Source organism: Pelagicoccus sp. SDUM812005 (genome assembly GCF_031127875.1).
GTDB lineage: Bacteria > Verrucomicrobiota > Verrucomicrobiia > Opitutales > Opitutaceae > Pelagicoccus.
On the sequence record NZ_JARXIA010000018.1, the window covers coordinates 115344 to 160969 of the forward strand.

The 45626-nt window shown below is 59.5% G+C and carries 35 protein-coding genes; 22 read left to right on the plus strand and 13 right to left on the minus strand.

Annotated features, from left to right (window positions below; all coding sequences use genetic code 11):
• Window positions 1-171 precede the first annotated feature (171 nt).
• The 9 genes from dctP (at window position 172) to QEH57_RS19225 (ending at window position 14425) form a co-directional block, all read left to right on the plus strand.
• The gene (gene dctP / locus QEH57_RS19185; protein ID WP_309008400.1) at window positions 172-1131 is read left to right on the plus strand and encodes a TRAP transporter substrate-binding protein DctP; all 960 of its coding nucleotides are present in this window, start codon (window positions 172-174) and stop codon (window positions 1129-1131) included.
• Between the two features lie 34 nt (window positions 1132-1165).
• Window positions 1166-2908 (plus strand): ATP-binding protein, encoded by a 1743-nt coding sequence (locus QEH57_RS19190; protein ID WP_309008401.1) that lies wholly within the window; start codon window positions 1166-1168, stop codon window positions 2906-2908.
• 324 nt (window positions 2909-3232) lie between these two features.
• Window positions 3233-4195: a cytochrome c peroxidase gene (locus tag QEH57_RS19195; RefSeq protein ID WP_309008402.1), complete on the plus strand. Its 963-nt coding sequence runs from the start codon at window positions 3233-3235 to the stop codon at window positions 4193-4195.
• Window positions 4196-4311: 116 nt separating this feature from the next.
• Complete coding sequence (locus QEH57_RS19200) at window positions 4312-4857, plus strand: hypothetical protein (protein WP_309008403.1); 546 nt, start codon at window positions 4312-4314, stop codon at window positions 4855-4857.
• A 34-nt stretch (window positions 4858-4891) separates the two neighbouring features.
• On the plus strand, window positions 4892-5524 hold the full coding sequence (locus tag QEH57_RS19205) for a cytochrome P460 family protein (RefSeq protein WP_309008404.1): 633 nt from the start codon (window positions 4892-4894) through the stop codon (window positions 5522-5524).
• Between the two features lie 107 nt (window positions 5525-5631).
• Window positions 5632-9933, plus strand: coding sequence for a DEAD/DEAH box helicase (locus QEH57_RS19210; protein WP_309008405.1), 4302 nt, complete (start codon window positions 5632-5634; stop codon window positions 9931-9933).
• Between the two features lie 148 nt (window positions 9934-10081).
• Window positions 10082-11350, plus strand: a complete 1269-nt coding sequence (locus QEH57_RS19215) for a putative DNA modification/repair radical SAM protein (protein ID WP_309008406.1) — start codon at window positions 10082-10084, stop codon at window positions 11348-11350.
• 33 nt (window positions 11351-11383) lie between these two features.
• Window positions 11384-12886, plus strand: a complete 1503-nt coding sequence (locus QEH57_RS19220) for a UdgX family uracil-DNA binding protein (RefSeq protein ID WP_309008407.1) — start codon at window positions 11384-11386, stop codon at window positions 12884-12886.
• A 144-nt stretch (window positions 12887-13030) separates the two neighbouring features.
• Window positions 13031-14425, plus strand: coding sequence for an NAD(P)H-binding protein (locus QEH57_RS19225; RefSeq protein ID WP_309008434.1), 1395 nt, complete (start codon window positions 13031-13033; stop codon window positions 14423-14425).
• A gap of 60 nt (window positions 14426-14485) precedes the next feature.
• Here QEH57_RS19225 and QEH57_RS19230 read toward each other — a convergent pair whose 3' ends face one another.
• From QEH57_RS19230 to pspA, 5 genes are all read right to left on the minus strand, one after another.
• Window positions 14486-14716 carry a hypothetical protein gene (locus QEH57_RS19230; protein ID WP_309008408.1) on the minus strand — a complete coding sequence of 77 codons (231 nt, stop codon included), beginning with the start codon at window positions 14714-14716 and terminating at the stop codon, window positions 14486-14488.
• On the minus strand, window positions 14713-15174 hold the full coding sequence (locus QEH57_RS19235; protein ID WP_309008409.1) for a hypothetical protein: 462 nt from the start codon (window positions 15172-15174) through the stop codon (window positions 14713-14715). The genes QEH57_RS19230 and QEH57_RS19235 overlap by 4 nt, the downstream gene beginning before the upstream one ends.
• Window positions 15175-15322: 148 nt before the next feature.
• Entirely contained in the window at window positions 15323-15703 is a 381-nt protein-coding gene (locus QEH57_RS19240; protein ID WP_309008410.1) for a PspC domain-containing protein, read from the minus strand.
• Between the two features lie 35 nt (window positions 15704-15738).
• Window positions 15739-15957 carry a hypothetical protein gene (locus QEH57_RS19245; protein ID WP_309008411.1) on the minus strand — a complete coding sequence of 73 codons (219 nt, stop codon included), beginning with the start codon at window positions 15955-15957 and terminating at the stop codon, window positions 15739-15741.
• 50 nt (window positions 15958-16007) lie between these two features.
• Window positions 16008-16679 (minus strand): phage shock protein PspA, encoded by a 672-nt coding sequence (pspA, locus tag QEH57_RS19250; RefSeq protein ID WP_309008412.1) that lies wholly within the window; start codon window positions 16677-16679, stop codon window positions 16008-16010.
• Between the two features lie 183 nt (window positions 16680-16862).
• On the opposite strand from pspA, the gene pspF reads away from it, so the two are divergent.
• Window positions 16863-17879, plus strand: coding sequence for a phage shock protein operon transcriptional activator (gene pspF, locus QEH57_RS19255; RefSeq protein ID WP_309008413.1), 1017 nt, complete (start codon window positions 16863-16865; stop codon window positions 17877-17879).
• A gap of 104 nt (window positions 17880-17983) precedes the next feature.
• Here pspF and QEH57_RS19260 read toward each other — a convergent pair whose 3' ends face one another.
• From QEH57_RS19260 to QEH57_RS19270, 3 genes are all read right to left on the minus strand, one after another.
• Complete coding sequence (locus QEH57_RS19260) at window positions 17984-18526, minus strand: hypothetical protein (RefSeq protein ID WP_309008414.1); 543 nt, start codon at window positions 18524-18526, stop codon at window positions 17984-17986.
• A gap of 84 nt (window positions 18527-18610) precedes the next feature.
• Window positions 18611-21271: a hypothetical protein gene (locus tag QEH57_RS19265; protein ID WP_309008415.1), complete on the minus strand. Its 2661-nt coding sequence runs from the start codon at window positions 21269-21271 to the stop codon at window positions 18611-18613.
• Between the two features lie 28 nt (window positions 21272-21299).
• Window positions 21300-22217 carry a LysR substrate-binding domain-containing protein gene (locus tag QEH57_RS19270; RefSeq protein ID WP_309008416.1) on the minus strand — a complete coding sequence of 306 codons (918 nt, stop codon included), beginning with the start codon at window positions 22215-22217 and terminating at the stop codon, window positions 21300-21302.
• A gap of 45 nt (window positions 22218-22262) precedes the next feature.
• Here QEH57_RS19270 and QEH57_RS19275 point away from each other — a divergent pair, with 45 nt between their 5' ends.
• The 3 genes from QEH57_RS19275 to QEH57_RS19285 all read left to right on the plus strand — a co-directional run bounded on the left by QEH57_RS19275 (window position 22263) and on the right by QEH57_RS19285 (window position 25796).
• On the plus strand, window positions 22263-23747 hold the full coding sequence (locus QEH57_RS19275) for a catalase (RefSeq protein ID WP_309008417.1): 1485 nt from the start codon (window positions 22263-22265) through the stop codon (window positions 23745-23747).
• A complete protein-coding gene (locus QEH57_RS19280) occupies window positions 23735-24190 on the plus strand; it encodes an ankyrin repeat domain-containing protein (protein WP_309008418.1) in 456 nt (151 codons plus the stop codon). Before QEH57_RS19275 ends, QEH57_RS19280 begins: the two co-directional genes overlap by 13 nt.
• A gap of 157 nt (window positions 24191-24347) precedes the next feature.
• Window positions 24348-25796, plus strand: a complete 1449-nt coding sequence (locus QEH57_RS19285; protein ID WP_309008419.1) for a YdiU family protein — start codon at window positions 24348-24350, stop codon at window positions 25794-25796.
• A gap of 22 nt (window positions 25797-25818) precedes the next feature.
• Here QEH57_RS19285 and QEH57_RS19290 read toward each other — a convergent pair whose 3' ends face one another.
• Entirely contained in the window at window positions 25819-27585 is a 1767-nt protein-coding gene (locus QEH57_RS19290) for a hypothetical protein (RefSeq protein WP_309008420.1), read from the minus strand.
• Window positions 27586-27774: 189 nt separating this feature from the next.
• Here QEH57_RS19290 and QEH57_RS19295 point away from each other — a divergent pair, with 189 nt between their 5' ends.
• From QEH57_RS19295 to QEH57_RS19325, 7 genes are all read left to right on the plus strand, one after another.
• On the plus strand, window positions 27775-30969 hold the full coding sequence (locus QEH57_RS19295) for a TonB-dependent receptor (RefSeq protein WP_309008421.1): 3195 nt from the start codon (window positions 27775-27777) through the stop codon (window positions 30967-30969).
• A 26-nt stretch (window positions 30970-30995) separates the two neighbouring features.
• The gene (locus tag QEH57_RS19300) at window positions 30996-34379 is read left to right on the plus strand and encodes a lamin tail domain-containing protein (RefSeq protein ID WP_309008422.1); all 3384 of its coding nucleotides are present in this window, start codon (window positions 30996-30998) and stop codon (window positions 34377-34379) included.
• An 85-nt stretch (window positions 34380-34464) separates the two neighbouring features.
• Window positions 34465-36351 carry a metallophosphoesterase gene (locus QEH57_RS19305; RefSeq protein WP_309008423.1) on the plus strand — a complete coding sequence of 629 codons (1887 nt, stop codon included), beginning with the start codon at window positions 34465-34467 and terminating at the stop codon, window positions 36349-36351.
• 219 nt (window positions 36352-36570) lie between these two features.
• A complete protein-coding gene (locus tag QEH57_RS19310) occupies window positions 36571-37557 on the plus strand; it encodes a LacI family DNA-binding transcriptional regulator (RefSeq protein ID WP_309008424.1) in 987 nt (328 codons plus the stop codon).
• 37 nt (window positions 37558-37594) lie between these two features.
• Window positions 37595-38395, plus strand: coding sequence for a glycerophosphodiester phosphodiesterase (locus QEH57_RS19315; RefSeq protein ID WP_309008425.1), 801 nt, complete (start codon window positions 37595-37597; stop codon window positions 38393-38395).
• A gap of 146 nt (window positions 38396-38541) precedes the next feature.
• Window positions 38542-38844, plus strand: coding sequence for a hypothetical protein (locus QEH57_RS19320; RefSeq protein WP_309008426.1), 303 nt, complete (start codon window positions 38542-38544; stop codon window positions 38842-38844).
• Between the two features lie 25 nt (window positions 38845-38869).
• Window positions 38870-39253, plus strand: coding sequence for a hypothetical protein (locus QEH57_RS19325; protein WP_309008427.1), 384 nt, complete (start codon window positions 38870-38872; stop codon window positions 39251-39253).
• Window positions 39254-39345: 92 nt separating this feature from the next.
• On the opposite strand, the gene QEH57_RS19330 is transcribed toward QEH57_RS19325, so the two are convergent.
• Both QEH57_RS19330 and QEH57_RS19335 read right to left on the minus strand, forming a co-directional pair.
• A complete protein-coding gene (locus tag QEH57_RS19330) occupies window positions 39346-39852 on the minus strand; it encodes a flavin reductase family protein (RefSeq protein ID WP_309008428.1) in 507 nt (168 codons plus the stop codon).
• A gap of 120 nt (window positions 39853-39972) precedes the next feature.
• Entirely contained in the window at window positions 39973-40785 is an 813-nt protein-coding gene (locus QEH57_RS19335) for a PRC-barrel domain-containing protein (protein ID WP_309008429.1), read from the minus strand.
• Window positions 40786-41233: 448 nt separating this feature from the next.
• On the opposite strand from QEH57_RS19335, the gene QEH57_RS19340 reads away from it, so the two are divergent.
• Both QEH57_RS19340 and QEH57_RS19345 read left to right on the plus strand, forming a co-directional pair.
• Window positions 41234-41440 (plus strand): hypothetical protein, encoded by a 207-nt coding sequence (locus QEH57_RS19340; RefSeq protein ID WP_309008430.1) that lies wholly within the window; start codon window positions 41234-41236, stop codon window positions 41438-41440.
• A gap of 249 nt (window positions 41441-41689) precedes the next feature.
• Entirely contained in the window at window positions 41690-43789 is a 2100-nt protein-coding gene (locus tag QEH57_RS19345; protein ID WP_309008431.1) for a catalase, read from the plus strand.
• Between the two features lie 441 nt (window positions 43790-44230).
• Here QEH57_RS19345 and QEH57_RS19350 read toward each other — a convergent pair whose 3' ends face one another.
• Window positions 44231-44800, minus strand: coding sequence for a dihydrofolate reductase family protein (locus tag QEH57_RS19350; RefSeq protein WP_309008432.1), 570 nt, complete (start codon window positions 44798-44800; stop codon window positions 44231-44233).
• Window positions 44801-44893: 93 nt separating this feature from the next.
• A complete protein-coding gene (locus QEH57_RS19355; protein ID WP_309008433.1) occupies window positions 44894-45262 on the minus strand; it encodes a VOC family protein in 369 nt (122 codons plus the stop codon).
• Window positions 45263-45626: the final 364 nt, after the last annotated feature.

The following is a 45626-nucleotide window of genomic DNA, read 5'->3' on the forward strand; positions in this document are numbered from 1 at the left end:
TGACAGGGAATGCCGGGCCCGTTCATTGAATGCGTGTCTATGTCGTTTGTATCCCTTTCTGCCCTCATTTCCCCTCGGGCGAGATCCTCTTTCGTTCCTGTTTTGGTGGGGTCGATTCTATTTTGTTTGCAAGGTTGCAGCTCGAACAAGCAGGAAAACCATGAGTGGGTTTTGCAGTCCCACGCTCCGGAAAGCAGCTTAGATTTCCAAGAGCTGCAGAAGATGGCGGAGCAGGTGCGGCTGATGTCGGGCGGGCGGCTTTTGATTCGTCCTGTTCCCGGAGGAGCGCTCGCGTCGGGTCCTGACATATATACAGCGGTCTCGGAGCGACGGGTGGAGATGGGAAATGGGTGGCCTAACTGGTGGTCCGGCAGACATCCGTCGTGGTCGGTCATGAACTCGGGGCCTTTCGATTTCATGAACCTCGACGCGTCGATGATGTTTTTTCTCGCGGGCGAGGGCACGGAGTTGGCCAACGAGCTGGCGGCTCCGGATGGCGTCATCTGGAGGGCGGCGTGGTGGTCGGGCATGGAGTTCGGTTTGCTCTCCAAGGACCCGATTGCGGGCTTGGACGACTTGAAGAACAAGAAGGTGCGCATCGGGCCGGGCTTGCCCGGCGAGGTGTTCGCGGCGGCTTCGGGCGCCTATACCATTCCGTTGGTGCCGGAGGAGATGAGGCCTGCTCTCGAGCAGGGCTTGATCGACGCGGTGGAGTGGACCACGGCCAGGGGCGTGCTCGAGCTCGATTTGCACGACGTCAGTCCGCACGCGATCGTACCAGCGATTTGGCAGCCAGCCGTCGTGTCTGACTTCTTGATCAACGAAGCGGCCTACGAGGAGCTAGGGGAGGACTTGAAGGCTATCTTGGAATCGGCAATGAAGGCCTACGCCCTGACGACGACCATGAGCTCCAAGCTGGCGGATTTCGAGGCCATGGAGGAGCTGCAAAGCGCGAAGGTGAGCTTTCGTCGCTGGAGCGAGGAGGATATCGAGCGCTGGCGGGTCGCGAACGAAGCCATCCTCGACGGGTATCGGGCTCGGGACGCCTATACCGAAAAGCTGATTTCGAAGAAACAGGCCTTCAAGGATCGCTACAATCGTTACTACGAATACTTTGGACCTTACGATTGATGCCCCATTCGAACATCTTTTCTAGCGGATCGGGATGAAGAAGGTTGCGGAACACAAGTCTGTAACGCTGTTTTGGATACTTGTCCTAACGGTCTTTATCCTGATGTCCGGATTTACGGCGATTCGTTTCACGGTGACGAAACGAGGTCTCGACGACGCTCTCGAACGCAGGGCGGAGAACGTAGCCTTGAGGATTGTCGATGCGATCTCGCCTACGATTTGGGATATCTATCGGAAGTCGGAGCATCGGGAGTATTCGAAGGAGGTTTCTTCCGCGGTCTTGGACGCTGAATTTCGCGATTCCTTCGTGCTCGGCGTTGTTGTGTATGGGAATTTTGGACACGTTCACATGGCTCGCTTTAGAGGGGAAGGTGGATTGCTGGACTACGACCAGGCCTTGGAGCGGAAGATCCGCGAGGAAGCGGACTTGACCTTTTACGAGCCTATCAAGAACGGTCCGATGACGATCGGAAACGTGCGGGTTTACCTGAGCTCCCTAGAAAATCGGAACCTGATCGAGAAGACCTTGATCGTCGATGTGGCTGAGGCGTTGGCGGTGTCGGTGCTGATCGTGGTGTGCCTCTTTTTTATCCTGCGCAAGGCGTTGATCGCTCCCATGCGGAAGTTGGGCATAGCGAGCCATGTGATCGACTCGCTCCGGGAGGCGGTCGTGGTAACGGATGGCGAAGGGCGGGTGGTCGACGCTAATCCGTACTTTTGCAGGCTGGTCGGCAAGGACAAGAGCGAGCTTCTCGGGTCGGCTCTTGGACTGGGCGTGGAATGTAGTGAGGGCGTGGATACATTGATTGAAATTTGGAAGGGAGCCGCGGCGGAACGCGTTTGGACGGGAGAGGCTCGTATCTCTTGGGCGGACGGGCAGCGCATGGACGTCTACGCAAACGTATCGCCGGTCGTGTTCGACGGCGACGTTTCGGACTATACGGTTACGGTCCTGCAGGGGATCGAGGAGTTGAAGCAGGCGGAGGAAGCGCTGAAGCTGCGCAATCGGGAGCTGGAGTTGGCGAAGGATCGGGCGGAGGCTTCCAGCCGAGCCAAGGACGAGTTTTTGTCGATTATGAGCCATGAGCTGAGGACTCCTTTGAATCCGATCATCGGCTTTGGAAGCATGATAAACGACGAGCTGGAGGATCCTGAGCAGTTGGAGCAGATGGGAGTGGTGCTCAATTCGGCGACTCACCTGTTGCGCCTGATCGAATCGGTTCTCGAGTATACTAAACTTGAGCGTGATCCGTCGCAGTGCGAGGTCACTGTATTCGATTATAAGGCGTCCTGCGAAACGCTGCTGAATTCGGTCCGCACCGAGGCGGAGAGCAAGTCTCTGGGCTTGTCGTTCGCCCATCATTATTCGAGCGAACTGGAAGCGGGGGAGGGATGTTTCGAGATCGTGTGCGACAAGGCTAAGTTTGAGCAGGTCGTGCATAATTCCTTGGTCAATGCGATCAAGTTCACGAGCGCTGGAAGTGTATCCATTGAAACGCTACTGTCGCCCGGTCTGCTGCGCGTGTCGGTTCGGGACACGGGGCTCGGGATTGGGGGTGACGATTTGGAGCGAATCTTCCAGGCCTTTACTCAAGTGGATTCCTCGCTGCGTCGAAAGCACCAGGGAATCGGCCTCGGTCTTGCCATCTGCCGCAAGCTGGCGGTGGCGATGGGAGGCGAGGTCGGCTGCGAGAGCGAGCTCGGCAAGGGGAGCGTCTTTTGGCTGGAGATTCCGGTAGACGTCGAACGGAGCGGTTCGACGCAAGCTCCTCGCTAGGGCTTCCGGAGGACACGCTTTTGCCTGTTCGGGGCGCATATCAAGCATCGAAAAGGAGTGGCGTCGACTGAGGAACTTACCTGCTGCAACTGCTAGGGAGCTTGCCTGCCGGTTCGCTAAATTCGTTTCAAAGCGAATGCCTGTCTCCGATCCGAGCTTAGGCTCAGGCCTTCACTAGGCGATACACCTAGCTGTGTGTAATTAACCCCAGATGTTTAGGTGCTTATGAAGAGTTTATCGAGTTCTAGTTGTGTCGCGCGTGGCGCTGTCATGTTTGCTTCGGCTTTCGCAGGTTTCCTGGTGAGCGCGGAGCCATCGCCTTCCGTGGAAGAAGCGAAAGCGCTGTTCAGTACTCCCGATGTGGATACGATCGAATATCCCGACTGGGAACCGCCCAGCGCGGAAGTCGTCGAACTGGGCCGTCGCCTCTTTTTCGACGAGAAGCTTTCCGTCAACGAGACCCAGTCCTGCGCGACTTGCCATAATCCGGACCATGGCTTTAGCGACGGCTTGAAGTTCAGCATTGGAGCGATGGGAAATCCGGTAGGCCGGAACACGCCTCACCTGTATAACCTCGCTTGGAACGACACCTTTTTCTGGGATGGGCGAAGCCATTCCTTGGAGGACCAAGCGCTGGGCCCGATCAAGGCCGAGGGCGAGATGAACATGCCGATCGACCTGCTGGTGGAACGCTTGTCGGAGGACGAGAGCTACCGGCACGATTTCGAGTCAGCCTACGGCGAGCCCAGCATTACGCCTGACCGAATCGCTACCTCCATCGCTTCTTTCGAGAGAACCATCGTGGTGGACGATACGCCATTCGATCGATACTTGGCGGGAGATGATCGGGCCATCAGCCCGGCCGCGGTGCGTGGGATGCAGCTGTACGCGGGCAAGGCTCTTTGTATCGACTGCCATGACGGAGCGAACTTTACTGACAACAGTTTTCATAATATTGGAGTGGAGCCGCACGACAGTGGACGAGGAGCGGTCGTGGGCGATGACAGTTTGAAGGGCGCGTTTAAGGTGCCCGGTCTGCGCAATATTCTATATTCGGCCCCCTATATGCACGATGGCTCCTTGGGGACTTTGGAGAAGGTCGTGCGTTTCTATAACGTCGGCGGTCATCTCAGCCAGGAGGAAGGTTCGTCTATTCAGCCGCTTAATTTGACGGAAGGGGAAATTCGGGATTTAGTAGCCTTCCTTGGCGCTCTCAACCAACCGCTCAACATTGCGCGTCCCGCAGAGGTTCGTGCGACTAGCGAAGGCTTGGCGCGTTCAGAGTAGCCTTAGGGAAAGTCAGTTTTGATTCAGTTATGTGTTTATATAAATCTATCCTACTTACGATTCTATCAACAAGCGCCCTCGCAGCATCCCTTTCGGCTGGCACTGTGGAAGGCGTATTGACGTTTGAAAAGCGCAACCCCTACGTCGGCTTAGCGTACTTCAGCGACGCTAACGACGGCGGTCCGGACGTTTGCGGAACGCTGGACCAGAAGGACAAGGCCTTCTCGAAGCTGCTGGTAGTTGGAAAGGAAGGTTGCGAGATCAAGTTCCACAACTCTGACGATACCGACCACAACATTTTCGCCAACGACCTTGAGAGCGGCGTCAATTTCGACGTTGGCCTCATTCCGCCGGGTGGCGACTCGAGCACCGTTGTGAACTGGAACGCGGGCCGCTTGGTGCGCGTCGGTTGCAAGATCCATCCCAAGATGGTGAGCTATATCGCGAACCTGCCGACCAGCCGCTATGCGATCGTAGAGTTCGAGGAAGGGCAGTTGGAAACGCGCTTCGCGGTGGCCGACGTGGATGACAGTTCGGTGGCCTTCGAGTTGGTGCTGCAGCCCTTGGATCGCATCTCGGTATCCATCGCCTCTGGCGAAACGAAGACCGTCGATGTTACTTACAAGGGCAAGGTATTCGGCACGCTTACGCTGACTCGCTAGTGTATCCAACGATCAAGGACATTAACCGATCCCTATGTCTAAAGGAAAGCTAACGCTCTTCGCGCTTCCCATCGCCAGTTTCTCGATTTGGCTATGGGGAGGAACTCCTGAGGAGCTTGCTCCGAAAGGCGACCAGCAGGTGCCGTTTACGACGCCGAGCGACTTCGTTCTGCCCGCTTCGATCGAAGGGATCCCGTTGGACTACAGGGATTCGTGGGCTCGCATCACCGGTTTCGAATTTTCCGGCCTCCATTGGAACCACTTCGTGGTGGTTTACGTGAACAAGGGCGCCGATATCTACAACGAAAACTATTTCGAGTACGTGAATACGTTCGTGGAAGACGATTGGGGCGCGGAGGAGTCGGAGGACGAGGACGCGGAGTTTAAAGCCTACGAACAAGGGACGATTTTCCTGAAGGAGCATTATACGGCCAACGGTGGCAAGCCAACGGATACCAGTTTCGTGACCCTGATGGAGAAGAAGGAGCCCGGCTACGATCCGGAGTTTGGAGACTGGCGATACGTTTGGATCGATGGGCGCAGCGGCGAGATCTTGCAGGACGGAAACAGTAAGAACGAGGTGCTCAACAAGAGCTGCATCGAATGCCATGCCAATATGGCGGATCGAGACTTTGTCTTCGCCACGGCGTCGCGGGCAGGGCACTAGGCCCTCTCCTTGCGGTAGCTTTCCAAGCACCGGCAATTTCCGGTAACTTTGTTTTGGCGCCGCAGCGTGGGCGATTAGGGTCTCCCTTTTGAGACCTTTTTCGTTTTATGCCCAAGCCGCCGTTACCTGAGTTGTCCCGTTTCCATCCCTTGGTTGGGCGTTGGTTTTCCGAGCGTTTGGGAAAGCCGACGGAAATCCAAGCGAAGGCCTGGGAGCTCATCGCTGCGGGCGAGCATTGCTTGATCTCGGCCGCAACCGGGAGCGGCAAGACTTTGGCGTCATTCCTGTGGGCCATCAGCCAGCTGGCCGCGGGCGAATGGGAGCTCGGCCAAACGCGGGTGCTATACGTTTCGCCCTTAAAGGCTCTCAATAACGACATCCGGCGCAACCTGCTGGGGCCGCTGGAGGAGCTCAAGGAGCGCTTCGAAAGGGAGGGCGTTGCGTGGCCGGATATTCGGGTGATGACGCGTAGCGGGGATACGGAGCAGAGCGACCGGCGCAAGATGCTGCGGCATCCGCCGGAAATCTTGATCACGACCCCGGAGAGCCTGAACCTGCTGCTTACCTCGAAGGATGGGCAACGCTCCTTGCTGGGCGTGCAGTCGGTGATCATCGACGAGGTGCACTCGGTGGTTGGGAGCAAGCGTGGCGTTTACTTGATGACGGCGATCGAGCGCCTGGCTCATCTGAACGGCGAGTTTCAGCGGATCGCGTTGTCGGCCACGGTGCGGCCCATGGAGCGAGTGGCGTCTTACATGGGTGGATACGTCGACGGCAAGGCGCGTTCAGTGACGTTGGCCGAATCGGCGGCGAAGAAGACGTATGAGATCTCAGTGCGCTTCCCGGCGGAGGCGAAAGAGCAGGCAGAGGACGACGACTTCTGGCACCCGATCGTGCAAGACTTGAAGGCGTTGGTTTCGGAAAACGAATCGACTTTGATTTTCGTGAACAGCCGCAAGCTTTGCGAAAAGCTGGCCTATAAGATCAATCGCGAGGAGCCGGTCCCGATCGCGTATTCGCATCACGGATCGCTTTCGAAGGAATTTCGCTTTGCGGTGGAGCAGCGTTTGAAGCAGGGGGAGCTCAAGGCGATCGTCGCGACCAACTCGCTGGAAATGGGCATCGACGTTGGGGCTTTGGACTGCGTGGTGATGGTGCAGTGTCCGGGGCAGATCTCTTCGGCGGTGCAAAAGGTGGGGCGTGCGGGGCATCAGGTCGGCGCCACCAGTAAGGCGGTGGTCTTTCCGTCGCACTCCCGCGATTTCCTGGAAGCCGCTGTATTGTCGGAGTCCATACAGGAGCGAGCGATCGAGGCGGTGCGTCCAGTGGAGGCGCCTTTGGACGTGCTGGCTCAAGTTTTAGTTTCTATCTTGGGGGCGGGGCCTTGGGATATCGACGAGCTGTATGCGTTGGTGCGGCGGGCGTATCCCTATCGAAACCTGTCGCGGGAGCTTTTCGATCTGGTTTTGAACATGCAGGCGGGGCGCTATGCGGGGAGTCGCTTGCGGGAGCTGAAAGCGCGGGTGTCGCTCGACCGGACGGCGAATACGGCAACGCTGCGCAAGGGCGCCTTGATGGCCTTCTATTTCTCCGGCGGAGTGATTCCCGATCGCGGGTACTTCCATTTGCGGCATAGCGGTACGGGAGGACGGATCGGCGAGCTCGACGAGGAGTTTGTTTGGGAACGGACCATAGGCGATGTATTCACGCTAGGAGTACAGAGTTGGCGGATCGACCAGATCACGCATAACGACGTTTTGGTGTCGCCCGCTGCGGGTGGGGAGGTGGCTCCGCCGTTTTGGAGGGCGGAAACCTTCGATCGGGATTTCCATTTCTCTAATCGGATCGGAACCTTTCTGGAGTGGGCGAACGAGCGCTGCGGCGATTCGGACTTCCTGGGGGAGCTGCAATCGCGCTTCAAGATGGATGCGGTGGCAGCGAAGGCCTTGCTCGATTTTCTGGAACGTCAACGTTTGGTGACGGGGAAGGATCTTCCGCATCGCCACCACATCTTGGCGGAAGTCATCGACGCGGCGCCGGGAGGAGCTCCGGGGCAACAGTTGGTGCTGCATACGCATTGGGGCGGCCGAGTGAATCGTCCTTTCGCATTGGCCTTGGATGCGGCGTGGAACGAAACCTTTGGGCATCGCACGGAGGTGTACGTGAACAACGACTGCGTGGTGGTGATGCTCTCGGACGAGATTTCCGTGGAGGATGTGATCGGGCTGGTGGGTCCACAAAATGTGGATACATGGTTGCGGCAGCGTCTGGAGGGATCCGGTTTCTTCGGGGCTCGTTTTCGGGAGGCGGCCGGAACGTCGCTGCTGGTGACGCGCAGCAAGGCGGGGCAGCGGCTGCCGCTTTGGTTGAGCCGCATGCGGGCGAAGAAGCTTTTCGAGTCGGTGCAGCGCTACGACGATTTTCCGCTCTTGCTGGAAGCCTGGCGGACTTGCTTGAAGGACGAGTTCGACATGGATTCGCTGCGGGAGGTGCTGGGCGAGCTGGAGCAGGGCGATATCGCGGTGTCGGTGACGCGTGGCAGCAAGGCGAGCCCCTTTGCCTCGAGCGTGGCCTGGCGGCAGATAAACGAGGAGTACATGTACGCCACGGATAATCCCAACGCGACGGGAGAGTCCAGGCTGCGCGATGACTTGGTGCGTTCGGTGGCCTTCGATGCGGAGAATCGTCCGCAGGTGGATACGGCCTTGGTGCGGGAGTTTGAAGAGAAGCGTCAGCGCTTGGCGGAAGGTTACGCGCCGAGCGATGCCTTGGAGTTGAAGGAGTGGTTGCGGGATCGCATCGCCATTGTTTCGCTGGAATGGGAGCGTTTGCAAGCCGGTGTAGAGGTAGAGGAGACAGTGGACGTGGCGGAACACGGGGGCTGGATTTGCCTGCCGGAAGAGGAGGCGCGAATGAAACGGCTCTTTTGCGAGGAGCCCGATTCGGATCTGCTTTGTGAATTCCTGTCCTACTATGGTCCTGTATCGATTGAAAGACTACAGGGATGGTTAGGTTGCGGGGCGGTGGCTCTAAAGGTAGCCCTCGACGCCCTGGAGGACGAGCGACGTTTGATTTCCGGTTTTCTGCGGGAAGGGGAGGAAAGCTTGCAGGTTTGCGAGGCGGAGAATTTCGAAATTTTGCTGCGCATGAAGCGAGCCCGAGGGCGGGCGGCTTTCGTTCCCTTGCCCGTGGAGAAGCTGCCGCTTTTTCTAGCGACTTGGCAAGGCTTGGCGAGAAAGGACGATCGGGCAGACGCCTTGAGGGAGTGCTTGGATCGCTTGCTCGGTTGGACGGCTCGCGTCGAAGATTGGGACGGCGCTTTGCTGAAGTCGCGCGTGGATGGATACAATCCGTCCCAGTTGGATGCGGTTTTGCTTGAGGATGGTTCGATTTGGTACGGCGCGGGCGAGGGGAAAGCAGGCTTCTGCTTGCCGGAAGATTGGGACTTGTTGAGCGCGGGTTTAGTCGAAGGCGAGCTGTCCGCGACGCAGGAGTCGGTGCTCGGCTTGCTGGAGTCGGGCGGCCGCTTTGGCTTTACCCAGCTGCTCGACCAGGTCGGTTGCGGGGCGGCAGAGCTGGAGGAGGCCTTGTGGGACTTGGTGTGGCGCGGCTTGCTTTCCAACGACGCCTTTGCCGCGGCGAGGAAGGGCGCGGCGGGGAAGTTTCAGCTTTGCGCTACGGGCGCGAGGCAGGAGCAGAGTCCACGGGCGATCCGTATGGGGCGGCGGTCGCGGGTGGCGAGGCCGGTCGCGTATCCGGGAAGCTGGTACCGACTGCCGGAGTCCGGTGGGGACTTGGATGCGGTCGAGAAGCTCGACTTTGAGAAGGAGCGGGCTCGAGTGGTCCTGGATCGCTACGGGGTGGTTTTTCGGGAGTTGTTGGCGAGGGAAGGCGAGGGCTTTCGTTGGAAGGACGTCTTTCGGGCTTTGCGTCTCTTGGAGCTTTCGGGGGAGATTGTCGGAGGGCGCTTTTTCGAAGGCATTGAGGGGCTTCAGTTCGTATCCAAGGAAGCGTTACGTACGCTTAGGAAAGCGCTACCGGAGGAATCGATCTTCTGGCTGGCGGCTACGGATCCGGCGTCGCTTTGTGGTGCCGGTTTGGAGGCTTTTAAGGGGGCGTTGCCGAAGCGCGTTGCGGGGACCCGTTTGCTTTACCGCGGGAGCGAGCTCGTGTGCGAGGCTCAGCGAAGCGGGAAGGTCTTGCATTTCCACCTGGCAGCGAGCGATCCGGATTTGCCGGAAATCGTTGCGATCTTGGCGGAGTCCTTGGGCCTGGATGGATTGAGCCAGCTGAAGCTGGAGACGATCAACGGCGAAGACGCTCGCAACAGTCCCTATTTGGAAAGCCTGGACGCGGTCTGGCGTCTGCACAGCGACCACAAGCAAGTGGTGGTCGAGGGCCTGCGGTAGGCTTAGGGCGGAGAGGTTGTGGATGTCGCGGTCTCGGGCGCTTTGAACTGGTTCGGGGTTTGTGCTTAGGAAGGTGGGTCGAGCTTGATCGCGTGGTGGGGTGGGGCTGTGTTTGTCCGAGGCTTGGCGATAGAGTGGGAGGACGGAAATGGACTTGGGAAAAAAGTTAGAGATATTGGCGGATGCTGCGAAGTACGATGCGTCGTGCGCCAGCAGCGGCGGTCAAAAGCGAAGTAGCCGAGGCAAGGGGAGTGGAGTGGGATCGACCACAGGCTCTGGAATTTGCCATAGCTACGCTCCCGACGGGCGTTGCATTTCGTTGCTCAAGATCCTGTTCACGAACGCGTGCATTTTCGATTGCAGCTACTGCGTCAACCGTCGTTCGAGCGACACGCCGCGAGCCAGTTTTACGGTGGAGGAAGTTGTTTCCCTGACGCTTGATTTCTACAAGCGAAACTACATCGAAGGCCTTTTCTTGAGTTCGGGGATCATACGTGACGCTGACTTCACCATGGAGCGGCTAGTCCGTGTCGCTCGCACGCTGCGACAGGCGCATGGCTTCAGGGGTTACATTCATTTGAAGACGATTCCGGAAGCGTCTCCTGGGTTGATCGAAGAGGCGGGTTTGTGGGCGGATCGTTTGAGTGTGAATGTGGAACTGCCGACGCAACAAGGGCTGGAGAAGCTGGCGCCGGAGAAAAATTTGAGGCGTATTCAAGGAAGCATGGCGAACATTCGCGGCAAGCGTGAGGAGAGCGTAGATCGTAGGCGCTCGGCCAATACGGAGCGGCAACGGAACGCAGTGGCGAAGGAGAGGAGCTTCGCGCCGGCAGGCCAGAGCACTCAGATGATCGTGGGTGCGGACGGAGCGAACGATCGAGCCATTCTTGCACGAGCTGATTTGCTGTACAGTTCCTACAAGCTGCGGCGGGTGTATTATTCGGCGTATAGCCCGATTCCGCATGCGTCGGTTTTTCTGCCGGCGAAGCAGCCTCCGCTGGTGCGCGAGAATCGACTTTACCAAGCGGACTGGTTGCTGCGGTTTTACGGATTCGAATTGGACGAGATCGTGCCGACGTCCCTTGCCGACCTTGATCTTCAAATCGATCCGAAGGCTGCTTGGGCCTTGCGAAATCCGGAGTTCTTCCCTCTCGACGTGAACGCCGCGTCCCGGGAGGCGTTGTTGCGGGTACCGGGTTTCGGGGTACGAACAGTAGATCGGATTTTGGAGGCGAGGCGGTTCGGAAAGCTTTCGGTGTTGGACCTGAGGCGGATGAGGGCGCCGGTGGGAAGAGCGTTGGATTTCGTCATGACGGTGGATCACCATCCGAGCATGAAGGCCTTGGATCCGTCGAGGCTTCGCTCCAAGTTGACTGGGCCCGCGGAGCAGATGGAGCTGGATTTGTTGCGCGGTTGAAGGTGTTGGCGCTTCGCTAAGAGGGGACTCAAGATGTTGAGAGAGGTTTCGGTTTCATGTTTCGAAGAGTGGCGGCCGATCGCAAGAGGGCTGATCCAAGAGGGGATAGACCCTGCTTCGGTGATCTGGAACGGAGAGAATGCGGGAAGCCTGGAGCTGGGCTTGGTGGTCGAGCGGCGAGCCGTAAGTCTGAGCACCGTTTCGGTGCCGAAGGCGTTCTTGCTGCGAGCGGAATGGGTTGCCTGTCATGCTGCGGCTGATACGTGGAGCCTCTTGTATCGGCTGCTCTGGAGGTTGGCGGTCGGCAAGGAGGCGGGGCTCCTGTCCCGAGCGAACGATGTGGATGTGAGCGAGTTTCTCCTGAGGGAGAAGGCGGTGCGACGCGAACGTCATAAGATGACTGCGTTTGTGCGGTTTCGGAAGGTCGGGAATCCGGAGACAGAAGACACCGACAAAGAGGAAGGGAGCGTCGCTCGGGAAAGTTATGTAGCTTGGTACGAGCCGGTGCACGATGTGGTGCGCTTGGCAGCTGGCTTTTTCCGAGATCGCTTCGCGACAATGAATTGGTCGATCTTGACTCCTCGCACCTGCGTACATTGGGACGGGCGCTCGTTGCGGTTTACGGAAGGGGTCTCTCGCGAGGCATTTCCAGGTGAGGACGAACTAGAGGTGTATTGGAAAAAGTACTACGCCAGCACTTTCAATCCGGCCCGCTTGAACATGGCAATGATGGAGCGGGAGATGCCGCGTCGATATTGGAAGAACCTTCCCGAGGCGGAGTTGATTTCTGAACTTGCGAACGGGAGTTACGGCCGGTCCAAGGGAATGGTTGAGCATACGGAAGACAGTCCGTCGCGCCGTCTTCGCAAACCTAAGGGCGCTCCGGATGGGGCGGAGCGTGCCACTTGTCGCTCGCCGGAGGAGGTTCGTATGCGGGCCGACGGTTTGCAGATCGATGCGCTGAGGTCGCTAGCCGAGCGTTGCCAAGCCTGCCATCTGTGCGAGCGGGCGACGCAAACCGTATTTGGCGAGGGCCCAAGCGGGGCCCGTGTGGTTTTCGTGGGCGAGCAGCCGGGAGACCGGGAGGATTTGGAGGGCCGCCCTTTCGTGGGACCAGCGGGGCAACTCCTGGATTCGGTTTTTTCGGAGGTTGGTTTGCAGCGGAGCCGCGTTTACCTGACGAATGCGGTAAAGCACTTTAAATGGATCGGAGCGAAGCAGCGGCGCCTCCATCAGAATCCCTCGGCGGGGGAGATCGAGGCTTGCCGCCCTTGGTTGCTTGCCGAGCTCGACAGGATTTCTCCGGCGCTTGTGGTGTGCCTGGGCGCTACCGCGGGTAGGGCGGTGTTGGGGCGTCCGGTGTCAGTCATGTCGGATCGCGGTTTGATCGACGATCCGGGGCGGCCGTTCCAAATTGTTTTAACGTATCACCCGTCGTACCTGCTGCGGTTGGGAACTAGGGCGGAGCGTGAAGCTGCGGAAGCGAATTTCGTCGAGGATCTAGCATTGGTGCGGCAGATTGAGAGTCATGGTTAGCATCGCTTCAGTTTATTGTGTTTGCAGCTGTCGCTTTAGTGGGGAGCTCGGGCCAAGGGGCGCGGTTCGTGCAGTGTGAATCCGATGATCGGCAGGGAGACAGGCAGAAAGGCTGGAGCGACTCTTTCCGCGAATGAGGAAGGGATGGTTGCTGTGGCGGGCGGCTCGGGTTTCGTGGGGTCCCATTTCGTGAGCGAGTATCGGGGGCGACGAAGCTTTCGGATTCTGTCGCGGACTGAGAAGGCTTCGCGGTCGCTGGGAGGCAATCGGTTGACCTACGCGGAATGTGACCTTTTTCGTCTAGAAGAGATACGTTCAGCGCTGCGCGGATGTACTTCGGCCATCTATCTGGTCCACTCGATGGCTCCGTCCAGCCGGTTGATGCAGGCCCGTTTCGAGGATGCCGATTTGCTTCTAGCGGACAACTTCGCGCGGGCAGCTGAAAAGGAAGGGGTGGAGCATGTGGTATATCTGTCGGGTATTCAGCCGGAGGGATCGGAAGCAGTCTCGTTGCACCTAGCGAGCCGGAAGGAGGTGGAATCCGTATTGAGAAAGAGGATACCGAGTGTGACGGTGCTGCGCGCAGGAGTGATTTTTGGTCCCGGCGGATCGTCGTTCACCTTGATTGCGAATCTGGTGCGCCGATTGCCGGTAATGATTTATCCCAAATGGGTAAGGTCTTGGACGCATTCTACCGACGTGTCCGACATATCTTGGGCCCTGGAGCAGTGCTTGGAGGACGAGACGCTCGCCGGCGGAACCTATGACATCGGCGGCCACGAGGCGCAGCCGTACGGCGATCTGATTCGACGAATTGGCGACTACACTGGGAGGAAGCCCAAGGCGTTTCGGGTTCCGTTCAACGCGTTTGTCCTCTCGAAGTGGTGGGTGTCTCTTTTTGGCGGTATGCCGTTGCAGTTGGTGGAGCCGCTGCAGGACAGCTTGCGGCACGACCTGCACGTGAGGGACAATCCGTTGCAGCTTCGATTGCGTGAGCGCGGTTCGCGTTCGTTGCGGGATTCGACGCTTGCTAGCGTCGACGAAGACGGAGCTCCGAAGCGTCTGCCGTCCCGTTTGAAGGCGGACGAGCGTCAGCGTAAGGTGCGCGAGGAAAGCTTGGTTCGTTCTATCCAGCGGATGCCGTTTCCGAACGGGTGGACCAGTCAGGATCTTGCCGCCGAGTATGCTCGTTGGCTTGATGGCTTGTTTGGTCCGCTGATTAAGTCGAATGTCGACGATGAGGGAGTTGTGCGCGTGGGACTGGCGGGGATGCGAAGTCCCTTGTTGGTGTTGAAGCCGCAAGATTTCGAGGATAGCGAGAGAGCGGTGTATACGATCGAGAGCGGATTGCTGGTGCGTTCCGATCGGCCGGCTGGGTATTTTGACTTCCGCATCGTTTCGGAAGGCAAGGAGCTTATCACTTGCTTGAGCGGTTATGCGCCGGCTTTGCCGTGGTGGCTATACGTGATCGCCCAGGCGCGTATTCACAAACTGGTGATGTGGCTCTTCGGCCGTCGCTTGGCGCGTATTTCGAAATAGGATTGCAGAGCCGAATTCGGGTACGCTGGCGGGAGAGCCGAGCGATTCCGAGGTTGCAGCTTAGTAGCGGCAGTAGCGGTAACGGTCGCGGGCGGGCGGCGTGTAGGTGGCGGCGCTGAGGATGGACCAGAGGTGCACGATCCAGCCGAGTAGGATGAACCAGAGCAGCCAGGCGAAGACGAAGTGGCAGAGGGCGGCGAGGACGCGGCCTTGCAGGAGCTGGCCGAGTCCGGGGATGAAGAAGCTGCAGAGGGCGGCGATGACGTTTCCGGCGGTTCCTTGTCCGTTCATGATTTGGTGAAGGGGGTTGAGTTGACGATGTCGGCGAGAATTTGCAGGTCGTCGCTGTTTTGAGGCAGGACGAAGTGGTGGCTGCGGCTGGGGAAGGAGAGGGCGTAGCGCAGGGCTAGGGTGTCGCCTTTGGCGGAGCCGGCGATGTGGCGGTCGTCGATCTGGAGCGCTTGCAGGGTTTGGCGCAGCTGGCGGATGCCTTGGTGGTCGTGGAGAAGGTGGGAGATGTCGACGAGCGTGACCTCGAAGCGGGTGGCGAGCTTGCTGGCGGCCTTGGCCCAGTCGAGGTCCTCGCGGGAGGAGTCGTGCAGCAGGAGGATGCTGGGGCCGTGTCCAATGGTTGAATACGGTACCTCGGGGGCGGTCGTGGCTTGGATGCCGTGAGTCTGGAGGAGGGTGAAAAGACTCAGGCCGGCGGCGGCGAGGAGCAGGAGCGCTCGAGTGGCGAGTGATTTCATGGTGGCGAAGGGTGGAGGGTGTTTTTTGGGCAAAGCAGTAGCTGTGGCGCCTGCATCGAGGCGGGTATTGGCTGTTGGTTTTATGATGGGGGCAGGGCGGCGGGCCCGGCGGTTCCGCCCTACCTGAGGGGCGGCGTGCTAGCTGGGCTTACTGGCCGGAGTTGAAGCGGCGTTCCCAGTCGTAGGACTTGTTGGTCACGTAGTTCTCCATGCGGCGGATGCGGGACTCGATGGAGTCGAAGCGGTTCTTGAGCCGGCGGAGGCTGAGGGTGCGGGCGGAGACGTTGGTCTCGAAGTAGTCTTCCTCGTAGTAGTCTTCCGTGGCCGGGCGCTCTTGGCGCAGGGGCTCTTCCTTGATGATGAAGGCGGCGATGGCGTAGAAGATAGGGAAGGGGAAGATGCCGGAGAAGAGGGAGATGGCGACGAGGCCAAGGCGTATCCAAACGACGGATAGGTCGAAGTGGTCGGCGAGGCCTTGGCAGATGCCGAAGACGACGCGGTTGCGGGAGCGGTAAAGTGTTTTTCGCATGGTGGAGCGGATTCCTTGTATTGGCGTAGGGACTACTACTTTTTGTTGATGATGATGGTCTCGAGGGCCTCGATTCGTTTCTCCATCTTGCTGAGCGACTGGTGCAGCTCTTGCATGATGCGGGTTTCCTCATCGCTCAGGGAGCTGCCTCGAGCCTTCTCGTGCTCTCGCTTGTTTTTGGTGAGCGAGATGATGGTGCCGCAGATGATGGCGACGATAGGGATGAGGAATATGAGTACTTCGGGTCTCATCATGAGGGTAAGGGCTGGGAGATTGAGATGGGTGAGGCTAGGTTCGCGGGCTGCTACTGAGCTTTCTTATTCTCGATCTCGGCCTTGAGGGCGGCAAGTTCGTTTTCGAGGGACTCGTCGCCTTCGAGCTTGGCAAATTCGTCCTCGAGGGCGGGGCGGGACTTGGCGTTGACCAGCTGGGCGTCGGCCTCCATGCGCTCGATGCGGTTTTCGAAGGCGTCGAAGCGGGCGAAGGCGTCGATGTTGTCGTTCTTGCGGAGGACGCTCTGGGCCTTGTAGCGCTTCTGGGCTTGGGTGTGGCGCTGCAAGAGCATCTGGTGCTTCTTGCGGGCGTTGGTGAGCTTCTCCTCGAGTTGGGAGATGTCGCCTTGGTAGTTGGAGACGATGCCTTCGAGCTGGTTGATTTCCGTGGAGAGGCGCTCGTGCTCGTCGGCGAAGACGCGCTTCTCCGCGAGGGCTTCGCGGGCCAGGTCTTCGCGGCCCTTGCTGATGGCGAGGCGAGCCTTGTTTTCCCAGTCGTCGACGCGGAACTGCACGTCGTCGAGAGCGCGAGCGACCTTGGCTTTGGTAGCCATGGCGGAGGCGCAGGAAGCTTTGATTTCGACCAGGGTGTCTTCCATTTCCTGGATCATCAGCTTGATCATCTTTTCGGGGTCTTCCGCCTTATCGAGCATTGAGTTGATGTTGGCGGAGACGATGTCTTTGAAGCGTGTGAATATTCCCATGTTGTTTTCGTGGTTAAATTTAAGGTGTATGCTTCCTTTATCACGAGTCGCGCCAAGTGGTTGCTGGAAATGTTTAAGTCATTGGATGCCAGTTGAATAAAAAATAAGCACTTCTCTCGGGACGGGTGGTTACAAGTATGTTGTTGTTTTGGTGGCCAAGAATTGGCAAAAAAAGCCAACAATATGAGCCAGTCAGATTCTGAGAGTTTTGGAATGGGGAACTTGCCGGAGGCCTTGGGGGTTTCGGAGGCGTTTTTGGATTTCCAGCAGCGGCTTTCGGCGGTGGCGAAGATCGACCGTCCGGTGCTGTTGATTGGCGAGCGGGGGACGGGCAAGGAGTTGGCGGCGGCCAGGCTGCACTTTTTGTCGCAGCGTTGGCAGGGGCCTTTGGTGGCTCTGAACTGCGCGGCGCTGTCGGAATCGGTGCTGGAGTCGGAGCTTTTCGGGCACGAGGCGGGAGCGTTTACGGGAGCGGTGAAGCGTCGCGAGGGGCGCTTCGAGGCGGCGGACGGGGGCACGCTATTTCTCGACGAGATCGGGCTGGTGTCGATGACGGTGCAGGAGAAGATCCTGCGGGCGGTGGAATACGGGGTGTTTCAGCGGGTGGGCGGCTCGTCGTCGGTGAAGGTGAACGCTCGCATCGTGGGGGCGACGAATGCGGACCTTTCGGAGATGTCGCGCGGAGGTAAGTTCAAGAGCGACCTTTTGGATCGCCTGTCCTTCGACGTGATTTACTTGCCGCCTTTGCGGGCTCGGCGGGAGGACGTGGAGTACTTGGCCCTGCACTTCGCGAGCGGGATGGCCCGCGAACTGGAGATGGCGTCGGTGCCGGAGTTTAGCGCGGGCGCTTTGGAAAGCCTGCAGGCCTACGATTGGCCGGGCAACGTGCGCGAGTTGAAAAACGTGATCGAGCGCAGCGTGTACCGCAGCGGGGGCGGTAAGATTCGGAAGATCGAATTCGATCCGTTCGTCAATCCGTACGCGGATGAAGACGTATCCAGAAAAGCAGACAAAGGAGAAGAGGTGGAGGAGGCGGATTTGTCGCAGCCGCTGCATGCCCAGGTGAAGGCGTTGGAGCTGCGCCTGCTGCGGAAGGCTTTGATGGAGTCCGGCTACAAGCAGCAGGATGCGGCGAATCGCTTGGGGCTGACTTATTACCAGTTTCGAGCTTTGTATCGGAAGTACAAGGACGAGTTGTAGCGGGTGTTTGCAAATGCCCCATGCTCGGCCCTCCGCAAGAGGGTGACGAAAAAAAGCCGAACCTGATCGGTTCGGCCTTTTTGTACCAATAGTTTGGTTACGCGTTAGGAGAGCTCTAGCTTTTCCTCCAAGGTTTCGAGGGCCCGTTTGATGGCGGTCTCGGCGACATCGGAGAACATTTCTCCAGCGTCGCGGGGCGTGGTGACGGTGATGCCGGAGTTTTGTCCGCGAACGACGCCGAGGTCGTGGGTGACGCCGTCGTTGTCGACGTATTCAGCCTTGGCGCTGAAGCTGTAGAAGTTGGTGCGGGAGCGTTCCCAGTCGATGACGCGGAAGATCAAGTATCCGCTGTCCTCTTCGTCGGGGAGCACGTTGTATTCGATTTCGTAGTCGTCGATCCACTCCTTGCGGTCTGCAGCGTCGGCAAATGCATTGTGCAATAGGTCGTCGCGGGCGTTGCTCATCTCGACGAGGGCGGCGCCTTCGAGATCGTCGAAGTAAACTTGTAGCTCCTGTTGGGCTATGGGCTCGCCTTCCTCGGGCGTGGCGAGGGCGGAGGTGAGCAGGGTGAGTCCGGTAGCTAGGGCGACGCAGCGCTTTGCTACCTTGGAGCGGAATGTCGTCTTGTCGTCTATGCTGTTTTTCATGGTATTTCTGGGTTAGGGTTCCGGGCCCGCGAGCGGGGCCCGTTTTCGTTTCTCCCAGTTACTTGCTAGACGCGTGCCAACTTGCTAGGGCGCCTCGCGGTGGAGCTCTCGGATGAGGTTCGCGACGAGGGCGGTCCAGCCGGTCTGGTGGCTGGCTCCGTGGCCTTTTCCTGTTTCGGGGTTGAAGAACTCGTAGAAGAGCTGCGGCTCGTCGTTGTCGAGGGCGTGGAGCTGCGGGCCTTGGAAGGGGCGTCGCCCGTCCCCGTTTTTTTTGAAGAGCAGGACGAGGCGTTTGCGGATGTCCTGGGCGCAGTATTCAAGCGATCGATACTGGCCGGATCCGGTGGGGTATTCGATCTCGAAGGAGTCGCCGTAGGCTTTGTGGTAGCGGTCGAGGGCTTCGACGAGCAGGTAGTTGACGGGCAGCCAGATGGGGCCGCGCCAATTGGAGTTGCCTCCGAAGAGGTGTGTATCCGAATCGCCGGGACAGTAGCGGAGTTCCAGTTGTTCGCCGTTCACGGCTACGGTGTAGGGTTGCTTTTCGTAGACGCGGGAGAGGGAGCGGATGCCGTAGGGGGAGAGGAACTCGTTTTCGTCGAAGACGTAGCCGAGCAGGCGGGTGAGGCGTTCCCGGTTGGGCAGGGCCAGCAGGCGTGTTTGCCCGATGCTGGAGCTGGGGAGGGCTTCGACGAAGCGGGTGATGTCCTTGCGGTTGTTGAGGTACCAGTCCATGCGCTTGCGGAAGCCCGGCAGCTCGTCGAGGGTTTCCTGGGGGATGGAGAGGGAGGCGATGAGGGGGAGCAGGCCTACGAGGGAGCGTACCCGCAGGGTGGTGCGGCTGCCGTCGGGGTGTTCGATCTCGTCGTAGTAGAAGCCGTCCTCGTCGTCCCAGAGCCCGCCGTGGGTGAGGTGGTTGGCGGCTTCGCAAATGCTCATGAAGTGCTCGAAGAACTTGGAGGCTAGGTCGGAGTAGGTCTTGTCGCAGTGGGCCAGCTCCATGGCGATGGAGAGCATCTTGGAACAGTAGAAGGCCATCCAGGCGGTGCCGTCGGCTTGGTTGAGGACGGCGCCTCCGGGCAGGGGCTTGGAGCGGTCGAAGAGCCCGATGTTGTCGAGGCCGAGGAAGCCGCCGCCGAAGAGGTTGCGTCCTTCCGGGTCCTTGCGGTTGACCCACCAGGTGAAGTTGATGAGCAGCTTGGAGAAGGCCCGTTTGAGGAAGTCGAGGTCCGGCTGGCCCTTCGCTTTTCCGTGCAGGTAGACTTCCCAGCAGGCCCAGGCGTGAGTGGGCGGGTTGACGTCGTCGAGGGCCCATTCGTAGGCGGGCAGTTGGCCGTTGGGGTGCATGTACCACTCGCGCAGGAAGAGCAGGAGCTGCTGCTTGGCGAAGTCGGGGTCGAAGTCGGAGAAGGGCAGCATGTGGAACGCGGTGTCCCAGGCGGCGTACCAGGGGTACTCCCACTTGTCCGGCATGGAGAGGATGTCTTTGTTGAAAAGGTGTTCCCAGTTGTGGTTGCGGCCCTGCTTGCGGGCGGGCGGGGCGTGGGCGACGTCGCTGTCGCCTTTGAGCCAGTCGTGCACGGAGTAGTGGTAGAACTGCTTGGTCCAGAGCAGGCCTGCGTAGGCGGCCCGTTGGGTGGCGCGTTCTTCGGGATCGGCGGCGGCGGTCAGGGTTTCGTCCCAGAAGCGGTCGGCTTGGCTTTGGGCGGTGGCGAATGCGTTTTCGAAGTCGGTGCCGAAGAGCTGGGTCGGCGTTTCGTCCTCGGAGTGGAGGCGTACGGGGATGGTGACGGCTTGGCCGGCGGGGATTTCCAGATCGTAGCGGGCCATGGCAAGGGTGCCTTGGCCTTGGCCGAGCATCACGGCGTCCGCTTGCTTTTCGACGATCCAGCGATGGAAGGAGTCTTTGGTGTAGGGGGTGTAGTTGTCTTCGCCATACAGGACCTTGGAAGCGGTTTCGTTTTCGGCGAGGCCGATGGTGGGCTCGGTGCCGTCGGAGGCGGGTCCGGCAGCGAAGCGGAAGCGCCCTAGCCCTTCGCGGTTGAGTTCCAGGCTGCTGGGACTGGTGAAGATCATCTTGGGCTTGAGGGAGCAGCCTTCGTGTTCGCAGCCCCAGATCCAGGTGTTGCGAAACCAGAGCTTGGGCAGGGCGGTGATGGCGGCGGTCTCCGGTCCGCGGTTGGTGACGGTCAGGCGCAGGAGGACGTCGTTGGGGCCGGCCTTGGCGTATTCGATTTGGATGTCGAAGTAGCGGTCGTCGCGGAAGGCGTCGGTATCGGCCAGCTCGAATTCCGGGTCCTGCAGTCCGCGCTTGGCGTTTTCCTGTCTGAGTTGCTCGTAGGGGAACTCCGTTTGCGGGTACTTGTATAGGGCTTTCGAATACGTGTGGGTCGGGGTGGAGTCGAGGTAGTAGTAGCGCTCCTTGCAGTCTTCCCCGTGGTTGCCTTGTTCTCCGTTGAGGCCGAAGAGGCGTTCCTTGATGAGCGGGTCCTTGCCGTTCCAGAAGGCGGGGGCGAGGCAGAGGCGGCCCTGCCGGTCGCAGAATCCCGAGATGCCGTCCTCGCCCCAGCGGTAGGCGCGGAGGTGGGCGTGCTCGAAGGGGAAGTGTCGCCAGGCCTGGCCGTCGGCGGAGTAGTCTTCCCGGACGGTGCCCCATTGCCGTTCCGAAAGGTAGGGGCCCCAGCGTTTCCAGTTTTTCTCTCGTGTTGCGTCCTCTGCGAGACGTTGCTTTTCGCTTTCGCCGATCATGGTAATTTGAATACGTTTGTTAAGTTGTTTAGGCGGATTGTTTCTTGAGTCGCTTGAGGAATTCGGCGGCAGCGGGACTGAGCTTGCCGCCGCGCTTCTTGAGCAGGCCGATCATGCGCTTGGGGGCGGGGTGCTTGAAGCGGAGGAAGGAGAGGGCGTTGTTCGGGTGGTTGGAGACGGCCATTTCCGGAACGATAGCGACTCCTAGGCCAGCCGCAACCATGGAGAGCTGGGTGGGGAGTTGCTCGCACTCGAGGGAACTGGAGCGGTCGCTGCGCTGGCAGAGCCTTACGGTCTGGTCGCGCAGGCAATTGCCTTCGCTGAGCAGGATGAGTTCGTCCTCGGAGATGGACTTGGTGGTGAGTTCGGAGAGGGAGCAGGCGGGGTGGGCGTTGGGTACGGCGAGCAGAAGGGGTTCGTCGAAGAGCTTGCTCAGGTGTAGGGAGTAGCGTTTGAGCAAGGCTGGCGCCACGTCGCTGACGACGGCGAATTCCAGGTCTCCCTCGACCACTTCCTTGAGCAGCTGGGAGGTTCGGGATTCGCGGGCCAGCAGGCGAACCTGGGGGTGGTCCGCCCGGAAGTCGCCGAGAAGGGGCGGCAGGAGGTAGGGAGCCATGGTCGGGATGATTCCGAAGCGGATGTCCCCCGCCATCAGCTCTTCGCGCATCCGAAAAGTGGATACTATCTTCTCTTGTTCCTCCAGGAGCCGATGGGCGCCGTCGAGGAGCAGCTTTCCCGAATCGCTCAGTTCGACGCCCTTAGGCTTGCGGATGAAGAGGGATTCGCCGAGCTCCTCCTCCAGCTTCGAGATTTGGTAGCTGAGGGACGGCTGGCTGAGGTGGCAGGCTTTGGCCGCCCGGGTGAAGCTTTGTTCGCGGGCGACGGCGATGAAACACTTTAGCTGGGTAAACTCCATAGAAAATGTCGATGAAGATGATTGATTCATTCGATTATGTCTATGGGAAAATCTATGTTAGTATCGGCCGCAGATATGAATCACAAGACCTCTAGACTGACAACTTCCGCAGGCAATCCCATCGCCGACAACCAGAATTCGCTGAGCGCCGGACCGCGCGGGCCCTTGCTTTTGCAGGACTACCAGCTGATCGAGAAGCTGGCTCACCAGAATCGCGAGCGCATCCCCGAGCGGGTGGTGCATGCCAAGGGCTGGGGAGCGTTCGGCAGCTTTACGGTGACGCACGACATTTCCCGGTACACCTGCGCCAAGGTCTTTTCCGAGGTGGGTAAGAAGACGGAGTTGGTTTCCCGTTTCTCTACGGTTGCGGGCGAGCTGGGTGCAGCGGATGCGGAGCGCGACGTGCGTGGCTTCTCCTTGAAGTTCTACACGGAAGAGGGCAACTGGGACGTGGTCGGGAACAACACGCCGGTTTTCTTCGTGCGGGACCCGTACAAGTTTCCTGACTTCATCCACACCCAGAAGCGTCACCCGCGAACCAACTTGCGCTCCGGCAAGGCCATGTGGGACTTCTGGTCGCTTTCGCCGGAAAGCTTGCATCAGGTGACGATCCTGATGAGCGATCGCGGCATTCCGGTGGCCCCGATGTACATGAACGGCTACGGTTCGCACACCTACAGCTTTTGGAATGCCGCGGGCGAGCGGTTCTGGGTGAAGTTCCATTTCAAGACGCAGCAAGGGCATCGTCACTACACCAATGCCGAAGCGACGGAAGTGATTGGCCGGAGTCGGGAGAGCTACCAGGAGGAGCTCTTCGGGGCGATCGAGAAGGGCGAGTTTCCGAAGTGGACGATGTTCGTGCAGGTCATGCCCGAGCGCGACGCGGAGAAGACGAGCTACAACCCCTTCGACTTAACCAAGGTCTGGCCGCATGGCGAGTACCCGTTGATCGAGGTGGGAGAGCTCGAGCTCAACCGCAACGCGGACAATTACTTCACCGATATCGAAATGGCGGCGTATTCGCCTTCCAACGTCGTTCCTGGTATCGGCTTCTCGCCGGACAAGATGTTGCAGGCTCGCGTCTTCTCCTATGCGGACGCGCATCGCTACCGTCTCGGTACGCATTACGAAGCGTTGCCGGTAAACCGTCCCAAGTCGCCGATCAACCACTACCACAAAGATGGGGCCATGCGCTTTTTCAGCAACGACTTTGGCAATCCCGACGCCTACTACGAGCCGAACACGGTGGCCGGTTCCGCCCAGGAAGATCCATCGGTGAAGGAGCCCGCGCTGCGGATCTCCGGAGATGCGGACCGCTACAACCATCGGGAAGGCAACGACGATTATACGCAGCCGGGCAACTTGTATCGACTCTTCAACGACGAGCAGAGGGCTCGCTTGCATCAGAACATCGCGGAGGCGATGGCCGGGGTGCCGGCGGAGATTGTCGATCGGCAGCTGAACCACTTCCACAAGTGCGATCCGGCCTACGCTGCCGGAGTGTCCGAGGCGTTGGGCGTAGCGTTTTCGCCGAAGGAGGAGGGTGTATGTCCAGCGTAAGCGTCGCTCCGGAGGTTTCCGTGCAGGAGCTGCAGCGCTACGAGGAGCTGCAGGTTCAGGCTCTCGACTTTGCTCGTCAGGGAGAAGTGGATACACTCGTATCTATGCTCGACGCGGGCTTGCCGGTGAACCTGAGCGACGAAAAGGGGAACACGCTCTTGATGTTGGCCAGCTACAATGGCCAGCTGGAGACGACGCGGGCCTTGCTGGAACGCGGGGCGGATACCGAGCAGCGTAACGATCGCGGGCAAACGCCGCTGGGCGGAGTCGCCTTCAAGGGGGATTGCGAGCTCGCGAAGTTGCTTCTTGAATACGGCGCGGACGTGAATGCGGACAATGGGGGCGGCAAGGCTCCGCTGCTATTCGCCACTATGTTTGGTCGCTTCAAGATGCGTCGCCTCCTCAAGCTCCACGAGGCCAAGATGTGGACGCCGAAGGCTTGAGGGCACCAGTGGAACCTCGCTGCAAGCGGCGCGAGCGATTGCTTTAACTTCGGGAAGCTGGGCGAGGGCTCAGCTTCCCTTTTTTTGCCTTCGGTGGGAGGCTTCCGCTTTTCTATTCGACAGAGGGCGGGCTTCGTTCGTCCTTTGGTTAAGGCCTATGAAGATTCCGTTCGACAATACCTATTCCCAACTTCCGGAGCAATTCTACCAGCGGCAGGATCCGGTGCCGGTGGAGAATCCGGAGTTGATTCGCGTGAACCGCTCTCTGGCGGAGGAGTTGGGAATCGACGCGGATTGGCTGGAGTCGAGCGAGGGTTTGGCCGTGTTGGCTGGCAACGCGGTGGCGGAGGGCTCGGAGCCGCTGGCCCAGGCCTACGCCGGACACCAGTTCGGCCACTTCGTGCCGCAGCTTGGCGACGGAAGGGCGATCTTGCTGGGCGAGGTGGTTTCGCGCTCGGGGCGGCGCTTCGACTTGCAGCTAAAGGGCTCGGGCCGTACCGCGTTTTCGCGGGCGGGCGACGGCAGGTCGGCGCTGGGGCCGGTGATCCGCGAGTATATCGTGAGCGAGGCCATGGCGGCCCTGGGGGTTCCCACGACCCGCGCGCTTGCGGCGGTGGCTACCGGGGAGCGGGTGTTCAGGCAGGAAGGCGACGTGGCTGGCGGCGTGTTTACTCGGGTGGCTTCCAGCCATGTGCGGGTGGGGACCTTCCAGTACTTTCAGGCGCGGGGCGAGGTGGAGTCGATCCGTCGCCTGGCGGACTACGTGATCGAGCGCCACTATCCGGAGGCTTTGCAGGCAAAGGAGCGCTACCTGGCTCTATTGAAGGGAGCGTTCGGGCGGCAAGCGGATTTGGTGACGCATTGGATGTCGCTCGGTTTCATCCATGGCGTAATGAATACGGACAACATGGCGGTTTCGGGGGAGACGATCGACTTCGGCCCCTGCGCCTTCATGGAAGCGTTCCATCCGGAGTGCGTATTTAGTTCGATCGATCGCAATGCCCGTTACGCTTGGGGGAACCAGGGCAATATTGCCTTATGGAACCTGTCGCGACTGGCGGAGGCCTTGCTGCCCTTGATCGCTGACGAACCAGCGGAAGCGGGTGAGAAGGCCGAAGCCGCCTTAGCGGAGTTTCCGGACCTGTTTCGTGGTCATTACCTGCGGCGCTTGCGAGCGAAGCTCGGGCTCGTTGGAGATGTATCCGACGATATGATACAACAAACCTTGCAGCTGCTCGCTGCCCAGGAGGTCGATTTCACCCTTTTCTTTCGTCGCTTGACGCAGGTCGCAAAAGGAGGGGATCGCGATCCCCTGGCGTCCTTGTTCTCGGATGCGGCAGCCTTCGAGGACTGGTTCGCGAAATGGAGCGCGGTGGAAAGGTCCGAGAGCGAGCTCGTTGCCATGCAGAGTGCGAACCCGGTGCTGATCCCGCGCAACCACCGGGTGGAGCAGGCCATCCAAGCAGCGTATGCGGGCGACTATTCGGTCTTCGAGCGTTTGCTAGCGGCCTATGCCCAGCCTTATGCGGAGGTGGCAGCTTACGCTGACCTGGAGACTCTGCCGAAGCCCGAAGAAGTGGTGCACCAAACCTTTTGCGGAACCTAGGCACCTCGATCCGCGAGGGCCGTTAGGGCGTGCTGCCCGTAACCTTGAAAACGCGGAAGAACTGAGGAGCTTGGCTAGAAAGGGTTGGAGTGAAGCTCGCCGCTTCGCCGGTGCCGACGAGGTTTTGCGAAGTGAGGAAGTTTCCGGAGGGGGAGTCGCCGCTTTGCAGTTGGTATTCGACTCCGTATTCGGAAAGAAATGACAGCTGGGCGGTGCCATTGCCTTGGATTCTGAACGCGAGGGAGATGGGGGACGCCAGGCTGTGAGGCGTTCCGCGGTGGTGTTCGATCTGGTGGGTGACGAGCTCGAAGGAGGCGTTGGCGAGCGTTGGTGTGGCGACTTGGATGTCCACGCTCAAGTCGAGCAGGGAGAGACTAAGGGCGGCGCTCCGTATTTGTGGGTCGACTACGCTGTAAGGGAAGTCGAGCAAAGCGATGTCGCTGCTGTTCGTGGCGTTCAGGTCGGAGTCGAGCGGAATGGAGCCGATGGCGGCTTTGGAAGGAAGGTAGGCGCAGAGGCGCGGTGCCCTTTGGGCGTCGCCATAGAGCGAGGCGAGGGGAGCGGTCTTGACGGCTGTGGCTTGCAGGGAGGCGTTTAGGCTGAAGAAGATGCTGGTCGCGTGCTCGGGATCGTCGGACTCGAGGGTGGCGTAACGGTTTTGTCCGTCGAGGCTGACGAGCTGGAGGCGTTCGCTAGCGAGAAGGTCGAAGCCCGCTTGCAGTTCTAGAGTGCCGTTGGTGGCGGATAGTTTTGCGAGGGCAGCGTCGGTGGCGAAGAGGCCGCTGGAGTTCGGGCTGGAGCCGGCGACGAGCAGCGAGTCACCGTCTCTGAAGACGGGCGAGCCGCTGTAGGAAAAGCCTTCGAGGGTTTGGGCGAATGCCAGTGCGCCGCTGGGGCTGAGCAGGACGAGATGTGTGGAGGGTACGCTGCTGAAGGGCTGGCCCGGGATGCCGACGGTAGTGTCCGGGAGGGCGATGAGGAGCTGTTCGCCGACCACGCTGGAGCGGTCTAGGGTGCGGCTTACGGTTTCGATGGCGAAGGAGCTCGCCCCGATGCGTTGTCCTTGGGCGCCGATGCGCAGAGCGAAGACGGTGTTATTGTATGTCGGCTTGCTCTGGTTCGGCTGAGATTTGAGGACGGTAAGGTAGAGTTGATCGCTGCCTTCTATGCTGTGAAGGCGGAGGGATTGGGTGGCTCCGTCGTTGGCGGAGCTAGGAAGGAAGCCGGCGGAACTGTATCGGTTTTCGAATACGAGCGTACCGTTGGCGTCGAAGACTGCTAGCTTTAGCTGGCTGTCGCGGTTTTGCAGGACGGCAACGCGGGAAGTGGAAAGGAAGGCGATGGACCGCTCCGTGGCGGAAGCGTCGAGGGCGTAGCGGAGGGAATACGCGGGGCTGGCAGTGGGGCCGTGGATGCGGGCGAGCTCTAGGTGTTGGTCTCCGAAGCGATAGGCGAAGGCGTGCGTGGGGCTGGCTGGGTCGGCCTGGAGGCTTAGCTCTTCCTCGCGGGAGGCGAGCGACCACAGCGGGGTTCCGGCTGCGTCTAGGCTGGCGAGGGAGCGGGTAAGCTCGCTTGAGCTGGCCGAGCGTTGGAAGGAGGCCGACGCGGAAAGGGCGTATCCGTTTCCGGCCGGGCTGATGGTTCCGCTGGTAAAGGGGGCGGCGTCGGGATCGTTGGAGCGGTACCAGACTGGGGAGCTGGTTTGGGCGTTGAGCTGCGTGAGGGTTGCGAGCAGGAGCAGCGGCAGGAGCAAAAGGCGGCGCGTGGAAGGATGAAGGTTCGGTCGCATAGAAGGGGGCTAGGTTTGGACCTTGTCTCCCGATTTCAACAAGAATGTAATTGGAATACTGATACGGGTTTGCGCCCTTTGTGACAAGTTCGTGTCTGCAACGTGTTGTGGCGATCGTTTCTCGTCAGGCCTTGGCGATTGGGGAACGTTGGCGGCTTCTAGTTTTTTGAACAAGGAGCCTAAACAAGCATGAACTTACCAACACAACTAAGGACCCTAGCGGGCGCCAGCGCTCTTGCGCTGCTCGGAGCGAACGGGCAGGCGGCGACGATTGAAGGTCACGTCCGAGACGACAGCCAGTCTCTCTATATCGAGGGGGCTAGCGTAACGATTCAGGAAACGGGCGCCTCCGTCTATTCAGAGCGAGGCGGACGATACGTTCTCTCGGATATCCCCGAGGGCGCCTATACGCTGGTCATGAAGGCCCAGGGCTACCCGCAGCAGACCTTGAAGGTGAGCGTGGGCGATGGGAGCGACGTCGCCGTGGCGAACTTCCTGCTTCGCGTGGACGTAGTGGAGCTGGAGGGCTTCACTGTTAAGGGTTCGATGATCGGGGAGGCCAAGGCCCAGAACATCCAGAAGTCCTCGCAGAACTTGGTGAACGCGGTTTCATCCGACGCGCTCGGGCAGTTCGTGGACCGCAACGCGGCGGAAGCCCTGCAGCGCGTTCCGGGTGTCACGGTGCAAGACAGCCAGGGCGAGGGCAAGTTCGTGATCGTTCGTGGCGCGGACCCGCAATTGAGCAATATCATGCTGGACGGGATCGAAGTTGCGACTCCGGAAGAGAACGGCCGCCAAACCGGTTTGAATATCGTGACGGTGGACCAATTGGAGCGACTCGAAGTATCCAAGACATGGTTACCGAATCAAAAGGGAGGAGTGATTGGCGGTACAGTAAACCTGATCACCCGCAGCGCCTTGGACCGAGGCCGCCGCTTCGGTTCGGTCGAGGCGGCCTACACGCAATACGACTTGGCGGACGACGCCAGCCACCGCTTTAACCTGACCTTCGGCGATGTGCTGGACGATTCCGACTTGGGCTTTCTTGGCAACAAGTTGCTAGGCGTGCAGTTTTCTGTGAACCTTTCGGAAGACCAGCGCGCGACGGAGACTTTGTCCGCAGCGTGGGATCCGTCCCCGGCGCCGCTCTTGCAGGGCGATCCGATTCTTGGATACGTTTTGAACGAAACCAACTTCAACGACTTCAAGATCGTGAGGGCGCGCAAGGGCTTCAGCGGTCGGGTGGAGCTCGGCTTGGCGGAAGAGCACGAGCTTTACTTGTCTTTCTCCCATAACGAGTTCGACGACGAAGAGACCAATCGCGAATCCGGTCGCGGAGCCCGGACCGGCGACAGCAACACCTACGCGGGCACGCGTCGTTTGACGCCGGAGATCGCGGAGCAGCTTGGCTTGGACTTGAGCGATCCTTTCAATGCGGATCGCATCAACACGATTGACCCGACCCAGGGTTCGCTCACTTATGCGGAAGCGATTCAGCTCGGCGACATCGTTTACGATCCCGAGCTCAAGCAGTACACGTCCTCCCGCTGGGGAGGAACGGTTTCGAACGAGTTCCGCAACGTCCTCACGGAAGACAAGATCTTTACCTTCCAGGTCGGGGGAGAGCATCGCTTCTTCGAGAGCATCGACCTGGATTGGAAGTATTACCAGTCGGATGCGGAGCAAAACCGAGTCTCGCGGGGCATCGTGCTGGCGGGCTCGGGCGTACAGGTGGAATCGATTTCCGGCGGCGACGCCAATCGTCCTCTGATCGAGTCCCTCTCCGAAGGTGCCTTCTACGACGCGACGCTCTTCCAGATCTCCGAAGACACGGCGGCAGGCCCGTACCATAACTTGGCGGACAGCGAGGATAAGCGCGACGGCTTCGAAGTGAAGGCTTCGACGGACTACGACTTCCTCGGTTTCCGCATGGAAACGGAAATCGGCGGGGCCTTCGACTTCCGCGACAAGAGCTACCAAGTGAACAATAACAACTACAGTAGCCCGCTCGGCGCTTTCGATGACGTATTGTATCCGCTGAATCGGATACGTCTTTCCGACGACGTTTTCTACGGAGGGGAGAGCGACAGCTTCGTGGATAATTTCGGGGAAGAGTTCCTCTACGGTCCGACCTTCGATGTGGACAGCACCTTGGCGTTCCTGCGCGATCCGTCGAGTTTCGGGGCGGAGTTCAGCCAATTGCCGAGCGAGATCAACTCGAACTTCACGGCTTCGGTCACCACGGACTACGTCGCCACCGAGGACATCATGGGCGGCTACTTCATGCAGACCGTACGTCGCGGCGACCTGCAGATCATAGCCGGGGTTCGCTACGAGAACACGGAGAACAGCTTCGAGAACCTCGCGATCACGACCCGAACGGCCGACGGCCAATTCATATCGCCCGCCTACTGGCGCTTCCTTGACGAGTCGGTTTATTCGAAGGTCGTCAACACCGAGCGCGAGTACGACTACTGGCTTCCCGCCTTGCACGCTCGCTACGACGTGAACGATTCCTTGGTGATCAGGGCCTCGGTCACGGAAACGATTTCCCGGCCGACCTTTACGGACCTCGTGCCGCGCGAGGTTCCGGGGATCAGCGGAGCCCTGTTCACCAACGTGATGGAGCTGCCGAACTTCGAGCTTCGCCCTTGGGAGTCGCGAAACTACGACTTCTCGGTCGAGTACTACTTCGAGCCCCTGGGCACGGCTTCGATCGGCGTTTTCGAGAAGGAGCTCGACGGACCGATCTATGCTGAACGCCGCGACGACGTGGGCCCGAACGACGAGACCGCCTATTATGCGGAGATCTACAACAGTACCGGAAGAAACGTTTCGCCCTATACCTTCACCCGTCACGTGAACGGAGGCGAGGGCGAGCTGAGCGGCTTTGAGCTCTCCTTCAACCGTAGCCTCAACATGTTGCCCGGATTCCTCGAGAACTTGGCGGTGGACGTGAACTACGCGAGCTTCGACTCCAGCGTGGAGCTGGTCACCTACGAGCGCTTGGGCGAGGAAGTTCCGCTTTTCCGCCAGCCCGACGAGACGATGAACTTCTCGCTCTCTTACGAGAGCGACCGCTTTTTCGTGCGGGCCAGCTACAATCGTCGCGGGGCCTACCTGAACAGCGTTCGCGGCGGCGGCACTATCGACGAGCTCGCCTTGCTCGACGAGCCGGCCAACGCCTTGGACACCTACGTCGGCGAGAGCGAGCGGGTTGACCTGATCGCCCGCTACCAACTGCGCGAAGGGCTGAACCTTTTCTTCGAAGGGACGAACCTGACGAACGAACCGCTTATCCAGTACCGCGGAGACGAGTCCCGCGTGACTTCTGTGCGCTATGCCAACCCAATCTACACGCTCGGCGTGAAAATGAACTACTAGTTTCGAATTTCGGAACCCAATATGTCATGAAAAACAGAATACATTTCGAAAACCTACGACGTTGCTTTCTAGGATCCGCATTGCTGGCGGCGTCGAGCGTGGCGAGCGGAGCAACCGTGACCGCCTTGAAGGAGAGCTTTGAAACCGATGGGGCTGGCTCGCGCTACCTCGTGGAAAACGGGGCGGACGATGGCGAGGCGGACTTCTTCGCCCGCCGCCAGGAGTTCTCCAACGGTACGGTGGCAGCCGGCGGCTCCATCGACGGAGACTGGCTCTTTGGCGCTCGCGACATCGACAACGCGACCAACTTCACCTCCAGCACCGAGGACTTGCTCGCCCAGGAAGGGCGCTTGACTTGGAGCGGTATCGACATCTCGGGTCTTGGCAACTTGCAGCTGACTATGGCGGTCGCGGAAGGTGGCGAAGGTTTCGAGCCGAACAATACCATGCTGATCGAGATTCGAGTCGACTCCGGCGAGTGGATAAACATCGGCGGCTTCCGGAGTCGCGGCACCAACGCTCCCGCCCGCTACTTCGCAGGCGGCGCCGCTACCTTGACGGGAGTGGACAGCCCTCGACTGGTGCCCGAGTTCGTTGATTTCGATTGGCCCATCAACATGTCCGGCTCCTCGCTGGACCTGCGGGTTACCTTCAATTCGAATGCATCGGCGGAGGACTACTACATTGATAACGTTCGGGTTTCCGGCGACGACGCGGTTTCCTTCTTCGGCTTGAACCTCGAGCAGGAGACCTTCCAAGAGCCCGCTGAGAGCGTATTGGAAACGTCCTTACAGATTCAGCTTTCCTCGCCGGCTCCCGCAGGCGGCTTGGACGTAGCGCTTGGCCTGACGGACCTCGCCCGCAATACGGTCAACCTGCCCGAGACCTTGCAGGTGCCTGCGGGACAAACCACCTTGGACCTGCCTTTCGAGATTCGCCAAGACGGCCAGTTCACGGGCGTGAAGGTGATCGAGGTGGACTTCCAGGCGGATGGCTATTCGACGGAGCGGCTGCGCTTCCGGGTGGAGAACACCACGCCTCAGCCACGCGTAGTGATGATGGAAATACTAAACATCAATCCAGGCGTGACGGATCTCGACCTGATCGGCGACTCGAATGGGGACGGCATCCGCAACGCCAGCGCCGACGACTTCGTGGAGATCGTCAACTTCGAGGATTATCCGGTGGACATCAGCGGTTGGACGATTTCCGACGACTTGGGAATCCGCCACGAGTTCGAGGAAGGGTCCGTGATCGGAGCCGGCCGTGCCATCGTGGTCTTCGGCGGCGGCAATCCGACCGGCGTTTTCGGAGGCGCGACCATCCAGAAGTCTTCTTCCGGTCTGCTCGCCTTCAACTCCAACCGACCCGAGATCGCCAGTTTGGTGGCCCGATTGGGCGGACTGGTGGAAACGGTCGACCTCTTGATCGACGGTGACATTTATCCGGTCGAGCCCAATGGCGGGTCGATCCAGCGCTCCCAAGGCCTCGCCGGGGCGGACTTCACCATCCACTCCCAGATTAGCGGCGCCAACGGCTCGCTCTTTTCGCCCGGTACGCTGCCGAACGGTCAGCCTTACTTCACGCCGGAGAACGTGCTTTCCCTCGCTTTGAGCAAGGACAGCATTCGCGAGGATGAAGACGGGGAGGCGACTATCGCCACCGTGACTCTCGAGTCCCCAGCGCCCGCGGGCGGATTGCTGATCGATATCGAAAGCAATGGATACACGATCGACGAGTCGGGAGCGATCGTACCCGACGAGATCATGCTGGAGTCGTCCACCGTAACGATCGCGGAAGGCGAGACGAGCACCACGTTCCCAATTAGTGGATACAACGATGGTTTGCTCGATGGAGCTCGCGACGTGCGAATCGTAGTGCGTTCCGGTCCGGACATCCTGCCGGCGTTGGCGATTCTGAAGGTGGAGGACATCGAGCCGAACCCATACAATGTCGTTATCAGCGAAGTCATGCCCATGATTCTCGGCACCGGAGCGGACATCAACCGCAACGGCGTCCTGGAGGAAGCGGTAGGCGACAAGTTTATCGAGTTCGTGAACCTGTCCGGTTTCGTGACCGACATGTCCGGCTGGCAGATCCGCGTCTCTGAGACGGGTGGCGCCTCGGCTCCGGAGATCGTGCATACTTTCCCCGAGGCAACTTACCTGAACGACCAAGGCGCTTTGGTAGTCTTCGGCCGCGTGACGGAAGAAACCTTGGCTGCCCGCGAATCCGTATTCGGCAACGCGGTCATTCAAGGCGCTTCCAATCCCGACGGTTCGGTGCGGGCCAATGGCCTATCCATCCAGCGCAGCCAGGATACCACCATCGAGCTGCTCAATGCCGAAGGCTTCCAAGTCGCGGTCGCCGCTTACGAAGCCGATATCGGAAACCAAGCCATGGCCATCACGCGAGCTCCGGATCTCGACGGCGAGATGACGCTGCACCTAGAAGCGACCCAAGGCGAGTTTATCGTATTCTCGCCCGGTCTGACTTATCTCGGCGAAGCCTATGCAGGCAACGGCGATGCCACGCTACCGGAGGAGCCGGTGGCCGAGAGCTCCCAAGCGGACTCCGAGCAGGCAGATGTGGATACCAAGAGTGTAGAGCCGCAAACGCCCGCACGCTTCGTGTACGCATCGGCGAAAGGCTACGTTTCCGGATCCGGTTCGCTAGTGCTCGGTTTCGAGCTGGAAAGCGAGCAAGCGGTTTCGGTTCTTCTACGGGCCTCCGGCTCGATCGATTCGAAGATAGACCTGTATCGACAAACGGAATACGGAACGTACGAAGCCATCGCCTCCAACGACAACTGGGATCTGTCCTTGGCTTCGGCCATGGAGGAACGCGGCGCTTCGGTGACTGCGGAATCCAGCTTGGATGCGGCGGTGCTGGTCGATCTCGTTCCCGGAATCTACACTGCCGTTGTCGCCTCCCAGGACGGTGTGGGGCAGGTGCTCGGAGAGATCTACTTGCCAGCGGGAGACGAGCTGGAAGCAGGGCTCGTAAACGTATCCAGCTTGACTCGTATCGGACCGCTGGGCGAGAAAGCCACGCTCGGATTCATGGCCGCGGGAGGGAACCAGTCCCGCTACATGGTGCGGGCCGTTGGCCCGGGCTTGGCCGCTTGGCGGGTCGATCCGCTCGTGAGCGACCCGGTATTGGTTGTCTACGACGAAGAGCAGATCGAGCTCGCTCGAAACGACGATTGGCAAAAAGGCTCCTTCGCCGCTTTGGCGGAGTCGGTGGGCGCCAGCTCGCTGGCGCCAGGCAGCGCCGATGCGGCCCTGCTGGTCGATGCCGAAGACGGCGCCTTTACGGCTGAGGTCGAGGGCGACGCCGGCGGTAGCGTGCTACTCGAGTTGTTCGACTTGATCCCGTCTGCGGAAGGCAGCGTCGACGCGTCGCGCTAGCTTGGATTCCGCTTTCTTTCACCTATTGCAGCCGGCGAATTCTCTTCGCCGGTTGCCTTGTATCAGAACTTAAAATACAGATGTTATGAATTTTAGAAATCGATTTTCAGCTCCGGCCCTCCTGCTGGGCACCTGCGCCTTGACGGGCAGCCTTTTCGCCCATACCGGCCATGACCATGAGCCTTCGACGCGAGCGTCGAATCTACCGCGGGTCATCATCGAGGAATCGGACACGGTGAATCCGTGGACCGGCTTGGACTTGAACAACGATCCGAGCAACTTCCAGTTTGCCATCATCACCGACAACACCACGGGTGGCCGGGAAGGCGTATTGGAAGACGCCTTCCGCAAGTTGAACTGGTTGCAGCCCGAGTTTGTGATGTCGGTGGGTGACTTGATCCAAGGTTACACCACCGACCGCAAGCAGCTTGAGTACGAGTGGAACGAGTTCGAAGGTTTCGTCGATAAGCTGGAGATGCCGTTTTTCTACGTGGCCGGAAACCATGACTACACGAATCCCGTGATGGCGGAGGTCTGGAAGGAACGCTACGGCGCCAGCTACTACTCCTTCGTGTACCACGACGTGTTTTGCTTGGTGCTCAACTCCAACGACGAAGAGCGTCCCCATGCCATGACGCAGGAGCAGGTCGACTGGGCCTTGGCGGAAATCGAGAAGCATCCGGATCCGCGTTGGACCATGGTTTTCATCCATACGCCGCTTTGGGACCGCGAGGATCCTACCGGCAAGTGGCCGCAGATCGAAGAGGCGCTGCAGGGGCGGGACTTCACGGTTTTCGCCGGCCACCACCATCGCTACGTGAAGCACAGCCGTCAGGGCAAGGAGTTCTACACCTTGGCCACGACCGGAGGAAACAGCGGCTTGCGAGGTCCGCGCTTCGGCGAGTTCGACCATGTGGTTTGGGTAACCATGACCGACGAGGGGCCGATCCTGGCGAATTTGATCCTGGAAGGGATCTGGGATGAGAACGTGCGCGACGAGACAGTCCGCGAAGTGCAGGGCGCCCTTATCGATGACGGTTCCTTGGCCCTGCAGCCGATTCTCTATCGTAGTGGCAAGTTCGATACGGGAAAACTCGCTTTTCGTTTCACCAACGATTCAGATTATCCGGTCGATTTCGAGATGCAGATCAAGCAGCTGGAGAACATCGTGATCAAGGGCGAGCGTTCGGGGAGCTGGAGCTTGCCGCCCAACGAAGTGCTGCGGCTCGACTACGAAGTCGAGAACGCCAGCTCGGATTTCGCGGAAGGGATCGCGGCGGAAATGGCTTGGAAGCTGGCCTTCGATCGCGACGGGGAAGCGATTCGCTTTGCGGATAGCGAATCCCTGTCGGTCGTGCGTGAGCTGCCGATCCGTCGGGAGCGAAAGCTCGAGGTCGATGGGGATCTCGGCGAATGGGATTCCTTGAACTACCGTTCGCCCGCCGTCGCGGATTGGCACTACCACCGTCGCTGGGAAGGGGAGGCGGACAGCCGCTTCGAGTTCGACCTGGCGGAGGATGGCAAAGCGCTCTATGTGGCGGTGAAGGTTTACGATGACAGCTTGGCCTTGTCGGCTGAGGACGCGCTGTGGGCGCAGGATAGCGTGGCGGTGCAGATCGATGCCCGTCCCAAGGCAGTTCGCGGCACCAACGCCTCCAATCGCGGTCCGCTCTTGATAAACGTAGCCCCCGGTCTCGAGGGCGATACCCGAGCCCGCGGCGCTCGAAGCTACCCGGAAGGTACCGCCTATGTGGCTCGCAAGACCTCTTATGGTTACGCGGTGGAGATCTCCATCCCTTTCCAGTACCTGGACGCTCAGGGTGGTGGTGATTGGGATGGTATCCGCTTGAATGTTACGCTCAACGACAAGGATCTCGAAAAGGACGCCGTGGCGCGGATCTTCTGGCGGCCGAGCTGGAATCGCGACGACGCGGTCCCCGGTGCCGGCAGCTTCTACCGGAAGGGGAAGTAGCGGCGCTATTCGACGCGACGGGGGGACGAATCGAAAGGCAGGCCCTAGGCGTGCTTGGGTGATTCGCCCCTTCTCTTAGCAATATATTCAAAGGGCGTAGCAGGGCTTACATAGGGCCCTGTTACGTTCTGTTTACGGACTCGGCTTCTGCTGGATCTCGCGCTGGCGAGCCCTAGCTTGAAGCCTTCTTTGATGATGGACCGGGCCAATAGGAAGACAGTGACTTTAGCCGACGTGGCGCTATTGGCGGGCGTTAACAAGTCTACGGTATCGCGAGCCTTGCGGGACTGCAGCCATGTGGGATCTGCTACGAAAGAGAAGGTGCTGCGAGCGGCAGCGGAGCTCGACTATCGTCCCGATCCAACGATCGCTCGATTGGCGGCGCAGCGTTGGAGAAGCGATGGAGGCGGTCGCGTCGATTCGCTTACGCTTTTATTTCACAGCCGCTCGCCGCGCTTCCACGGCATGCTTCGTTTCGCCCAAGAGCTGTGCGAGAAGTATGGATACAGCGCGGATGTGGTTTATGTTGCGGACTTCGTGAGCCCGGATTCCCTGTTGCGCAGCTTGGAGTTTCGCGGGGTGGAGCGGATCTTGCTATTTGGTTTCGAGGAGGGGAGCAGCCTGGACCCGCGCTTGCCGCAGCGCTTTAGCATCGTGAACTGCGGGTCGATCTTGGATCAACCGATTTGCTCGGTCGATTTGGATTGGCGGCGCATGCTGGATCGCGCCGTGAAGCACCTGAGCAAAAGGGGATGCCAGCGCGTTGGCCTGGCCTTGTCGGGCGCGGGAGAACGGGAGAGCCGGATCTTGCGGCAACGTTTCGACGAACTGTTTGCGGACGACTATCGAGCGGTTCCTGTCATGTCAGGCGAAGCGTCGGAGGATGCGGGGGCTCTGCTGTCTTGGTATCGGGCTTACGCTCCGGACGGCGTAGTGGGCTTCGGCCCAGAGGTGGGGAGGGTGCTGCAAAAGCGGATGCCGGAGTGGGGCGCCTACCTGAGCTTGCAAACGGAGGACCTTGCGGCCTGCGACCAGGCTCGCGGCTTTTGCTGTGGCGAACGCTTAGTAGTGGAAAGAGGGATACAGTTGCTTCAGCTGGAGCGCCTGCCGGGGTCGCAGAGCAGGATGGAGCTGCATCACATCGTGCCCGAATGGCGGCTGCCTGCGGATGACGAGGCGCCCGCCTGCGAAGCTTGCCTTCGGTAGGGCGGGGAGGTAGGGCAACGCTAGGCCTATTGGATTTATGAAAAGACTATTGATGGTAGCGCTGCTGGTGGTGGCGAATTTGCAAGGGAAAGAGGTGCGCGTGATCGCTCACCGCGGCGCCTCGGCCTATGCGCCGGAAAATACGTTGCCCGCCTTCGAGCTGGCTTGGCGGCAGGATGCGGACGCCATCGAAGGCGACTTCCACTTGACTGCGGACGGCGAGATCGTGTGCGTGCACGACTACTCGATCAAGAAGTACACCGGAGTCGACAAGCGAGTGGAGGAGATGACGCTGGAAGAGCTGCGCAGTTACGACTTCGGGGCTTGGGTCGGCGAATCGTGGAAGGGAACGCAGATTCCAACGTTGCGGGAAGTTTTGGATACGGTGCCTGCGGGTAAGCTAATGTTCGTCGAGATCAAGTGCGGACCGGAGATCGTGCCTGAGCTGCTCGAGCAGGTGGAAGCTTCCGGCCTAAGCGAGGAGCAGATCGTCTTTATTTCCTTCAACGAAAAGGTGGTGCAGCGGCTGAAAAAGGCTGCTCCGGCGTATGCGGCGAACTGGCTGGTCTCCGTCAAGCGCGACGAAAGGGGGCGGCAGCGGCCGAAGACCTCTAAGCTGATGCGCGTTTTGCGTAAGAGCAAGGTGGACGGCATCAGCACCCGAGCCAACGAGGTGGTGGATTCCGCGTTCGTGTCCCGTTTCAAGGACAAGGGACTCGGCTACCATGTGTGGACGGTGGACGATCCGGACTACGCCCTGGCTTTGTTGGAAGCTGGAGTGGATACCATCACCACCAATAAGCCGGATGCCATTCTCGAAGCACTGAACCGCCGCTAGCGAGGAGCGGCGGCTGGCGCAGCGCTGGGGGTGTTCGGGTAGGGGACGGGTGTTGGCGCGGTTTTGGCAACAGGCTTAGGGAGTTCCGCAGGGATCGAATCCGCTGCGGAAGTTTCTAAAATGCAACTTAACCCCCACACCTAGTTATGAAATCTGATAAGTTCTCCCATGGCGCCAGCAAACCGAATCTAGAACCTGTCGACGAATCCCGCGAGTGGGAAGAGTTGGCGGACGCTCTCGAACCGCTTGATCGGGAAGCCGCCGGAAGCCCGTCGCCTTTCGAAAACGCCGTCTCGTCGGAGAGCGAAAGTCCTGTGGACGCCCGCGAAGAGGCTCGTTTGGCCGAGGAGCGGAGGGAGTCGCGCTCGCACGAGGATCTGGTCAAGGCCGGGGTGGAGCGAGCCGCGGACGACCAGGAGTCGTCGGTGGCGATGCGGCACCACGTTTGAGACGCCAAGGGGAGGGAGGGACACGATGAAATCCAAGCCGTATTCGCTGAAGAGATACGCTTTGCGGATCTTCCTGCCGGTGGCCTTGGTGTCGCTGATTGGCTTCGCGATGCGATGGCAGATGGGCAGGGAGTTTGTGGAAAAGCGGGTAGAGCGGGTCGAAGTCGAAGAGGAGTCGACGGAGAAGATTCGCAAGGAAGTGCCGTTTTCGGAAGAGAACCGGACTCACGTCATCAATGCCTTGGAACAAGCCCTGGAGGTGATGGAAGATGGGGAGCGAGAGGTCGACGAGGCGGCTCTCGATCGCTTGCAACGGAGTATCGACAGGTTGGGGGCGGTCGAAGAGGCTGAGTGGCAGGCGGCGGTAGAGGAAGCCTACGAGGCCTTGGCCCAAGCCCGGGAGAGCTAGGCGAAGCGAAGGGCGTTTAGTTCGGCGGGCTGGGGTGCGCGAATGCGGGGCCATCCATGGCGATAGGCCTGAGCCGGGGCCCGCGGAGGGCCTTAGCCGGCGTAGGTCCAGCCGATGTCCTGGCAGGAGAGCGGGGAGCCTGTTTCGTTTTGCTGGGAGTCCATGACTTCGCCGATGAAGAGGCTGTGGTCCCCTACGTCGAGGGAATCGACGATGCGGCAATCGAGGTAGGCCAAGGCGCCGTTGATGACGGGCGCGCCGGAGGCTGCGGTGGAGTGGGGAATGTGCAGCATCTTGTCTTCGTCGCGGTCGTGCGGCTTTACGAGGATGCGGGCGAGCTCGGTCTGCTCCTTGTTGAGGAGATTGAGAGTGAAGCTCGCTTGCTCGCACATAAGCTGGTGGCTGTTGCTGTCCTTGCGGATGGCGACTGCGATCCGAGGCGGCTCGAAGGAGCACTGCATGACCCAGCTCGCGAGCAGGGCGCTGGATACGGACTCGTCGCTGCCGATCCCGACGGCAAAGATGCTGTAGGGGATTTGGCGGAGAACTTCGTGGGTGGTCTTCGTTTTGCTGGGGTCGAGGGAGTGGATGGGTGACATCTTTATCGGTGGTTTTCGGGTTGGCGGTTGGCTAGTTTGGAATGGGACATCCGCCCACGCAGGGGCGGATGTCTCGGGCAATGGTTTTCGCTGCTTAACGTCTAGCCGACGGGGCGGGCGTCACATGGGCGAGATGAGGGATGCGTCCTCTTCCTTCCAGTGATAGGGCCGGCCGTAGTAGTCGTAGAGGTTCTTTTCGAAGTCTCTGTTGATGGGGGCGCTGGGATCGAACTCGGGAGCGTGTTCGATCTGTTTGCGGGTCAGGGAAACGGAAGCGTTCTCCCCCTGCCAATCGATGGAGTCGAGCCAGCCGATGTCGATGAGGCACTTGCGTCCGGGCAGCCAGTTCTTGGTATCGATCACGAGGTAGAGCAGTCGCCATTTTTCGTCGTCGAAGATGAAGTCCTCGACGTGGCCGAAGCTGTCGTCCTTGGCGTCGATGTGGTAGCCGATGACTTCCTTGGCGGAGTGCAGGTGGCTCTCGGCGATCCGCTTGAGATTTTCGGCGTGTTGCTCGCGTTCGACCCGCGAGGGATGTTCGACGGCCTGTCCGGGCGGATGGAAGAGGGGTTCCTGGGAGTGTCCCCAAGTGTAGGGGCCAGACCAATACGGCTGGCTCTGCTGGTAGTAGCGAGCGTATTCCTCCTCGTATTGGCGAGAGACGGGGCTGTGTTCCTCCAGTTTGGGAGCGTTCTTGATCTGCTCCTTGGTAAGCTCCACGGGGAAGTGCTTGCCCTGCCAGCCGGTGTCCGGTTGTCGGGCGTGGTGGGGGCTGACGAGGACCTTTTGTCCCGGCAACCAGCGTCCGGTGTCGACGACCACGTAGCGCATGCGCCAGTGGCGGTCGTCGAAGAGGCAGTCCTTTACCTTGCCGAGGGTTCCGTCGAGGGCTTCGACGGGATATCCGAATGTGTCGTGGATGCTGCGTAGCATGGCGGTTCCTTTCCTTTGGGTTATAGGTTGTTTTTCTAGGGACGGAACCGCATGGCCCGCGCCACTCAGGGTAATCGGGGAGGGGTGGGCCGAGGAGGGCGACTCGGGAGAACCGGAGGCTTGCTTTTCGCACTGCCGGAGTGTGCAGGCTGCAAGGTGCCGAGGCGGGGAGGGAAGAAGCGGGATGTTTCCGCATCGAGTGCGTCGGCGGGGATTTCGGCCGTCGCGATTTGGCGAGATTCGTGAAGTTGTAGGGGGTGTGTGGATACTGGAGCGGTGTGGCGTTTAGCCTCTTTCAATAGGGCGTGTCCACGGTTTGCCCGCAAGCGGACAAGCTGGGATGCGAAGGGGTTGGGAGAGGAGCGTAGACGGCATCTCTAGGTGTGTTCCAAAAAGTGAATACGAAGGAGATAATGGAAGCTGGCGCGAATTAGGCTCGGGAGAACCCATGAAACGAGCGAATGAAAACAAGAACCATAAGTTGGCGTTCATGGGCTTGGTAGTGTTTGCGATCCTCGGAGCGATCCTGGGCGGCCTGACGGGCGTGGCGGTGGGCTTCGGCATTGGAATCGTGGGGTTGATCGCTACCTTGGCCCTTGCGATGATGGTAAGTCGGAAGGACCGCAAGAAGCTCTCCGAGCCAAAGCCGGACTAGGGGAAAGCCAGCGCCTCTGCGGCTGCTTGGTCTGGCGTGGAGTGGCATTGCGCATACTTGATGGTGCGACCCGCAACGGTGGGCATCCGCTCGCTGCGTTCGGGGTGGGGGACTATCCGGAGGCGGGGCGGGAGCAGGGCCTTTATTCGTAGGCGCCCGGCGGGCTGGCATATCTGATGCAAGAGGGGCGACCCCGGCGCGAAGCATGGCGCCGCAAGAAATCCAAACCCTAGAGCCCAACAGATATCGATGTCAGAAAGAAAAGAACCCGCCCGCTGCCCCTTCGCCGGAAAAATTGCAAAAGGAGGAGAGCTCCATCAGCAAGCTTCCTCCCCAGACGAAAGATTGACGACCGGCCAAGGCCTGCCGGTGTCGGACGATCAAAACTCGCTCAAGTTCGGGGACCGCGGCCCCACCCTGCTGGAAGACTTCATTCTCAGGGAAAAGATAACCCATTTCGACCATGAGAGGATTCCCGAGCGGGTCGTGCACGCGAGAGGGTACGGAGCCCATGGCTACTTTCAATCGTACGACTGCCACGAGGACATTACCAAGGCGAGTTTCCTTCAGGACCCGGAGGAGAAGACCGAGGTGTTCGTGCGTTTCTCCACGGTCGCGGGCAGTGAGGGATCTTTGGATACGGCCCGGGACGTTCGCGGCTTCTCGGTGAAGTTCTATACCAAGGAAGGGAACTACGATTTGGTAGGCAACAACATGCCGGTCTTTTTCATCCAAGACGTGATCAAGTTCCCGGACCTGATTCACTCCGTCAAGCCCGAACCCGATCGCGGCTTTCCGCAAGCCCAGTCGGCGCACGATACGTTTTGGGACTTTGTATCGCTGACTCCGGAGAGCGTGCACATGCTCCTGTGGATCATGTCCGACCGAGCCATTCCTCGGTCCTACCGTATGATGGAAGGCTTCGGCGTGCATACCTTCCGCATGATCAACCAGAGTGGAGAATCGCGTTTCGTAAAGTTCCATTGGCGGCCCAAGCTGGGCACCTTCTCCCTCATTTGGGATGAGGCCGTTAAGCTGGGCGGAGCGGATCCTGACTTTCACCGCCGGGATCTCTGGCAAGCCATCGAGAGTGGCGACTTCCCGGAGTGGGAGCTTTGCGTGCAGGTGTTTACGGAGGAAGAGGCCGCCGCATTCGATTTCGACGTTCTCGATCCGACCAAGCTCGTGCCGGAGGAGAAGGTACCTTTGCGGCCGCTTGGCAAGATGGTCCTCAACCGCAACGTGGATAACTTCTTCGCAGAAACGGAGCAGGTCGCCTTCTGCCCTTCCCATGTGGTTCCGGGAATCGATTTCTCGGACGACCCGCTGCTGCAAGGACGATTGTTCAGCTATTTGGATACGCAGATCTCGCGTCTCGGAAGCCCGAACTTCAATCAGCTACCCGTAAACGCCCCCAAGTGCCCCATGCGCTTCTTCCAGCGCGATGCCCAGATGCAGACGCAGGTCCCGTCCGGTCGCGTCGCCAACCAGCCAAACAGCCTGGACGAAGGGTCGCCTCGCGAGTGCCCGGTAACGGGGTTCTCCTCGTTCCCGAAGTCCGGTCAGGGCGAAAAGCGACGGAGCCGCTCGGAAACCTTCGCCGACTACTATTCCCAAGCCCGCCTGTTCTGGAAGTCGATGACCGAGCCGGAGCGCAATCACATCGTGGGAGGCTTCACGTTCGAGCTAGGGAAGTGCGAGGCGCGCCACGTGCGTAAGCGAATGCTGGGGCACCTGATGCTTGTTGACCAGGAGTTAGGCGAGAAGGTCGCCTCGGCTCTGGGCATGGAGGGCGAGGCGGCCGAGATAGAACCGATCGTTCCAATTATTGAATACGAACCGTCTCCCGCCCTTTCCCAGTATTCGAAATCGCCAGCGAGCCTCCAAGGTAAGAAGATCGGGGTGCTTACCAGCGATGGAGCGCCTGCTTCCATCCTCGAGAAGGTTCTCGAAATTGCGAAGTCGGAAGGCGCGACCGTCGAGGTGGTGGCCCCTAAGGCTGGGCGATGCCGTCTGAGCGACGGAAAGGATCTGGAGCCTGATCACTTCTTGGCCGGTGGACCCTCCATGTTGTTCGATTGCGTGGTCGTGGCTCCAGGCGGCGAAGAGGAAGGCGGCAAGGCCTTGCAGGACCAAGCCGATGCGGTTGATTGGATTCGAAATGCCTTCGGCCATCTCAAGGTGATCGGCTTTTCGGACGCTGCCGAAGCCCTGCTGGAAAAAGCCGGGGTGGAGCCCGATGTCAAAGGGGGAGTGATACCCTTTGAGAAGGAGGGCTGGGACGGATTTATCGAACAGGCCAAGAAGCACCGGGTTTGGGAGCGAGAGTCGAAGGTGCGACCCGTGTGAGCCGCTGAAGATCGGCCGCTCGCGTTCGGTTTCCCGTCTTCTTGTCAGGGTCAATCCGCTTGGCTTGTTCGGAGAGAACACCGCTGCCAGCCGGATCACCGACGGGAGGACGATCCGCCTGCTTCGCGCGCCGGCACGAACGTTGTCGCCGCTTCGCTTCGAGACTCCGCAGGGATGATCGACGCGAGGCGTCGGGAGGTTTTGTGGCTACTGTTTGGGAAGTGGGGAAGCTGTAGGGATGTCGCTTGCGACACTCCGCATTTCCCTTTTGCGCGGTGGCGGGGCGACAAGGGCCAGCCCTGCGTCTTGGCGGTCGCGCGACCTTAGAGGTCAATTCATCGCGAGATGGGCGCCTCGTTTTCTGCAAAATCGAAGCCGGAGAGGGGAGCGTGAAGCCTTATGCGGAGCGTTGCTGCTGGGCTGGTCTCGGGTGGAATGTCGTCATCGGTTAGGGCTGTTCTCTTTCGTGACTTCGTAACGTAGTTCTGCCATTCCGGTACCCATCTGTTGAATACCTGTTAGCTTCAATTGCGGGCCTAAGACTCTTCGGGGGAATAGGGGCTTACCTTTGCCAAGAGTGGCCGACCCGATTTGCACGATCAGCTCGTCAAGTAAACCGGCATCGTAGAACTGCCCTGCAATGTCGCCGCCACCCACGATCCAAATGTTCTTCGAGTTCGCGGCAGAACGCATCTCAGCATGCGCGAGGGCGACATCGCCGGCCGCGAAGCGAATGTTTGCCCCTTCTATGGTTGGGAGTTTGCGGTGGGTTAATACCCAAGCCGGTTGCGTGTAGGGCCACGCTGATCCTGCTTCCTCTGCAACCTTCTCTGCATTGTTGAGCATCCATTCGTAGGTCGTTGAGCCCATGACCAAGGCTCCCACCTCCTCGATGAATGCGGGGTAGCTAGAATCGGCTAGCTCGCCTAGCGAGAAAAGCCAGTCTAGGGAATCGTCTTCCGTAGCTATGAATCCATCGAGGCTAGCCGCGGTGTAGTATTGGGTTTTCATCGTTTAAGAATCTAAGAACAGGCGGTGGCTTAGATTGAGAAAGCAAACAGTAGGCTTTGACACCTTTTGGCCTCCTTTAATTCCGATGTTTGCTTATTCATTCATAGCGTTGGCGAGTTCTTCAACGAATGTTATCTTATTTCCATCTGGGTCAGTCGCATCTACCATTTTTACGATTCCAGTATATTCTACAACTTCACCTAGAGATATCCCTACCTCTTCACAGGCAGAACGCTGAGCCTCAAGATCGCCCACGTTGATTACGACTGTTGTTTTTCCTGAATTGTCGGGGTCGATCCCAATTTGGAGCCAAGCGTTGGCGGCGAGTTGCCACTCAGAGACACCTTCTGTCGGAACTACGTCGGCGTCTCGACCAATTAGTTTTTTGTACCAATTGACGGCGGAATCGTAGTTTGTTACTGGAATTACTGATATTACGTTTTTTAAGTTCAGGATGGGCATTTTTTTATACTTTATTTTGATCCGAGACTAACGTCGAGCGCCATACGTGAAGGCTAGCTCGGAGTGTTGGCCGGAGCTGTATGGAACGATTTGGTGCGCACAGGATGGGCGACTGCGGGTGTGGTTCAAGTTTACTATACATGAATCCTAAAGTTAAATTACCAGTGACCTCTTTTTTTGTATATTTCAAACATTACGGTTTGACCCTTTTGGTAGCCGATCTTTTTTTGTATATTTCAAACATTACGGTTTGACCCTTTTGGTAGCCGACTCGATCCTGATCTCCTGCAAACGCCTGGACATCCAGCCGCTGGAATACCTGGCCGACGTACTCTCCAAAGATACGCGACCCCTGCCGGAGCAG

Bases quoted from the DNA above. Each gene is read 5' to 3' on its own strand.
- QEH57_RS19190 (WP_309008401.1), top strand. From the start codon at position 1,166: ATGAAGAAGGTTGCGGAACACAAGTCTGTAACGCTGTTTTGGATACTT.
- QEH57_RS19205 (WP_309008404.1), top strand. From the start codon at position 4,892: ATGTCTAAAGGAAAGCTAACGCTCTTCGCGCTTCCCATCGCCAGTTTC.
- QEH57_RS19210 (WP_309008405.1), top strand. From the start codon at position 5,632: ATGCCCAAGCCGCCGTTACCTGAGTTGTCCCGTTTCCATCCCTTGGTT.
- QEH57_RS19215 (WP_309008406.1), top strand. From the start codon at position 10,082: ATGGACTTGGGAAAAAAGTTAGAGATATTGGCGGATGCTGCGAAGTAC.
- QEH57_RS19220 (WP_309008407.1), top strand. From the start codon at position 11,384: ATGTTGAGAGAGGTTTCGGTTTCATGTTTCGAAGAGTGGCGGCCGATC.
- QEH57_RS19225 (WP_309008434.1), top strand. From the start codon at position 13,031: ATGGTTGCTGTGGCGGGCGGCTCGGGTTTCGTGGGGTCCCATTTCGTG.
- QEH57_RS19230 (WP_309008408.1), bottom strand. From the start codon at position 14,716: ATGAACGGACAAGGAACCGCCGGAAACGTCATCGCCGCCCTCTGCAGC.
- QEH57_RS19235 (WP_309008409.1), bottom strand. From the start codon at position 15,174: ATGAAATCACTCGCCACTCGAGCGCTCCTGCTCCTCGCCGCCGCCGGC.
- QEH57_RS19240 (WP_309008410.1), bottom strand. From the start codon at position 15,703: ATGCGAAAAACACTTTACCGCTCCCGCAACCGCGTCGTCTTCGGCATC.
- QEH57_RS19245 (WP_309008411.1), bottom strand. From the start codon at position 15,957: ATGATGAGACCCGAAGTACTCATATTCCTCATCCCTATCGTCGCCATC.
- pspA (WP_309008412.1), bottom strand. From the start codon at position 16,679: ATGGGAATATTCACACGCTTCAAAGACATCGTCTCCGCCAACATCAAC.
- pspF (WP_309008413.1), top strand. From the start codon at position 16,863: ATGAGCCAGTCAGATTCTGAGAGTTTTGGAATGGGGAACTTGCCGGAG.
- QEH57_RS19260 (WP_309008414.1), bottom strand. From the start codon at position 18,526: ATGAAAAACAGCATAGACGACAAGACGACATTCCGCTCCAAGGTAGCA.
- QEH57_RS19265 (WP_309008415.1), bottom strand. From the start codon at position 21,271: ATGATCGGCGAAAGCGAAAAGCAACGTCTCGCAGAGGACGCAACACGA.
- QEH57_RS19270 (WP_309008416.1), bottom strand. From the start codon at position 22,217: ATGAATCAATCATCTTCATCGACATTTTCTATGGAGTTTACCCAGCTA.
- QEH57_RS19275 (WP_309008417.1), top strand. From the start codon at position 22,263: ATGAATCACAAGACCTCTAGACTGACAACTTCCGCAGGCAATCCCATC.
- QEH57_RS19280 (WP_309008418.1), top strand. From the start codon at position 23,735: ATGTCCAGCGTAAGCGTCGCTCCGGAGGTTTCCGTGCAGGAGCTGCAG.
- QEH57_RS19285 (WP_309008419.1), top strand. From the start codon at position 24,348: ATGAAGATTCCGTTCGACAATACCTATTCCCAACTTCCGGAGCAATTC.
- QEH57_RS19290 (WP_309008420.1), bottom strand. From the start codon at position 27,585: ATGCGACCGAACCTTCATCCTTCCACGCGCCGCCTTTTGCTCCTGCCG.
- QEH57_RS19295 (WP_309008421.1), top strand. From the start codon at position 27,775: ATGAACTTACCAACACAACTAAGGACCCTAGCGGGCGCCAGCGCTCTT.
- QEH57_RS19300 (WP_309008422.1), top strand. From the start codon at position 30,996: ATGAAAAACAGAATACATTTCGAAAACCTACGACGTTGCTTTCTAGGA.
- QEH57_RS19305 (WP_309008423.1), top strand. From the start codon at position 34,465: ATGAATTTTAGAAATCGATTTTCAGCTCCGGCCCTCCTGCTGGGCACC.
- QEH57_RS19315 (WP_309008425.1), top strand. From the start codon at position 37,595: ATGAAAAGACTATTGATGGTAGCGCTGCTGGTGGTGGCGAATTTGCAA.
- QEH57_RS19320 (WP_309008426.1), top strand. From the start codon at position 38,542: ATGAAATCTGATAAGTTCTCCCATGGCGCCAGCAAACCGAATCTAGAA.
- QEH57_RS19325 (WP_309008427.1), top strand. From the start codon at position 38,870: ATGAAATCCAAGCCGTATTCGCTGAAGAGATACGCTTTGCGGATCTTC.
- QEH57_RS19330 (WP_309008428.1), bottom strand. From the start codon at position 39,852: ATGTCACCCATCCACTCCCTCGACCCCAGCAAAACGAAGACCACCCAC.
- QEH57_RS19335 (WP_309008429.1), bottom strand. From the start codon at position 40,785: ATGCTACGCAGCATCCACGACACATTCGGATATCCCGTCGAAGCCCTC.
- QEH57_RS19340 (WP_309008430.1), top strand. From the start codon at position 41,234: ATGAAACGAGCGAATGAAAACAAGAACCATAAGTTGGCGTTCATGGGC.
- QEH57_RS19345 (WP_309008431.1), top strand. From the start codon at position 41,690: ATGTCAGAAAGAAAAGAACCCGCCCGCTGCCCCTTCGCCGGAAAAATT.
- QEH57_RS19350 (WP_309008432.1), bottom strand. From the start codon at position 44,800: ATGAAAACCCAATACTACACCGCGGCTAGCCTCGATGGATTCATAGCT.
- QEH57_RS19355 (WP_309008433.1), bottom strand. From the start codon at position 45,262: ATGCCCATCCTGAACTTAAAAAACGTAATATCAGTAATTCCAGTAACA.